This is a genomic window from Armatimonas sp. (assembly GCF_043757465.1).
GTDB lineage: Bacteria > Armatimonadota > Armatimonadia > Armatimonadales > Armatimonadaceae > Armatimonas.
Genome location: NZ_JAYVPL010000133.1, coordinates 1 through 46,277 on the forward strand (window position 1 = coordinate 1; position 46,277 = coordinate 46,277).

43 protein-coding genes and 1 tRNA gene are annotated in these 46,277 nt (G+C 59.4%); 20 read left to right on the plus strand and 24 right to left on the minus strand.

Annotation, left to right across the window (positions count from 1 at the left end; translation table 11 throughout):
• The 5 genes from ACH2ED_RS18620 to ACH2ED_RS18640 form a co-directional block, all read right to left on the minus strand.
• Positions 1 to 1,326 (minus strand): hypothetical protein (locus ACH2ED_RS18620; RefSeq protein ID WP_395094210.1); only part of this gene is annotated, 1,326 nt, incomplete at its 3' end.
• A gap of 223 nt (positions 1,327 to 1,549) precedes the next feature.
• Positions 1,550 to 2,560, minus strand: coding sequence for an isocitrate dehydrogenase (NAD(+)) (locus ACH2ED_RS18625; RefSeq protein ID WP_395094211.1), 1,011 nt, complete (start codon positions 2,558 to 2,560; stop codon positions 1,550 to 1,552).
• Between the two features lie 7 nt (positions 2,561 to 2,567).
• The gene (locus ACH2ED_RS18630; protein ID WP_395094212.1) at positions 2,568 to 3,242 is read right to left on the minus strand and encodes a cyanophycinase; all 675 of its coding nucleotides are present in this window, start codon (positions 3,240 to 3,242) and stop codon (positions 2,568 to 2,570) included.
• 21 nt (positions 3,243 to 3,263) lie between these two features.
• Positions 3,264 to 4,058 (minus strand): hypothetical protein, encoded by a 795-nt coding sequence (locus ACH2ED_RS18635; RefSeq protein WP_395094213.1) that lies wholly within the window; start codon positions 4,056 to 4,058, stop codon positions 3,264 to 3,266.
• Positions 4,059 to 4,130: 72 nt separating this feature from the next.
• Positions 4,131 to 4,403, minus strand: coding sequence for a hypothetical protein (locus ACH2ED_RS18640; RefSeq protein WP_395094214.1), 273 nt, complete (start codon positions 4,401 to 4,403; stop codon positions 4,131 to 4,133).
• 49 nt (positions 4,404 to 4,452) lie between these two features.
• Here ACH2ED_RS18640 and ACH2ED_RS18645 point away from each other — a divergent pair, with 49 nt between their 5' ends.
• The 5 genes from ACH2ED_RS18645 to ACH2ED_RS18665 are packed head-to-tail and all read left to right on the plus strand — an operon-like array spanning position 4,453 to position 9,944.
• Positions 4,453 to 5,643: a hypothetical protein gene (locus tag ACH2ED_RS18645; protein ID WP_395094215.1), complete on the plus strand. Its 1,191-nt coding sequence runs from the start codon at positions 4,453 to 4,455 to the stop codon at positions 5,641 to 5,643.
• Positions 5,644 to 5,672: 29 nt separating this feature from the next.
• Positions 5,673 to 6,314: a hypothetical protein gene (locus ACH2ED_RS18650; protein ID WP_395094216.1), complete on the plus strand. Its 642-nt coding sequence runs from the start codon at positions 5,673 to 5,675 to the stop codon at positions 6,312 to 6,314.
• Between the two features lie 54 nt (positions 6,315 to 6,368).
• On the plus strand, positions 6,369 to 7,148 hold the full coding sequence (locus tag ACH2ED_RS18655; RefSeq protein ID WP_395094217.1) for an SDR family NAD(P)-dependent oxidoreductase: 780 nt from the start codon (positions 6,369 to 6,371) through the stop codon (positions 7,146 to 7,148).
• Between the two features lie 37 nt (positions 7,149 to 7,185).
• The gene (miaB, locus tag ACH2ED_RS18660) at positions 7,186 to 8,574 is read left to right on the plus strand and encodes a tRNA (N6-isopentenyl adenosine(37)-C2)-methylthiotransferase MiaB (protein WP_395094218.1); all 1,389 of its coding nucleotides are present in this window, start codon (positions 7,186 to 7,188) and stop codon (positions 8,572 to 8,574) included.
• 53 nt (positions 8,575 to 8,627) lie between these two features.
• Complete coding sequence (locus ACH2ED_RS18665; protein WP_395094219.1) at positions 8,628 to 9,944, plus strand: O-acetylhomoserine aminocarboxypropyltransferase/cysteine synthase family protein; 1,317 nt, start codon at positions 8,628 to 8,630, stop codon at positions 9,942 to 9,944.
• Positions 9,945 to 10,029: 85 nt separating this feature from the next.
• Here the strand turns inward: ACH2ED_RS18665 and ACH2ED_RS18670 are convergent, their stop codons facing one another.
• Entirely contained in the window at positions 10,030 to 11,436 is a 1,407-nt protein-coding gene (locus ACH2ED_RS18670) for an ankyrin repeat domain-containing protein (RefSeq protein ID WP_395094220.1), read from the minus strand.
• Between the two features lie 132 nt (positions 11,437 to 11,568).
• Here ACH2ED_RS18670 and ACH2ED_RS18675 point away from each other — a divergent pair, with 132 nt between their 5' ends.
• Both ACH2ED_RS18675 and ACH2ED_RS18680 read left to right on the plus strand, forming a co-directional pair.
• The gene (locus ACH2ED_RS18675) at positions 11,569 to 12,357 is read left to right on the plus strand and encodes an inositol oxygenase family protein (RefSeq protein ID WP_395094221.1); all 789 of its coding nucleotides are present in this window, start codon (positions 11,569 to 11,571) and stop codon (positions 12,355 to 12,357) included.
• An 87-nt stretch (positions 12,358 to 12,444) separates the two neighbouring features.
• Positions 12,445 to 13,773 carry a pyridoxal phosphate-dependent decarboxylase family protein gene (locus ACH2ED_RS18680; RefSeq protein WP_395094222.1) on the plus strand — a complete coding sequence of 443 codons (1,329 nt, stop codon included), beginning with the start codon at positions 12,445 to 12,447 and terminating at the stop codon, positions 13,771 to 13,773.
• Here ACH2ED_RS18680 and ACH2ED_RS18685 read toward each other — a convergent pair.
• Positions 13,751 to 14,155, minus strand: coding sequence for a spondin domain-containing protein (locus tag ACH2ED_RS18685; protein WP_395094223.1), 405 nt, complete (start codon positions 14,153 to 14,155; stop codon positions 13,751 to 13,753). The two genes, ACH2ED_RS18680 and ACH2ED_RS18685, sit on opposite strands and share 23 nt — an antisense overlap.
• A 36-nt stretch (positions 14,156 to 14,191) precedes the next feature.
• Between ACH2ED_RS18685 and ACH2ED_RS18690 the strand changes: the two genes are divergently transcribed.
• The gene (locus ACH2ED_RS18690) at positions 14,192 to 14,806 is read left to right on the plus strand and encodes a PEP-CTERM sorting domain-containing protein (protein ID WP_395094224.1); all 615 of its coding nucleotides are present in this window, start codon (positions 14,192 to 14,194) and stop codon (positions 14,804 to 14,806) included.
• A gap of 144 nt (positions 14,807 to 14,950) precedes the next feature.
• Here the strand turns inward: ACH2ED_RS18690 and ACH2ED_RS18695 are convergent.
• Both ACH2ED_RS18695 and ACH2ED_RS18700 read right to left on the minus strand, forming a co-directional pair.
• A tRNA-Met gene (locus ACH2ED_RS18695) sits at positions 14,951 to 15,024 on the minus strand.
• A gap of 29 nt (positions 15,025 to 15,053) precedes the next feature.
• Positions 15,054 to 15,995, minus strand: a complete 942-nt coding sequence (locus tag ACH2ED_RS18700) for a hypothetical protein (protein WP_395094225.1) — start codon at positions 15,993 to 15,995, stop codon at positions 15,054 to 15,056.
• A 15-nt stretch (positions 15,996 to 16,010) separates the two neighbouring features.
• Here ACH2ED_RS18700 and ACH2ED_RS18705 point away from each other — a divergent pair, with 15 nt between their 5' ends.
• A complete protein-coding gene (locus tag ACH2ED_RS18705) occupies positions 16,011 to 17,402 on the plus strand; it encodes an AAA-like domain-containing protein (protein ID WP_395094226.1) in 1,392 nt (463 codons plus the stop codon).
• Here the strand turns inward: ACH2ED_RS18705 and ACH2ED_RS18710 are convergent.
• The 6 genes from ACH2ED_RS18710 to ACH2ED_RS18735 all read right to left on the minus strand — a co-directional run bounded on the left by ACH2ED_RS18710 (position 17,399) and on the right by ACH2ED_RS18735 (position 23,203).
• Entirely contained in the window at positions 17,399 to 17,872 is a 474-nt protein-coding gene (locus ACH2ED_RS18710; protein WP_395094227.1) for a GNAT family N-acetyltransferase, read from the minus strand. The two genes, ACH2ED_RS18705 and ACH2ED_RS18710, sit on opposite strands and share 4 nt — an antisense overlap.
• A gap of 4 nt (positions 17,873 to 17,876) precedes the next feature.
• Positions 17,877 to 19,790: a DUF6785 family protein gene (locus ACH2ED_RS18715; RefSeq protein ID WP_395094228.1), complete on the minus strand. Its 1,914-nt coding sequence runs from the start codon at positions 19,788 to 19,790 to the stop codon at positions 17,877 to 17,879.
• Positions 19,791 to 19,806: 16 nt separating this feature from the next.
• Positions 19,807 to 20,553: a phosphonate ABC transporter, permease protein PhnE gene (phnE, locus tag ACH2ED_RS18720; RefSeq protein ID WP_395094229.1), complete on the minus strand. Its 747-nt coding sequence runs from the start codon at positions 20,551 to 20,553 to the stop codon at positions 19,807 to 19,809.
• Entirely contained in the window at positions 20,550 to 21,314 is a 765-nt protein-coding gene (gene phnE / locus ACH2ED_RS18725) for a phosphonate ABC transporter, permease protein PhnE (RefSeq protein ID WP_395094230.1), read from the minus strand. Before phnE (ACH2ED_RS18725) ends, phnE (ACH2ED_RS18720) begins: the two co-directional genes overlap by 4 nt.
• Complete coding sequence (phnC, locus tag ACH2ED_RS18730; RefSeq protein WP_395094231.1) at positions 21,311 to 22,093, minus strand: phosphonate ABC transporter ATP-binding protein; 783 nt, start codon at positions 22,091 to 22,093, stop codon at positions 21,311 to 21,313. The genes phnE (ACH2ED_RS18725) and phnC overlap by 4 nt, the downstream gene beginning before the upstream one ends.
• A gap of 99 nt (positions 22,094 to 22,192) precedes the next feature.
• On the minus strand, positions 22,193 to 23,203 hold the full coding sequence (locus tag ACH2ED_RS18735) for a phosphate/phosphite/phosphonate ABC transporter substrate-binding protein (RefSeq protein ID WP_395094232.1): 1,011 nt from the start codon (positions 23,201 to 23,203) through the stop codon (positions 22,193 to 22,195).
• A 122-nt stretch (positions 23,204 to 23,325) separates the two neighbouring features.
• Here ACH2ED_RS18735 and ACH2ED_RS18740 point away from each other — a divergent pair, with 122 nt between their 5' ends.
• The 4 genes from ACH2ED_RS18740 to ACH2ED_RS18755 all read left to right on the plus strand — a co-directional run bounded on the left by ACH2ED_RS18740 (position 23,326) and on the right by ACH2ED_RS18755 (position 28,079).
• Complete coding sequence (locus ACH2ED_RS18740; protein WP_395094233.1) at positions 23,326 to 24,486, plus strand: FhaA domain-containing protein; 1,161 nt, start codon at positions 23,326 to 23,328, stop codon at positions 24,484 to 24,486.
• Between the two features lie 104 nt (positions 24,487 to 24,590).
• Entirely contained in the window at positions 24,591 to 26,075 is a 1,485-nt protein-coding gene (locus ACH2ED_RS18745; RefSeq protein WP_395094234.1) for a protein phosphatase 2C domain-containing protein, read from the plus strand.
• A 6-nt stretch (positions 26,076 to 26,081) separates the two neighbouring features.
• Positions 26,082 to 27,776, plus strand: coding sequence for a serine/threonine-protein kinase (locus ACH2ED_RS18750; RefSeq protein ID WP_395094235.1), 1,695 nt, complete (start codon positions 26,082 to 26,084; stop codon positions 27,774 to 27,776).
• Between the two features lie 18 nt (positions 27,777 to 27,794).
• A complete protein-coding gene (locus ACH2ED_RS18755) occupies positions 27,795 to 28,079 on the plus strand; it encodes a M24 family metallopeptidase (RefSeq protein ID WP_395094236.1) in 285 nt (94 codons plus the stop codon).
• Between the two features lie 112 nt (positions 28,080 to 28,191).
• Here the strand turns inward: ACH2ED_RS18755 and ACH2ED_RS18760 are convergent, their stop codons facing one another.
• From ACH2ED_RS18760 to ACH2ED_RS18775, 4 genes are all read right to left on the minus strand, one after another.
• The gene (locus ACH2ED_RS18760; RefSeq protein WP_395094237.1) at positions 28,192 to 30,039 is read right to left on the minus strand and encodes an alpha-glucosidase/alpha-galactosidase; all 1,848 of its coding nucleotides are present in this window, start codon (positions 30,037 to 30,039) and stop codon (positions 28,192 to 28,194) included.
• Between the two features lie 9 nt (positions 30,040 to 30,048).
• Positions 30,049 to 30,948 (minus strand): dihydrodipicolinate synthase family protein, encoded by a 900-nt coding sequence (locus ACH2ED_RS18765; RefSeq protein WP_395094238.1) that lies wholly within the window; start codon positions 30,946 to 30,948, stop codon positions 30,049 to 30,051.
• Positions 30,949 to 30,984: 36 nt separating this feature from the next.
• Positions 30,985 to 32,004: a PQQ-binding-like beta-propeller repeat protein gene (locus ACH2ED_RS18770; protein ID WP_395094239.1), complete on the minus strand. Its 1,020-nt coding sequence runs from the start codon at positions 32,002 to 32,004 to the stop codon at positions 30,985 to 30,987.
• Positions 32,005 to 32,169: 165 nt separating this feature from the next.
• Positions 32,170 to 33,426: a PQQ-binding-like beta-propeller repeat protein gene (locus tag ACH2ED_RS18775; protein ID WP_395094240.1), complete on the minus strand. Its 1,257-nt coding sequence runs from the start codon at positions 33,424 to 33,426 to the stop codon at positions 32,170 to 32,172.
• A gap of 74 nt (positions 33,427 to 33,500) precedes the next feature.
• On the opposite strand from ACH2ED_RS18775, the gene ACH2ED_RS18780 reads away from it, so the two are divergent.
• Positions 33,501 to 34,472, plus strand: a complete 972-nt coding sequence (locus ACH2ED_RS18780) for an aldo/keto reductase (RefSeq protein WP_395094241.1) — start codon at positions 33,501 to 33,503, stop codon at positions 34,470 to 34,472.
• A gap of 46 nt (positions 34,473 to 34,518) precedes the next feature.
• Here the strand turns inward: ACH2ED_RS18780 and ACH2ED_RS18785 are convergent, their stop codons facing one another.
• From ACH2ED_RS18785 to ACH2ED_RS18805, 5 genes are all read right to left on the minus strand, one after another.
• Positions 34,519 to 35,100: a Uma2 family endonuclease gene (locus tag ACH2ED_RS18785; protein WP_395094242.1), complete on the minus strand. Its 582-nt coding sequence runs from the start codon at positions 35,098 to 35,100 to the stop codon at positions 34,519 to 34,521.
• Positions 35,101 to 35,114: 14 nt separating this feature from the next.
• Positions 35,115 to 35,903: an ABC transporter permease gene (locus tag ACH2ED_RS18790; protein WP_395094243.1), complete on the minus strand. Its 789-nt coding sequence runs from the start codon at positions 35,901 to 35,903 to the stop codon at positions 35,115 to 35,117.
• Positions 35,904 to 35,905: 2 nt separating this feature from the next.
• A complete protein-coding gene (locus ACH2ED_RS18795; protein WP_395094244.1) occupies positions 35,906 to 36,703 on the minus strand; it encodes an ABC transporter permease in 798 nt (265 codons plus the stop codon).
• Positions 36,700 to 37,668 (minus strand): ATP-binding cassette domain-containing protein, encoded by a 969-nt coding sequence (locus tag ACH2ED_RS18800; RefSeq protein ID WP_395094245.1) that lies wholly within the window; start codon positions 37,666 to 37,668, stop codon positions 36,700 to 36,702. The genes ACH2ED_RS18795 and ACH2ED_RS18800 overlap by 4 nt, the downstream gene beginning before the upstream one ends.
• 98 nt (positions 37,669 to 37,766) lie before the next feature.
• Entirely contained in the window at positions 37,767 to 38,588 is an 822-nt protein-coding gene (locus ACH2ED_RS18805; protein ID WP_395094246.1) for a hypothetical protein, read from the minus strand.
• Positions 38,589 to 38,725: 137 nt separating this feature from the next.
• On the opposite strand from ACH2ED_RS18805, the gene ACH2ED_RS18810 reads away from it, so the two are divergent.
• The 6 genes from ACH2ED_RS18810 to ACH2ED_RS18835 form a co-directional block, all read left to right on the plus strand.
• Positions 38,726 to 41,773 (plus strand): tetratricopeptide repeat protein, encoded by a 3,048-nt coding sequence (locus ACH2ED_RS18810; protein WP_395094247.1) that lies wholly within the window; start codon positions 38,726 to 38,728, stop codon positions 41,771 to 41,773.
• 135 nt (positions 41,774 to 41,908) lie between these two features.
• On the plus strand, positions 41,909 to 43,639 hold the full coding sequence (locus ACH2ED_RS18815) for a hypothetical protein (RefSeq protein ID WP_395094248.1): 1,731 nt from the start codon (positions 41,909 to 41,911) through the stop codon (positions 43,637 to 43,639).
• Positions 43,640 to 43,728: 89 nt separating this feature from the next.
• A complete protein-coding gene (locus ACH2ED_RS18820) occupies positions 43,729 to 44,970 on the plus strand; it encodes a PhoPQ-activated protein PqaA family protein (RefSeq protein WP_395094249.1) in 1,242 nt (413 codons plus the stop codon).
• The gene (locus ACH2ED_RS18825; RefSeq protein ID WP_395094250.1) at positions 44,967 to 45,665 is read left to right on the plus strand and encodes a hypothetical protein; all 699 of its coding nucleotides are present in this window, start codon (positions 44,967 to 44,969) and stop codon (positions 45,663 to 45,665) included. The genes ACH2ED_RS18820 and ACH2ED_RS18825 overlap by 4 nt, the downstream gene beginning before the upstream one ends.
• Entirely contained in the window at positions 45,662 to 46,033 is a 372-nt protein-coding gene (locus ACH2ED_RS18830; protein WP_395094251.1) for an element excision factor XisH family protein, read from the plus strand. Before ACH2ED_RS18825 ends, ACH2ED_RS18830 begins: the two co-directional genes overlap by 4 nt.
• Positions 46,021 to 46,277, plus strand: a 257-nt coding sequence (locus ACH2ED_RS18835; protein WP_395094252.1) for an element excision factor XisI family protein, incomplete at its 3' end; no start/stop codon positions are given. The genes ACH2ED_RS18830 and ACH2ED_RS18835, both read left to right, overlap by 13 nt.

The following is a 46,277-nucleotide window of genomic DNA, read 5'->3' on the forward strand; positions in this document are numbered from 1 at the left end:
AACGCTTCGCAAACAGGGTATTTCTCCTCGTGAAGGCTTACTCTCGGTCTTCCGTGGAAACCCCATTGTTCCGGCTACAACTTGACCTGAGCAGTTACCCTGATTCTCATTCAAAGTCTTAGATATATGGATAATATCTGTTATTTTTAATGGCTCTTGTTTTTTTATATATTCCAGCATATTATAATCAATAATGCAGTTTTTAGAATCTTTAATGAACCATTGTATCGAGGATACTAATAATGTATTACCTCGCCATTTGTGCATAGACGTGGCATTACTGAAAAATCCTAATACTTTAGCCTTCGTAATTTTTCCTTGTATTGGTTGATATTTATATGTTGCTATTGAACAATGACCGATAATGTTGATGTTATTCAGTCGCGCCCATTGAAAAACACTATCTATGATGTCTTTCTTTTTATCATCTTGTGAGGTTTCTTTAGCTTTATCAAATTCTTCTAGCGGATCTATTTTTGAATCACCTTCAATAATCCACCGATCCATCAACTCATTTTGCCATTTATTTTGAAATGGAGTACCACCTATACTTCCCCGTACAAACATTCCCCACTGCATGACGAGTCGGGGTATGCCATTCCAGGTTCTACTAACAGAAAAGCTAACAGACTGCGGCACAACTCCATTTGACTTACTGAAAAAGTCACTTATATATTCTTTTTGTGCATTAGGTAATGAATCAAAAGGAATAGATACTTTTTCATTCTCATTCAGAACTTTTTTTTGTGCAGATTCTTTTAATGATTTAAATGATTTTAGTATCACAGGAATCTCTCGATCAAATTTATATTTGCTAGCAACGGGATTGTCTTTTAGGAAATTGTTTCTTTCTGTCTCATCCATATCTACTGCTTTTAGGCACTGTAACAAATCTTTGTTAAAATCATCTTCGATCATTTTACTAATAATCAACGGAAAATCTGTTGCGGTTGGCGTACAAATGAGTTGATAAAAAATCTTTTTTTCTTTTTCAATCTTCTCCCATTTCCAATACCCGCCACGTATAGAGTTCAAACTTAAAATTGATTCCATAAAATCTACAATACTCATATTTTTACAAGAAATAAAAACAGGAGTACCAACCACACCATATCTAGGATTCAAAATAAATGACATTTCTGACGTATCAGATATATGTTTTAATATTTCACCAATATATGAACGTTTTCCACTATATTCAAAAGTCTTCAGAAGGTTTTTATCTGTTTTATCCCATTCTTGAGTACCATCTGTTTTTTCTGCATAACTATAATTAACAGACGATAATATAGCACTTAGTAATAATTTTTTTCGAGATATTTTCATTTCGGTTCCTAAATCTCCTGCAATTTAGCCGAGCATTCTATGCGGATACGACGCAAGCGTCGGGGAATTAAACCCGGAGAGCAGAAAAACATACCACAAGCTCAAAACCCAGCGCATCTCAACACCTCCCTACTTCCCCACTTTCCATGGGCGGCACGCCCTTCGTGTCCGAGGAACGAGGACAATATCACGCCCCCGTTCCTGGGGGCGGTTCACGGGCGGTCTAAAATGCCCCAATCACGGCTTTCACGAACTCCGCCGTGTTCGCCTCGCCGCCCAGATCCCGCGTGACGTGCTTGCCTTCCTCGAAGACCGCAAAGAGCGCGTTCTCGATGCGATTGGCCGCATCAATCTCGCCAAGCTGGCGGAGCATCAAAATAGACGACATCACGATAGCGGTCGGGTTGGCCAGGCCCTTGCCTGCAATATCTGGGGCAGTGCCGTGCACGGCTTCGTAGACAATCGCATCCACGCCTATATTAGCCGAGCCCGTGACACCCAGCCCCCCGACGAGGCCGCTCACCAGGTCGCTGATGATGTCGCCGTAGAGGTTCTCCATCACCATCACATCGAACTGTTGCGGACGCGTGACGAGCTGCATGCAGCAGTTGTCCACGATCACCTCGTTGTACTCGATCTCCGGGTACTCCCGCGCCACCCGGCGACAGCAGTCTAAGAAGAGCCCGTCGGAGAGCTTCATGATGTTGGCTTTATGAACGGAGCTTACTTTTTTACGCTTATTGTTCCGAGCGTACTCAAAGGCAAACTTCGCGATGCGCGTGCTGGCCTGCTCCGTGATGATCTTGATGCTCTCGACCACACCAGGTACGACCACATGCTCGATTCCCGCGTAGAGATCCTCACTGTTTTCCCGCACCACCACGATATCAATGTCCGAGAACGGGGTTTTCACGCCGGGAATGGTCTTGGCGGGCCGAACATTAGCGTAGAGACCAAGACGCTTGCGCAGGGCCACATTCACCGACGGAAACCCGCCGCCGACGGGCGTGCCAATGGGGCCCTTGAGGGCGATGTGGTTCTTGACAATGGAGTTCACGACGCTCTCGGGCAGCGGTGTCCCGAAGCGCGTGATGATGTCCGCACCAGCGTCTTGCCGGTCCCATAAAAACGAAATCCCCGCCGCCGCCAGAATCTCAAGGGCGGCATCGGTCACCTCCGGCCCGATCCCATCGCCGGGAATCAGGGTCGCGGAGTAAGTTTTAGCTTTGCTCATGCCTTGATTATGGCAGGAAAGCGCTCATTCCTGCGTCGAGGATTTTTAGTGTCAGCGTGTCGGGATTACGCGTGAGGAGCAGAACCTGCCCGGAGCGCACCCGAAGCAGCTTGCCCTCGATCTCGCACCACGCATTCTCATCCACCCCGATTCCAATGCTTCCCACGGGCTGTGAGAAAACCATGTTGAGAAGCCGCTGCGTGCGCTGACGGACAAAGAAATGCGTGTCAATGATCGTGTTGGGAAGTGCTCCGAGTCCTAGCTTGACTGCGACACTGCCCTTGCGCATGGTCTTGCTGTCGCCCTCGCCCGTGGGCATGAGGCTGCTCATCAGCGCCGCACCCGCACTCGTGCCCCCGACTGCTTTCTTGTCCCGCAGGCGCATCGCCAGATCTGTGCCCGCAAAAGTCGCCACTAGGATATTTTGATCGCCACCAGGAATCCAGACCCCAGCGGCTTTCTCCAGAGCTGACAGCGCCTCGGAAACACCCACCGGAGCCTGCACGTCTTTAGCTCCGTTTTCCCGCAGCCAGTCTGCCGAGCGCTTCGCCTTGCCCACGACATCCTCACCGGTGTGCGCCAAGACGACAATACGTGCTGTTGGGCCACCCGCACACTCGATCAGCCGCCTGGTTGTCTCGGGAGCCGTCGTCCCGCCGCCGTGGAGAATTACCGTTTGCATAGGCGAAGTGTACCGCGACCGCTACTTTTTTGGCTGAATATAGTAGATACCGTCAAGTTCTGTCAGCGTCATTGGTGGCTCGCACTTCGCACAGATGCGACGGAGCGCCTCCGCAGGAGTGACATCACGTAGCTCCAACGTCACTTTTGCTTTCGCCATATCTCCCAGAAGAACGATGTTACTCAGCCCTGACTGTTGCACTAATACGAGGATAACATCCTTCAGGTTTGCCTGCCGAAAGTCGAAATCCATCCGCTCTGTGGTAGGAAGAGGGTTGCGCAGCCGAATTTCCATCGCACCATCTCCCCGAATATGAATCTTGATTTGGGGCGTAAACTTCAGTATATCTACGAGAGCCTGTTTGAGTGTTGCCTGAGTACGAAAGTAGGTAACACGAGGCACGGGAACCAGCTCTGGCATCACTACCTTATGACCTAGAGCCCTTAGAGCAACATCCACAGGAGTGGCTTGAAACTGCACCACAAATTCCTCGCTCACGGGTTGATTAGGATTGCGAACTTGCCAGATGCCCTCCTCACGTCGAGCCGCAAGTAGCTTTGGATTTTCCTCGACAAGCTGCTGAAAAACCGTCTCCAGTGGCTGGTCTTTCACCTGAATCGTCCCATTTCCCTGGAGATTTCTGGCAAGAACAAACGAGGTATTTGTCCCCTTAAGTGTCTGGAGGAGAAGCTCTCTCACGGGGAAATTTTTATAGTCCAAGGAAAAGAGAGGCTCCTGAGCAACAGCCAGGCTAGGGGGCTGCGCGGCAGCAGCGAGGGTAAGCGAGAGTGCGAGTACAACAAGCAAGTTTTTCATAACGACGATCCTCTTGTGCTTTCAGAGTGTTTTATGAGATTCGTCCTTCAAAAAACTATCAGATCAGAAAATCTAGCGGGCTGTGGTCAGTAAGGAGCGCGTGGTAAGCTCGCCGTCGAGGTAGTAGTGATCAAAAGGGACACTGTCCAGACGAACCGGGATGATGTCCACAAACTCAATAAGGCACAGTTCGGAGCGGAAACGCATCGCGGAGTCGCCGTCGGAGAACGCCGCAAGGTACTCGTCACCACTCTGACGTAGGCAGACGAACTCTGCGGTGTCGATATGGCGCAGTGTGTAGACTGTCCGCATAAAATCGGCTTGATTGTGCTCGAAGGAACGCATAGTTCAAGTATCGGCAGGTTTTGTTGGCTCCCTTAGAGAAATAGCCACTATGATTCTGCGGCGCGACGAAGACCTTACCTTCCAGCTCACGCTTCCGCGCGCCTGGTTTCGCAGCAGTACCCAAACCCGGCTCCCCGAGCGGCTCACCACGACTGTGGAATTGGTGCGTGGCAGTGTCGTGCTGCGGCTCCTGGGAATGCCGCAAAAGCCCGACGAGCCCACGCTGGATTTCTCCGGACGGGTTCAGGCAATGGGCGGAGTGGATCAGGGCCAGGGGCGCTTCCGTGTGCGGGGCAGTGCGGCGGAGAGTGTCGAGGTCAGTCAGGCGCTCGATGGCTCGCTCCAGCTTCAGCGCAGCGGTCTGCGGGGTGCTGTCACTCCTGCGAAAAACAGCCTGGGGGTAGTGCACGAGGCCCTCCTCTGGTTCGGACTAGGACGCTTGCTACGACGCGGTAGCCCAGCGGAGCAGGCACTCACTCTCCTCCGGGAAGAAGCCACACCGGGGCTCCTTTCCGGAACACTTTTTCTGACCGAGGAGCGCGAGGAGCCGCTGAAGCTCCGCGACGAAGTCGTGATGGCGCGGCGGCTGCGCTACCGCACCTTGGAGCTGGGCTACCCCAAGGAGCGGGAGCGTGGTGCTCTCTGGATGGGGCCGCAGGGCGAGGTTCTCAAGAGTGAGCTGCTTCCTCAACAAACCGCTGTCGCCGCCATGGCACTGGAGAAAGGCAGCCCCGCCTTCGTCCTCAAGGCCCTTGACGGTGCTTCCTACCGCGCCGAGCAGGGAACCAACGGCTGGGCTGTCAGCCACTCCGTGGGCAACCTCGAGGCCGAGCTGGACTTTGAGCGCCGCCTGCGCCGGGTCACTAGCCGCCTGACCGGGACACCACTAAACGGAGAGTGGGATGGCACGGCGCTGCGCTACGCCTACCCGTCGGTTCTGCCTCGCTTTGTCACGCCCCCCAAAGACGGTAGCGCCCTCTTTCTCGCCTCGCTCCTGCTGCCCGAGCCGCTCCCCAGGCTCGTCATCGGCGAGAAGCGCCCGGTGCTCCTGCTCCCCATGGTCACCGGCGAGTCCATCGCGCTCGACGGTGAGTTCATCCGCCTCCCCGACACGCCTAAAAAGACCCGAAGCTACCGCCTCACCCTCGATGGTAGCACGGTCGCCGAGCTGGAGTCCGACAGCCTGGGCCTGGTTCGCCTCACCAGCAACGGCGCTCTGGCAATCACACGAAAAAACTAAACCCGTCTCTGCCACGGTAAAATAGCGCCATGCGACGCGTGACTTTTTCGGAACTGACTCGGGATACACTACGCACGTTGGCGCAGCTCACGGAGCACGGCATTAGCGATGAACCTTGGGGAAGCTTGCAAATGCCTCTCACAGAGACAGAGCGAGCACGGCTTGCACAGCTCATTGAGCCGCTACACAACTACTCTATCCAGCTTGTAAACGAGGCAACGGCTTGGGCACGAGCAATCTATCCCCTCTTGATGCTGGCCGAGCAGGGTACTATCCGCGCCTGGGCAGAAGTCGCCGTTCGCGGAGAATTCACCCACTTCACGTTGGAAGGAATCGTAGACGGTGCGCTGGCGCACGGCCCCTCCGGCGAGGCGGAAGCACCCTACTTTGTGGTTCTAGAAGCTAAGCGCAGCATCGAAGCAAAAAGTCCCGTTCCCCAGCTCTACGGTCAGCTCCTCGCAGCAGCACGGGCGAGCCAGAGCGACGAGATGTTCGGCTGCTACACCATCGGCGATACCTGGACCTTTGCACATGCTGTTGTCACTAACCTGGATACGGAACGCCCTCATCTGACAATCACCCTCTCTCAAGAGCTCACCGAGCGCACCGCCGCCGAGACGATCCTCAGTATTCTCAAAGGGATTATCGCACGAAGACTTCACGCAACGTGAGCTGTCAAATTTCGTCACCTTAGACGGATTGTATCCTGGGTTATAATGACAGGCATGAGTAAGACGGTTCTGGATCTGTTTCGCCTCGACGGTCGTCGGGCACTGGTGACAGGCGGTGGCAAGGGCCTGGGGCGCGTGATGGCGCAGGCACTGGCGGAGGCCGGGGCGGATGTGGCGGTGGTGAGCCGCACACAGGCCGATGTTGACAGCGCCGCCGCTGAGATTTCTGCTGCCACGGGACGGCGCATTGTCCCGTTTGCCGCCGATGTGACCAGTGCCTCCGAAGTGGCGGCGATGGCAGGGGCGATTGAGCGGGGACTTGAAGGGCCGGTGGATATTCTCATCAACAACGCCGGAGTGAATATTCGCGGCGGCATCGCGGATCTTACAGAGGCCGAGTTCGATACGGTGATCAATGTGAACCTGAAAGCGCCGTTTCTGGTCGCCAAGCAGTTTGCGCCGGGCATGGCCAAGCGCGGCTGGGGCCGGGTAATTAATCTCGGCTCGATTCTCTCGGTGATCGGAGTGGCTGGGCGCGTACCGTATGCATCATCCAAAGCGGCGATTTTAGGCATGACCCGTGTGCTGGCGCTGGAGTTCGCCACCCAAGGGGTGACCGTGAATGCGATCTGCCCCGGCCCGTTTGCCACTGACATGAACAAGCCGCTTTTAGAAAACCCGGAGGCCTACGCCGCCTTTGTGGCAAAGATCCCGATGGGACGCTGGGGTGAGCTGCACGAAATCACCGGAGCCGCCGTCTTCCTCGCCTCCGATGCCGCAAGCTTCGTCACCGGCACCACACTCTTTGTAGACGGCGGCTGGACGGCGCAGTAATTAGGCTACAGCCCGGCGCGATACAATAGCCGTTGCTATGGCCGAGAAAACGGAAAAAATAAAAAAATTTCATGTCATCACTTGGGGCTGCCAGATGAATGTGGATGACTCCGACCAGATCGAGAACCTGCTGCTCGCCGACGGACTGGAACGCGCGGACTCACTCGAAGACGCTGACATCGTCATGCTCAACACGTGCTCGGTGCGCCAGAAGCCCGAGGACAAAGTGTTCTCTCAGCTGGGGATTCTCGCCGAACTCAAGCAAGCACGGCCCGACATGGTGATCGGTGTGACAGGTTGTATGGCCCAGCGCGCGGGTGCTGAGATCGCAAAGCGTGCGCCGCACATTGATCTGATCGCCGGAACCGCGCAGCTAGAGCGCATCCCGGAACTAGTGCGCACGCGCCAGAGCTTACTTTCGAGCGGCGCGGTCAAGCAAAACGCCCCTTCCGACGTCCTGATCCAGCTCCAGCTCCCGCGCAAGAAAGAAGAGAGCCAGCTCTTCTTGCCTGAGCGCAAGCGCGTGACCACGGGGAAACTCAAGAGCTTTGTGAGCATCATGTACGGCTGCGATAAGTTCTGCCACTTCTGCATCGTGCCTCATACCCGGGGCAAAGAGCGCTCCCGGCCTGCGTCTGAGATTGTCGGCGAAGTGGAGCACTTAGCGGCGCACGGCACCAAAGAGGTCTGCTTGCTCGGCCAGACCGTGAACTCCTACGGCCTCAAGGGCTTGGAGGCGACCTGTAGCTTCGCCGAGCTCCTGCGCCGTGTTAGCTCAGTTCCCGGCATCGAGCGTATTCGATTCACGTCGCCGTATCCCAAAGACTTCACCGACGATGTGATCGAGGCGATGGCGAGCCTGCCCGCGGTGTGTGAGCAAGTGCATCTTCCGGTGCAAGTGGGCGACGATGTGCTCCTCAAGCGTATGAACCGGGGCTACACGCTGGAGCAGTACCGCACCATTGTGCAGAAGCTCCGCGCCGCGATGCCGGATATCGCCATCACCACGGACCTCATGCTCGGCTATCCTGGTGAGACCGAGGAGCAGTTTCAGAACACGCTGGCCTTTGTCGAGGATATCCGCTTTGACCAGGCGTTTATGTTTATCTACTCGCCGCGCCACCCCACCCCCGCGGCCAAGCTCCCCGGCCAGATTCCGCAGCCCGAGAAAGTGCGCCGCTTAGAGCTGCTCATCGCGCTGCAAAACAAGATCGCGGTGGAGACCAACAAGCAGCACGCCGCCGAGAACCGTGTCTTTGACGTGCTGGTCGAGGGCCGCTCCCCCAAGCACGCGGGTCAGTGGCACGGCCTCACCCGTGGCGGCAAGACCGTCAACTTCGACGCTCACCGCGACCTCACCGGCCAGACCGTGAAAGTTCGCACCACGGAAGGTCACCTCTGGGGCTTCATGGGCGAGCTGGTGTAACTCAACGGGCGGACCTATACGCTATAATTGGTCTTGACGGAAAGGAAATCCCTATGTCACTGGATGAATCAACACTACATTTCGACACCCTGGCGGTGCATGCCGGGCAAGTCCCCGACCCCACCACGACGGCGCGTGCAGTACCGCTCTACCAGACCACGAGCTATGTCTTTCACGATGCCGACCATGCCGCCAATCTCTTTGCTCTAAAAGAGTTCGGCAATGTCTACACCCGCCTCATGAACCCGACCACCGATGTCTTTGAGAAGCGCGTGGCGGCGCTCGAAGGCGGAATCGGCGGGCTCGCGGCGGCATCGGGACAGGCAGCGGAGACGCTGGCGATCCTGAATATTTTAAGCGCGGGCGATCATATCGTCTCGTCGTCGTCGCTGTACGGCGGCACGTGGAATCTCTTGCGCCACACGCTCCCGAAACTCGGGATCACGGCCACGTTTGTAGACCCCAGCAAGCCCGAAAACTTCGCGGCGGCAATTACGGACTCCACCCGGCTGGTCTTTGCGGAGACGATGGGCAACCCGAAATTGGACACGCTGGATATCGCGGCGGTGGCGGAGATCGCGCATGCCCACAATATCCCTCTGATGGTGGACAACACGGCGGCATCCCCGGCGATTGTGAATCCGATTGCCCACGGCGCGGACATTATCGTGCACTCGGCGACCAAGTTTATCGGCGGACATGGCACGAGCATCGGCGGCGTGATCGTGGACTCGGGCAAGTTCGACTGGGCCGCCTCAGGCAAGTTTCCGGAGTTCACGTCGCCTGATCCCAGCTACCACGGCTTAGTGTTCTCCGGCCTCCCTGAGCCGCTACGCTCAATGAGCTATATTTTGAAGGCGCGGCTTCAGGGTCTGCGCGACATGGGCGCAGCAATCTCCCCCTTCAACTCCTGGCAGCTGATTATCGGGCTGGAGACTCTGCACCTACGCATGGAGCGCCACAGCAGCAACGCGCTGAAAGTGGCGCAGTGGCTCAAGACGCATCCTAAAGTGACCTGGGTGAACTACCCCGGCCTGCCTGAGCACCCGGCACATGCGGTTGCGAATCGCTACCACAAGAAAGACAGCGACGGCAATATCCAGTACGGCGCACTGGTAGGATTCGGCGTGCAAGGCGGCGTGGACGCGGGCCGCAAGCTGGTGTCGTCGGTGAAGCTACTCTCGCTGCTGGCCAATATCGGTGATGCGAAAAGCCTCATCATCCACCCGGCCAGCACGACGCACTCCCAGCTCACCGAAGAAGAGCAGCTAGCCACCGGCACCACCCCAGACTTCGTGCGCCTCTCGATTGGCATCGAGCACGCCCCAGATATTATCGCGGATCTGGAGCAAGCCCTAGCGGGAATTTAGATCATTCCTGAAGGCGGGGTGGCATCCCTCCCCCGGCCCCTCCCTTCTCCTGAAACCCTCGTTCCGAGGGGCGAAGGGAGGGGAGTCAGGGGTGTTTTTTCAAGAGTGCGACGGTTTTTTGCGCGGCTTCCAGGAATGTGGCGTAGCGGGTGTGACGCGCTTCAGGTGTTTCCTCGATTCCTGGGTTGGGTTCATCTTTCTCGATATATCCCTCATAGTCACGCACGATCTGCTCCGCCACAGCGAGCGGGCTTCGGCCCCAAGGATCGGGGCGCAGGGGATCGGCCCCCGCGGCGAGCAAGAGTTGGATGCAGCAGTCAGTCCCACCTCGAACGGCCTGCCCTGCGGCCCAGTGAAGTGCTGTGAAACCATTATTATCTATTGCATCCACCTCCGCACCCAGCTCCAGGAGCGTTCGAATCGCGGTCTCGTTTACCCAGTCTCCATCTACAGCGACATGAAGCGGCGTCATTCCTTTGTTATCCCGAGCATTGGGTGAAATACCCGCAGCAATGAGATGCCGAACCAGTTGTTCCGAGGCTGCATTGTATCCTTCCCCTTCCTCGCCCCTCATCTCTCCCTGCCAGCAGACCGCGTGCAACGCCGTCCATCCCGTTTTGTGTACGAAGGCCCCTCGCTCAAGAAGCCAGTCCACCGTATCCGCTTGCCGCCGGAATGCTGCCGTGGTCAGGCGCGACCAGCCAGACTCACCGGTAGCATCCAGCGATATGCCTGCATCTAGGAGCGCTTGGGCAGCGGCGCGAGGCCCTAGGTGACAGGCATCGTGCCCAAAGGCGCGTTCCAGAAGACAACCCAGCACATCCCGGTTGTACTCCATAGTTTGATTTGGGTTCGCTCCCGCCACCAAGAGCGCGGCTACTACCTCAGCAGAGCCTGCATGCGCCAGCGGCGTCTCTCCATTGCTTGCCTCAAGATTGACATTGGCTCCCGCCTCCAGTAAGAGCTGAACGCAAGTTGCGGAGCCCGACTCTGTGGCAAAGAAGAGTGGAACTTGAAACTGATTAGCATGATGTCTCGGCTCCGAGTGGGGCGAAACACCGCGCTCCAGCAAAATCTGCACCCGCGCAGGATCACCCGCCGCACAGGCTTCTCGGAGCATCTCATGCGTTGGTGCAAGCCCTGCATCAAGCAGAAATCGCAGACGATCCGCGTGGTTGGGCACGTTGCACCAGGGCATCCAGTCCCAGCGTCCGCCCCGTCCTGCTGCGTACCAGGCGGCATTCTCGGTACCATGTTCATCGCTGCTAGCAAAAAGATCCGCGCCATGCTCCAAAAGCCAAACCAGGGTCGCCACATCAGCACCGTCCACCGAGCGCGCCGCAACCATCAGCGGAGTGACATTCCAGCACTCACTCAGGTACTCCCTCTCACTATCAATCCGTGCATTGATATCTGCGCCGCCGACAATGAGCTGCTCCAGCACCGCAATATCTCCGAGACGGGCGGCGCGGTGCAGTAGGGGTTCCTCCATGAGCATCTCCTCCACTATACACCCCCTTCGCTCCTCGGAACGAGGGTTTCAGGCGAAGGGGGTCGGCGGTGGTGCCGCCGGGGGGATGCAAAACACGCAGGAAATCCCCCCGCTCACGCCGAACCCAGAGGCATGGAAACCACTCCGCAAACAGAGCATAAGTTCCGGGACTACGAGGCCGAGGCCCGCGATACCGTCAAGACATTCTATCGGCTCAACCACAGCAATCAAACGCTGGACTTTGTGCGTGGCAAGAAAGCCGACTACCTCGCGCTCAATCGGCGGGAGATGGGTATCTGGGAGGCGATGGAGTTTCTCAATGAGCTGATTGACGACTCCGACCCCGACGGCGACTTCACGCAGATCGAGCACCTACTGATGACCTCCGAGGCGATCCGCAAGGACGGTCACCCGGACTGGTTTGTGCTCACGGGGCTTATCCACGATTTAGGGAAGATTCTCTGCCTCTTTGGCGAGCCGCAGTGGGCCGTGGTCGGCGATACGTTTGTGACGGGCTGCAAGTACAGTGAGAAGTGCGTCTACCCGGAGTTCTTCGCCCTGAACCCCGACAGTAAAGTGCCCGAGTACCAGACTGAGTGCGGGATTTATGAGCCGGAGTGTGGCCTCGACAATGTCCAGCTCTCCTGGGGCCACGATGAGTATCTCTACCATGTGGTGAAAGAGCACCTCCCCGACGAGGCGCTTGCGATGATCCGCTTTCACTCGTTTTATCCCTGGCACAACGAGGGAGCCTACACACACCTCACCAACGCCAAAGACCGCCAGCTTCTGAGTGCCGTCAAGGCCTTTAACCCTTACGATCTCTACACCAAGACCGACGAGCGCCCCGACGTTGTCGCGCTGGAGCCCTACTACCGCGAGCTGATTGCAAAGTTCTTTCCGGAAAAACTGCGGTGGTAATTCCCCCCTAACCCCCGCCCGGCGGGGGGACAAAGCAGAATCGGATTCCTTATATTCCCCCCGCTGGGCGGGGGTTAGGGGGTAGGTTTGGACGACACGCTCGATATTTTAAAGAAAGCCCTCGCCACCCTAGACGAGGGTTTCGCTGATCTGCCAGCGCACGCGGCCAGCGTGGATATCGTCGCGCTGGACGCGGTGCTTCAGGAAGTGGCGGTGCGGCTTCAGGATAACTATCCGTACTTTCATCCACTCTATGCCGGGCAGATGCTCAAGCCGCCGCACCCGGTGGCGCGGCTGGCCTACATGCTGGCGCTGCACGTGAATCCCAATAACCATGCCCTCGACGGTGGCCGGGCGAGCTCGGCGATGGAGAAAGAGGCCGTCGCGGCGCTGGCGGCGATGTTTGGCTGGACGGCGTTTCTGGGGCATCTCACCAGCGGTGGGACGATGGCCAATTTGGAGGCGCTCTGGGTGGCGGGACGGCTCGCGCCGGGTAAGACCGTGTTGGCATCGAGCCAGGCGCACTACACGCACGCAAGAATCAGCGCGGTGCTGGGCCTGCCCTTTGAGGCTGTGCCCGTGGATCGCTTCGGGCACATGGACGTAGCGGCACTTGAAAAACGCCTAGAGCGCGGGGATGTGGGAACGGTCGTGGCAACGCTGGGAACGACGGCGACGGGCTCCGTGGACCCGCTGCCTGAGATTCTCGTGCTACGTGAAAAATGCGAGTTTCGCCTGCATGCCGACGCGGCCTACGGGGGCTACTTTGGGCTGGCGGAGAACTTGGGAAATAACGCGCGGACGGCGTTTGATTGTATTAGTGCGGTGGACTCGCTGGTGATCGATCCCCACAAGCACGGGCTTCAGCCCTATGGCTGCGGCTGTGTACTCTTTGCCGATCCCAGTGTCGGGCGATTTTACAAGCACGACTCACCCTACACATACTTCAGCTCGACCGAGCTGCATCTGGGGGAGATCAGCCTGGAGTGCTCCCGCGCGGGTGCCGCCGCCGTCGCGCTCTGGGCGACCCAAAGACTCCTGCCGCTGACGCGAGGTGGGGAGTTTTCGGGGATGCTCACCCAGTGCCGAAGCGCAGCGCGGTCGCTCTATGCAAAGCTCGCCGCTGACCCACGCTTTCTGGTGGGCCTTGCGCCAGAGCTCGATATCGTGGTCTGGACCGTGCGGCCTGAGCTTCGAGCATCGGCGAGAGCGATCTTTGAGGAAGCGGCGCGGCGCGGTCTGCACCTCGCCCTCGCCGAGCTGCCCGGCGCGTTCTTTGGCCTCGCAACCCCGACGGTGACTTGCCTGCGCTCGGTGCAGATGAAGCCAGAGCATGCAGACCCTGCCTGGCAGGAGATGCTCTGGGCGCTCCTCTCCGAGGCCACCGCTGCCGTTATGCAGCATCCACCGGGGTGATAGTCACCTGTGCTACAGGGTCGCCCCAGCTCCAAGAAAGCGGCGCATCGCCGCGGCCTGTAATGCCCTCGTGCAAGCGAATCAGGCCGTTCTCAGGGTCGCGGGCATTGCCACCGCCCAGTGATCCTAGAAACCCACGCTTCTCACTATTGATCTCGGTACCCGCATCCAGGCCCACAAGCTCATACATCTTCGTCCCTTCCTGGGCGAAGAGATTGATGCTATCCTGGCCCCCAAAAGCATCATTGGTGCGCTCCAGCATCCAAGCATGGGACAGGTAGGGATGCGCCGCATCCACTGTAAAAAGGTTTGAGTTTGAGGGATTAAAATCCCTCTCTTGAATAAAGAGTACCCTGCCGATAATACCTGTGGATCTTGGCACGATTCTTGCAACAAAGAATGCCCAGAGGAGTAGAGGATGAAATTTATAGAAAAAAGTGGGCTGCTTATGCTCGCCCTCCTGGCTGGCAATGGAACCGCACGTGCTCAGAACCTTGTCAGTAACCCAGATTTTCAGACGGGCTTGCTGACGAGTTGGACAATGACAGGCTCGGTTGCAGTTCAAAATGCAGGGGGGAACCTGGTGGCTGAGGTCGGTGTGGGCAACAGTCCTTCCATGCTGTTTCAGGATCTGACCACGGTGGGGGCACAGCTCTACAACGTGGCTTTCGACAGAGGGACTTTTGATCCGCCCACTCAGCCTGCGGGTGGCCCCTGGCTCTTTGATGTTGTGCTGACGGACAATCTGGGGGTAACCGAGCTGAGCCGTCAGACCTTTGATGCTTTTAATATCGCACAGACCGGACAGTATCGAACCGAACTGGCCAGCCTTTTTACCTTTACTGCGACATCAACCAATACCCGGATCACCTTCGATACAACGCCCTACACCCACGGCTGGGTCACGGTGGATAATATCGTCGTGAGTGCCGCGAGCGGAGGAGGAGGAGGAGTGGCCCCGGAACCGGGCACCCTTGCTCTAGGTGCACTGGGATTTGTTGGCCTGATCGCCACCCGTCGCCGCAAGCACTGAGATAGACTAAAAATAGGTCAGCCTCGCTCATGCACGTTGCACGAGCGAGGCTTTCTTTATGCAATCACCTTAAATGTTTGCATTTAGTTTGCTTGCCTGGGTATAAAAAGGACTCGACGCTGGGCATCTGGTGTGGAGCGAAAATAGCGGCATCCGGACTTGAACCGGAGACCTACGGGTTATGAATCCGTCGCTCTAACCAGCTGAGCTATGCCGCCAAAACGCAGGAGCAATTCTATCGCGTCTTCTACTGTTTTGCAACACGTCGGATACGGTGGTTGAGTGTGTCACCGATGTAGAGTGCGCCATCGGGCCCAACGGTGACGCCGTGGGGACGATCCAGTCCCGCCTCGGCTGCCGGGCCACCGTCGCCACCCGCGCCCTTGCGTCCTCCGGCCACGGTCGAGATCACGCTCGTCTTGGCATCCACACGCCGGATTGCGTGGTTCTCCGTGTCCACGATGAACAAATTGCCGTCTTTATCGCACACCGCGCCCTTGGGGCCATTGAACGTGGCTTCGAGCGCCGGGCCACCATCGCCTGTGTAGCCTTTCTTGCCCGTACCAGCAACCGTCGTGATGATGCCCTTCGCGTCCACTTTGCGCACGCAGTTGCCCTCACGCTCAATGATGTAGACCAGATTTTTAGAGCAACACACCGCGCGTGCACCAAAAATATCCGCCTGCGTCGCCGGGCCACCGTCGCCCGTGTGCGCCCGCTTGCCCGTGCCCGCAAATACCTGCGGTGGTACTTTATCGGGGCTGAGGCGATAGATAAGGCACGCCTTCACATCGGCGATATAGAGCCACATGCCATTCGGGGATGCCGCCACATCGTGGGGCTCCTGAAAGACAAACTCACGGAATCCTGAGTGGTCCATACGGAGTTTATGGCTGAGCCGATGCGCGGTCCAGAGGAACTCGCTCTCCCCCAGCACCGCAACGGCAACCAGATCCTCGGCAGTTTGAATCGCGCCAGGTTCTTTGCGCTGGTCGTAAACGGTGGTGATTTTATGGGTATTCGCTTCTATCTTGCGCAGGATATTTACGCCCGCTTCGGCGACGTACAAATTGCCTTTTTTATCGAAGGCCAGTGTGAACGGATCCTGAATCCCAGCGTCTTTTGCCACGCCGCCGTCGCCGCTGTGCTCGGGCTTGCCGTTGCCCGCAAAGGTTGTGATGATATCCATGCCGTATTATGCCCTATGAGTAGCTTTTTTGTGGCGGGGGGAAATCTCGCACCCGATGCGCCCTGCTATGTACTACGCCAAGCCGACGATGCCTTATTGGCGACGCTCCAGGCGCGGGAGTTCAGCTATGTTCTCGACACACGGCAGGTGGGTAAGTCGAGCTTGATGGTCCGTGCGGCCGCGCAGCTACGGCGTGATAAAGTGCGGGTCGCGATTCTGGATCTAACGGGGATCGGGCAGAATGTCTCGCCGGAGCAGTGGTACAGCGGCCTACTCGCGCAGCTCGGGGCGGCGCTCGGGCTGGAGGACGCACTGGAGGACTTTGCCGATGACCACCCACAGCTTGGCCCGGCGCAGCGGTTTTTTGGAGCGATCCGCGAAGTTGCCTTGCCTGCCGCGTCCGCACCACTGGCGCTGTTTGTGGATGAGATTGATGCCGTACGCTCGCTGCCGTTTCCCACCGATGAGTTCTTCGCGGGAGTGCGTGCTTTCTATAACCGTCGTGCCGATGACGGAGAGCTCAAGCGCCTGACGATTTGCCTCCTGGGCTCTGCAACTCCCGACAGCCTCGTGCGCGATGCTCGTGTAACTCCGTTTAATATTGGCCAGCGCATTGTCCCGACCGACTTCACCCTGCTAGAGGCACGTCCGCTCGCGGAGGGCTTTGGCGACGGAGGAATGCACGCCATCGAGCGGATTTTGTACTGGACCGACGGACATCCGTATCTGACACAGCGGCTCTGCCAGGCGGTGGCGGAGGTCGGGCACTGTGATAACGGTTCGGTGGATCGGGCGGTGGCGCGGTTGTTTTTTCATGAGTCGGCGCGGGAGGAGGAGACCAACCTAAGCTTTGTGCAGCGGCGCGTGCTGGAGGGCGGCGAGGATGTCACGGCGCTGCTGGAGCTCTACCGCCGCGCCCGCCGTAAGGAGATCCAGGAGGAGCCGGGGAGCCCGCTGGGAGCGATTTTGAAGCTCTCGGGGATTGTCCGTAGTGTGCGCGGTCAGCTCCGGGTGCGCAACCGAATCTATGCCCGTGTCTTCGATGAGACATGGATCAACCGGAGCATCCCCGATGGCGAGCGGCGGCGGCAGCGAGCGGCGTTCCTACGGGGCCTGCTGCCCACGGCGACAGTTGCCGTGGCGGGGCTGGTGGCAACCGGCTTTCTCACGGTGCGCTCGCTACACTCCGAGCAAGAAACGACACGCTCCCTCGATGCAATCCAGCGCAGAGAGCAGCAGTGGAAAGCGGCGCTGGAGGCCCTGGCCAACGAGCGTGCCAACCACTCCAGCGCCGATGCCGCCCTGCGCCAGCTTGCGGAGGACAGGCTACGCTCCACACAAGAGGAGAACACCGAGCTGCGAAAACGCCTGGGAATATCCCCCGAGACCGACCTCAGGCTGCGCTAGAGCTTTCGTGCGTAGTGCACCTGGCGGGCGACTTCCTGAAAGCCTAAGCTCGGATAAAGAGACTGCCCGATCGGGTTCTGCTCCAGCGTCTCGATCTTAGCGACCTCCATCCCGCTCTCTCGAAAGAACGCCAGCGCCCGCTCTAGAAGCGCCCGACCGAGCCCCTGCCCCTGGCATACTGGATCCACCGCCAGATTGGGAATCCACCCGATGCCACTGGCAGGCTGAAGCCGCGTGGTGACATAGCCCACAGGCCGGTCTTCCGTATCTACCGCCACGAAAACTCCCTCAGGCTGAAGCTCACAGTCCAGCGCAATCGCCGCCAGCTTTCGCGCCTGCCAGTCTGACGGCCCAAACTCCCCGAGAAGCTGCTCCATGTTGCGATCAATCGAGACCGGCCCAAAAGTAAGCGCCGTGATTTCTTGCAGACGCGGTAAGTCCTCTGGGCAAAAGAGGCGGATAGTGGGCATAGTCTTAAGTGTACCAGCCGAAGACCCAGCTCACGAAACTCCAGAGCACGGGAACGACGATCCCGCCGAGAGTGAGGCCGAGGGCGGCGGGAATAAAGCGCTGGTAGAGTGCAAGACCGCCGTAGCGAAGAAAGAGACCTTTGAGGAGCCAGACCAAGAGAAACGCGGGCCAGTTGTACTCCATCGCGAAACAGACCGCGAGCGCGTAGCCGATGGGGTGGAGCGGAAAACCGGCGGCGTGGTAGGAGAGCTTGGCGAGCACCCAGGTAAAGAGCGCCCCGATTCCCATGAAGCCGATCTCGACGGCATCAGGGCCTTTGGGCTGGTAGGTCCACTCCCGGATGCGCCCGACAGCCGTCCCTGAGCCCGCCTCACGCCAGCCACCCGACGCGAACTGATCCTCCCCCACTTTGTAGACCCAGTGGAGATAGGCCACCAGGCATGTGACAGCGCCCACGGCAAAGGCGATCAGCACCCAGAGCCCCATCTTGCGCAGCGGCAGGCCCACGGCTTGCGCGATCTTGAAGGCCTCAAGCTGGTGGCCCATGAGCTGGCCGCGATGATCCCGGTTGATCCAGTACATCTGTGAAAACGCCACCAGCGAGCCCGGCTGCTGGTAGAGTGTCCCAAAGAGAGTGGTGAGCATCTTCTGCGGATCAAGATAGTACAGCTCCAAGAACGAGGGGCCGACGAGCGCATAGACACGCGTCATTGTGACATTGAGTACCCAGAAAAAGCCGTAGAACGCGGCAGCGATCAGCGGCGACATCCCGGACTGCACACTCCACCAGTAGAGAAACAGTGTCCCCAGTACCAGCGTTCGGCCCGCGACGGCGTAGGAGCCCGGCTCATGAGTATCATCGGTGTGGCTTTTTTTACCCCAAGAGAACGCGGCGTCCATGACTTCTGCCAGGTGCTTGCGCTCCGCCCAGATTAGCAAGAAGAACAACACCGTCCACGAGCCCGCGCTCTGGGCTCGTGTGTAGGGGAAGCCCTTCGCATCCCAGCCCAGCTCGCGCCAGCCCTGCGCGTAGCCGAAGACTTCGAGTAGCTTGCGAGCAACAAAGAAGAACCAGCCGGAGAAGAGAATGTCCAGCGGAATGAGATACGAGATTCCCAGATGCACCGTGCTCCAGGTGAGATACATCGGGGCGAGCGCCTTCCACGGCGAGGGCAGCCCCTCCAGAAGCGGCGTCGCCTGCCAGTCCAACACCACAGCGGGAACATTGGGAAAGCGATTGTGAATCACACTCAGCGACTCTAAAAGCGCCGAGATCCCGAAGCCTGCCCAGAAGAGTTTTCCTCCCGCCAGACCGCCAAAGCCGCCGTTGCGACAGAGCTCCAGGGGCAGCTGTACGCAGGGAAAGGCCAGCTTGTCGTGCTCCACCCAGCGGCGGCGCAAGATCACGTTCCAGGCCCACATGGTCGCCCCCAAGGCAAAGAGCCAAGTCAGCCAGCACGCCAGCGGGATCGCCCAGGCACGCAGACGCTCTGGTTCCCAGAAGCTCCCATTGCCGCTGTAGTAGGGCTCGATGATCTTGGGATCGTGCGGCACGAGCCAGGTGGGAATGTAGTGCCGAAACGCCCCCATGGCGTCGTCCTGGCCTGCCCGAAACGGGTAGGCCATCATTGGCCAGAGAAACTGCGCCTCGTCCTGACCCGCAATGCTCGCCGCCACTGTGGAGATGCCATAGATCAGCGCCAGCTCCTGTGGGGTGAAGCACCACGCGGGCCGCCAGCGCCTTAGAAGAGCATTGACGATGCAGAGGGTGAATAGAAGAAACAGCGACCCGGCAAAGAGGGTCAGGACGCTCTGGTAGTGCAGAACGACCGTCTGTGGGTAGATCTTGGTGACGATCTGCAGGATCGCGATCTCTACTGCCCCGAAGAGTCCGAGCAGCACCGCTCGCCATGTCATGTGAGCAGTATACCTGTCAGGCGAGGCGGGCCCGGAGCTTGGCGCTGAAGAAGTCCACCAGCAAGACCGTGGTGACGATGCCCATAACAATCACCCCAATCTCAGGCCAGTTGCCCCCGAGGCGCTGAATCTGGAGCAGTGTCCCGATACCACCCGCGCCGACCAGTCCGAGCACCGATGCCGACCGAACATTCAGGTCAAAGCGATAGAGCGCAAACGAGAGAAAATCGGGGAGCACTTCAGGGACAATGCCATTGCGAAAGATCTCCAGCGGTGAGGCCCCCGTGGCCGCGAGGGCTTCGAGAGCGCCTTTGTCCACGGTCTCGATGCGCTCTGCGTAGAGCTTGCCCACCATCCCGATGGAGTGAATCGCGATGGCTAAGACACCCGCAAACGGCCCCGGCCCCACGGACTTAATAAAGGCGATGGCGAGCAGGATCTCGGGGAAAGTACGAATCGCATTGAGCAGCAGCTTGCCCACAAACGGCAGCGCCGCCAGCCGGGCGAGATTTCGCGCCGCCAGCACCCCAAACGGGAGCGCCAGCACAGCGGCGATGGCCGTGCCCAGTGCGGCGATCTGGATGCTCTCACGCAGCCCAGTGAGCACATCGGGCAGATAGCTGAGCTTGGGCCGAAGGAACATCTGCCGAAAGATCTCCGCCGTCTCCTTGGTATTAGGCGGTGCCGAGTTCTGAATGCCCGCCAGCGACCAGACCACAGCGGCCACGACTAGGAGCGTGTAGAAAATGCGTGCGGCTTTCATACCAGCTTACCTCGTAGCCAAGTGGAGAAGGAGTCAATGAGAAACACCACGGCAAAAGTAATCAGGATGACCAGCCCGACCTGGGTGTACTGGAGCAGCGAGAGCGACGATTGCAACACCATTCCGATCCCCCCCGCACCGACCACGCCCAGCACCGAGGCGGCGCGGATGTTGATCTCAAACGAGTAGAGTGTGTAGGCCAGGTAGTCTGGCCCCACCTGCGGAAAGACCGCGCAGAACGCCTGCTGGAGCCGTGTCCCCCCCGCCGCCGCAATCGCCTCCCTGGGCCCGGGGTCAATGGTCTCCACACTGTCGCAGAGAAGCTTACCGACCACGCCGAAGCTGAAGACCAGCAGCGCCAGAAAGCCTGCCAGCGGCCCGATCCCAAACGACGCGGCAAGAAGAGTTGCTAGCACAAGATCCGGGACGGAGCGGATGAGATTAAGCACCGCGCGCCCAAAGGTGTAGAGTGCTTTCCCCGCCAGAGTGCGCGCGGCAATCAGCGGCAACGGGAGCGCCAGAAGCGCCCCGAAGAGGCTTGCCGCAATCGCAATTCGAAACGTCTCGATCAGGCGCTTAGTGATCTCCGGAAGCGCCTCGGTTGGCCACGGTTTGCCCTCCGACGGAAAGAGTTTGCGGAAAAACTCCCCGATTGCCGGGAGATTTTGGGCGAGCTCCGGCCCGCTGAAGTGTGTACCCAGTGCGCTCCAGTAGAGCACTCCGGCCACAATCGCCGCCGCGAGCCAGCCACTCCCCTTCATTCCACTGCCCCGCGCAGATCATCAGGGCGGATCTTGCGGTTGTAGATGCGCTCGAAGTCCGCTTCTTCCATTCCCTTGGCCGGGCCGTCGTAGACCAGCTCGCCGGCACGCAGGCCGATCACGCGGTCGGCATACTCCTGCGCCATGTCAATAAAATGCAGGTTGATCAGCGTGAGTAAGTTCTCCTCGCGCGCCAGATCGCGCAGATCGCGCATAACTTGGTGGGCGGTGGGTGGATCGAGCGAGGCCACGGGCTCATCGGCGAGCAGGATCATCGGCTGCTGCGAGAGCGCCCGGGCAATCGCGACTCGCTGCTGCTGGCCGCCAGAGAGCTGATCCGCGCGAACCCCTTCTTTCTCGGAGATTCCGACCCGTGCCAGCGAAGCACGTGCCAGCGCGATGTCCTCTTTCGGGTACAGCCCGAGCAGAGTCTTCCAGGTAGGCAGGTGCGCCAGGCGGCCATCCAGCACGTTCTTCAGCACGGACTTGCGCCGCACAAGGTTGTAGTTCTGAAAGATCATCCCCACCCGCGAGCGCACCCGACGCAACCCGGCGTCGTCCAGGCCCACTAGCTCTATCCCATTGACGCTCAGGCTTCCGGTGGTCGGGGTGACAAGGCGGTTGATGCAGCGGATCAGCGTGGACTTACCCGCCCCGGAGAGCCCCACAATGGCCACAAACTCGCCAGGGGCAAACGAGAGCGAGAGGTTTTTGAGTGCCTGGTGCCCATTAGGATAGGTCACCCCGACATCTTTGAAGACAACAAGCGGCTCAGGCATAACGGGCCACCCCCCTACCCCCCGCCCAGCGGGGGGAATTAGAGGAATCGGATTCTAATTTGTCCCCCCGCCCGGCGGGGGTTAGGGGGTGGGAGAGTCTCACTTCTTCGGAGCCCCTGCCGGTGCAGGAGCGGGGGTGGCGGCGCTCTTAGGCTTGGGCATGTAGTTGTCCAGCGGGACATTCAGCGCTTTGGCCACATCGCGCACCACATCGTAGTCGGCATTGGTCGCTTCCGAAAAGCCCTCGACCTCGTAGATAGCCTTGAGTGCCTTCTTGCCCTCGTCGGTCTTGGAGTATTTCAGAAATGCGGCCTTGATCTTCTCCACCAGAGCGGTATTTAGCCCGGCCCGCACCGCAATCGTGTCGTTGGGAATCTCGTCGGTTTCGCCAATCTTAATGACCCGTGTCTTGACATCGGGCAGAGTCTTCTCCACTTTGTTGCGCGCATCGTCGTAGACAGCGGCCACATCCACCTGACCATTATAGACCGCTCGCACCGCGCCATCGTGGCTACCAGCAAACATCGTCTGCGCGAAGAAATTATCTGGGTCTATATTTTTCTTTTTCAGATAGTAGCGGGGAAAGAGATTCCCCGAGGCCGACGCCGGGTCCACAAACGCCATACGCTTGCCCTTTGCCTCCTCAATGCTCTTGATCCCGGAGTCGGCGCGGGTGATGAACATGGAGTGGTAGGTGGTCTTGACTTCCTTGGTTGCCGGGATCTCACGCGCCGTCTTGAGGATCACCTCCGCCGCGTTCTTATCTTTAGCCAGCACATAGCCCAGAGTGGGCAGTGAGCCAATATCCACTTTCTTGCTGGCCATTGCCTCAATCAGCCCCACATAGTCCGTGGAGACAAACGACTCAACAGGAATGCCTAGCTCGGCACTGAGATAATCCGCGAGGGGCTTGGCATTGGCGACCGCCTTATCCGCCTCGACGGAGGGGACAAATCCGAGAATGAGCTTGGCCGGGGCTGTGCCTTCGGCGACGGGTGCAGCCGTAGTGCCCGTGCCTTTATCTGACGAAGGATTGCAACCAACCAGTGCAAAACTGGTCAGAGTGAGTGCGGTTGCAAAAAACAGTGCGCGACGGCGAATTTGGTTCAAGGGAACTCTCCTGGAAATGGGTTGTATAATGCCGGTGAATTTCGCTTGTCAGTATACCCGAGGACCGCTTGTTTCCCCCGCCCCGCGAGGGCAGGGGTAGGAGATCGGGGTAGGAGATAGCAGTGGATGTACTGGAGAAACTGAATCGGCGTTTTGCCGATGCCTACGAAAAACTCTTTAAGGGGCCGGGCGACGATGAGCTGCGCCCGCGTGATATCTTGCGCCGCGCTGTTGTCGCGATGGAAGACGCTCGTAAAGAGGGGCTGGACGGGCAGAACTATGTCCCCAATGTCTACACGATCACCGTCGCCGTTGAGGATGAGGACGAGCGGCAGCTCGTGCAGGCTTTTCTGGATGCCGACGAGCTCGCCCAGGCACTCGCGGAGAAGATCGGGCAGCACGGCTACAAGACACGTGGCCTGCTCCAAGTGGTGATCGAGGAAGTGGAGGCGGGGGCAGGCAAAGAGCGCGTCAAGATTGTCACCCGCTGGGATACCACTCCCTCCCCAGAGCTACAAGCACCGGCACCAGCGGAGTCCAACACACCTGAGCCCGACTCTGATCTGGGAACCGTCCCCGTGCCACGGGCACACAGCCTGGGGGAAGCGCTGGCAATCTTGACCGTGCAGAGCCTGGAGGGCCGGACGGAGGAGCTGCCTCTGACGGCAGCGGGGCTACAGATCGGGCGCGGGAAGCAGGCGGGCAACGGTCTGGTTCTGGTAAACGACGGCATGGTCTCTAAGAAGCACGCACGGCTCGCCTGGGAGGCAGGGCGCTTCGTCCTCTACGACCAAGGCAGCACCAATGGTACCTATGTGGGTGGGGAGCGACTTGCACCAGGCCGAGGAATGCCGCTGGCGGATGGCGACGAGCTTCTGATTGGGCAGACCCACCTGCACCTCCATGCGCCGCAGGACTTACTCACCGTCCCGTCACCGTTCGCGAAGCCTAACCTGGCACCGCAAGCACCGCAGTCGCTCGTGACCGGGCCCACCTACCGCCTGATTAGTGACACCGGCGAGGCATTTGTGCTCGCCTCCCGGATGCTTCTGGGGCGGGCGCTCACCGATGATATCGTCCTGGTTGCCGAGGGGATCTCGCCACAGCATGCCCGGCTAACGGTGCGTGAGGGCATGGTACGCATCGAGGATCTGGAGTCCAAGAGAGGCACCGTGGTCAATGGGGAGCGCATCCCCGCCAGCTTTCCCGTGGCACTCTACCCAGGTGATACCATTCAACTGGGAAACATGAGCCTGAGGCTCCAGCAAGGGGAGGCGCTATGAGCGGGGCGCTTTTAAGCTTTCTGCGCCTGCTCTTCGCGGGCTCGCTTTTGGTCTTTATCCTGGCACTGCTCTTCTCCCTACGACGGGAGACAAAGTAATTTTTTATGGCTACGCTTTCGATTCAACTAGCAGCAGATACTCACAAGGGCATGCGCCGCTCCGGCAACGAAGACACTTTCGGGGTGTTCGCTATACCTGGCTACGAAGCCGCGTTCGTGGTCTGCGACGGCATGGGGGGGCTTCAGGCGGGTGATATCGCCGCCAATGAGTCGGTTCGAGTGATCGAGGCGGAGCTCAAGGCCCAGCTCGCTCTGGCGAATGCCGACCCCGCGCCGGTACTCCTAAACGCCCTGCGCCGCGCCAATGATGCCGTCAATGCCCTTGCGCGACCCAGCAGCGTCAGTGAGGACGATCCCACGGTGGGCAGCGAACCCGCGCCCAGCAATGCTCTGATGGGCACAACGGTAGTGGCAGGAGTGGTGCGAGGGGAAACACTCTGGATCGCTCATGCAGGCGACTCACGTGCCTACCGATTCCGCGACGGTGCGCTAGAGCGCCTTACGCGTGACCATAGCTTTGTAGCCGAGCAAGTGCACGCCGGGAACATGACCGAGGCGGAGGCACGCATCTCCCGCTTCCGTAACATGATCACCCGCGCGATCGGAATTGACCCCACACTTCAGCCAGAAGTCCGTCAGGACATCCTGCGCCCTGGGGATACGATCCTGGTTTGCAGCGACGGCCTGACAACCATGCTCGAAGACAATGAGATCGAGCCGCTACTTGATGTGAAAGGATCGCTGGAGCGCCAGGTGCAAGGGCTCATTGATGCGGCAAACCGTAAAGGCGGGCACGATAATACCACGGTCTTGCTTCTGGGCGTCGGTGGCGGCGGAGAGCCGGTTCGTAAGACCGTGGAACAGCGGGGCGGGGGGGTGCCCGCCCCAGAAGGAAGCCGTGAGCGCCGACGGCGGCGCTCCAGTGGGCCGTCGCCCTTGGTGCTGATGCTGGCCATTCTTGGGGCACTGGGATTACTGGGGATGTTCTTGCTCGCCCTCTCCCCCGCGCTGCGGGCACGGCTCGGGGCAAACCTGGCGACAAAGGCCGCGCTTCCCCCCGAGCAGCTCGCAGATTTCGCACATCTGACCTACGATCTCGTGCCCAAGCGTATCGTGGACAGCCCACTGGCCCGGCGCAACCAGCTTGCCCTCCAGCCGGATGGCGGAGCGATCTTCGTGCGTTACTCCGGGGGGCAGGTCATCCAGGTGCGGCCCGACCACGCCGAGAAAGTGCTCGTGGGCGATCTTAAAGTGCCTGACATTCAAAAGATGGACACGGACTCGCTCGATGACGAAGTCTACCTGGCGAGTGATCCTCAGGGCAATCTCTATATTTCCTACTCGGCGCGCGGTGTCATCAAGAAACTCGCCCCGGATGGCAAGGAGCTGACACGGGTCCCTGGACTCAACCGTCCCGGTGCGCTCTGTGTGGAGACGAAAACGGGCGATATCTACTTTATTGATGCGACCAACCATGTCCTGGCGCTACGGGCAAAGCACACGCTCCCTAGCTCACCCACCCCAAAGTAAACCACTATGCCCATTGGTCAGATCGGAAAGTACGAGCGGCTGGAGGTTCTGGGACACGGGGCCTCCGGGATTGTCTACCTTGCCTGGGATACCCTGCTGCGGCGCAATATCGCCCTGAAGGAGATCCGCGCCACCGGGCCCGAGCAGGAAAAAGTTCTCTCGGAAGCACGGGTGCTGGATCGCTTGCGCCACCCCCATATTATCGCGGTGCACTCGGTGGACTTGCAGGACGGAGTGATCCTGCTGGACATGGAGCTGGTGCGTGGCAAAAATTTAGCCGAGGTGCTACGGGATCGCTTAGGAAGCCCCCTAGATCCCGCCGAAGCCGTGCGGATCGTCCTAGCCGTGCTGGATGCTCTGGCTTTCGCCCACGAGCGGCGGATTCTGCACAAAGACATCAAGCCCGCCAATATTCTCATCGGCGATGACGGCACGACCATCAAACTGACGGACTTTGGGCTAGCGGAAGCGCTGGGGACGGCTTCCGTGGCGGGAGGTGGAGGAACCTACCCCTACATGGCCCCCGAGGACTTTGCGGAGAAAGCCGACTCCGACTGGCGCTCGGATCTGTGGGGCATGGGCGTGGTTCTCTACGAGCTGCTCACGGGCAAGCGGCCCTTTGTCGCCGCCGACACACGCAACCCCTTCTCCTGGAAAGCCGCCATTGCGAACGAGGCGCCGCCCCCTACTGGAATCAGTGACGCACTGGACACGGTTGTGATGAAGGCCCTCGCCAAGGACAAGAACAACCGCTACCAGACCGCCCGTGCCTTCGCCGAGGCGCTGCAAGCGGCGGCAGTGGGTTTGCCTGCACCCCTTCCTTTACCTCCTGCCAATCAGGCGGCGGAAGCTGGAGGACAACCGGGCCGCCTTGTCTTCTCGGATGGAACCGTCGCACAGACTCTCGATGAGCTACTCACCGGAGCAGCACGAAACTGGGACGATTCCCGTCGGGCGCTGATCGAGGGACGTTTCTCTCTCTTTTTAAGGGCCATCGGGGAGCCCTACATCGCTGAGCTGGCGCGGGAGCTTGTCGGACGCGCGGATCTGGGGCCAGATCGTAAGCTACGGGAGTTCCTAGAACGCGCTCGCCCCGAGGATCCCGCCGAACACGCAGACGAGTCTGAGCGGACGATTCCTTTCGCAGCCCTAAAAGAGCGCCTGGCACGCTTCGATCTGGCGGGCGAGCTCGGGCAGGTTGGAGGCGGGCAGGCACAGCTCAAGCAACCGGAACAAGCCAGCCCGGTGCGCATCCCGGTCGAGGATTTTGTGGGAGAAAAGGCACTCAAAGATGGGGTTCGCTGGTGGTTCTTCCCGCTTCTTCTGCTCATCCTCGCTCCCGCGGCAGCAGGCATGGGCTCGGCAGGGGGAAGGCATCTCAATGCCGGTCTGGCGCTCACGGGGCTGACAGGCGCGATGCTCTTGCTCCTCTCCATTGGCATTCGGCAGCCCCTCTGGACGCGGTTTCTAACCCTCTTTCCCGTGGTCATTGGCGTGATGGCGGGCGGAGTGATGGCGGCGCAGGCGATCCCGAACAGCCCCACTCCCAGTGCCCTGCTCACGGTCTCCGTTATGGCGCTCCTACCACTGGGCGGTCTACTCATCCAAGCCGCCACCACGCGACGTCTCTGGCGGCTCTGGCTGGCACTGACCGTCTTTCTAGCGCTCGGCGCGGCACTCTTCGTTTTCAACCTGCGCTGAGCGGGTACAATCCCGGCCATGAACGGAACTTCAGTGGCGGAGTACGCCTACAACCCCATTGTCGGCGGCGGGCTGAACGCGACCGTGCTGCACTACATGGACAACGACCAGATTCTACGCGAGGGCGAACGGGTGCTGGAGTCCGAGCTGGCGGGGATTGCGGCATCGCGCGCCGGGACGGCCCTGTGGGAGGTGGACCGAGCCTCGCGTACTGTGTTTGAAAAAGCCGGGATGCCGGACTGCTACACCTACGGCATCGGTCACGGCCTAGGCTTAGACGTCCACGACGCGCTCCCGAAATAACCTCTCCCCAACTCCTCTCCCGGGTGCTCATTCTTCGCTGGGAAAGGGGCTCTCTAAATTCCCCTTTCCCAAGGAGCTTGCGACTGCCCGGGAGAGGGGGTAGGGGGAGAGGTTAGAAATTCGGCTTTGGCACCGCGACGCCGAAGCCCCAGCCGTGAGCGGCGTTGGTGATCTTGACCAGAATCCGGTTGACACCTTCCTCCAAGCGGATCGGGGCTTCGTCCTCTTTTTCCGTGTAGCCACGGCGGGTGTCGTTTTCGTGAACGATCTGGCCGTTGATCCAGATTTTAATGCCGTCGTCGGAGCCGCACTTGAGGAATGTCTCACGCGCGTGCACGGACTCCAGCTCGGTGTAGGCATAGGCCACGGCATTGTCGTGATTGCCGATGGCACGGCCTAGATTCACGTAGCCCTTCTTGCTTGCAATCGTCTCGCGCCAGCCGGACTTGTGCTCGCCGCTGGCGAAAATCGCCTCGTCGGCATCGGGCGCGACCCAGCCAGTGCTCACCTCGCCGCCCTCAGCTTTATCTAGGGCAAACGGGCCAAGCACGCGCCAGCTCAGCAAATCGTCCTCGTGACCCTCTTTCTGTGCGGCGTCCCAGCTTGCCCGTAGCTCCTGCGGCGTGGGGGGATTGAAGGTCTTGCCGCTGGTGGGAACGAGGGTCTTCTTGGTGTCAAGGGCTGGCAGTAAATCGCCGTGCGCGACAATCAGCTCATCGCACATCTCGACAATCTCGTCGGTGGAGAGGGTTGCGCCTGTCAGTGGATCGAACATCGCGGCCTGGTAAATATGGTCGCGACGGCCCTCCATTGCGGCGCGGATAAAGAGCTCGTGCTGGGTGACGTGCGGCATCATGTAGCCAATGAGCTGTGGTGGTAGCGCCCCGACCGTCGTGAACTGCAAGCCCGCCCGGTCTACTAAAGTCGGCACCTCGGCAATTGCATCACTCGGTAAGTTGGAAATCGCGCCGTTGTTGGGCATGTTGCCATAGACCACGGAGGGCGTCCCTGTCACGAGCGAGTGAATAATGGTCGAGCCGTACTCATGGGACTTGTGCACCGTGATCGGATCGTCGGACTTGGCAAAGACCTTCATGCGCTCGAACTCATCCACAATACCGTCGCAGCGGCGGAGATACTCATCCATCGGCACCGAGAACTCCGTGATCTTGTCCTTGCCCCGTGGGATAAACCACGGGTTGTACTCCGCGTTGTGCTCGCTGGACTCGGTGATGAAGTATCCTAGGCGCTTCATCAGCTCAAAACGCACTTTGTTCTTCGCGAACGTCGCCGAATCCCTCATGGCCTCAAAGAGCCGGGGATAGAGATCCACGCCCTCACGCTCTAGCTTGGTGTAGAACGCCATGTGGTTGATCCCAGCGCACGTAAAGCCCACCTCCGCCGGGTTCACGCCGATATAGCCCATGATCTGGTTCAGCGTCCCCTGGACGCTATGGCACAGCCCGACCGCCTGGATATTGGAGCTGCGGGTGATGGTCTGCATGTTCATGCTCATCGGGTTGGAGTAGTTGAGCAGAACGGCCTTCGGGCAGATCGCCATCATGTCCTCGACCAGCCCCTTGAGCATCGGGTAGGTGCGCAGCGCCCTGAAAAAGCCACCCGGCCCGGTCGTGTCCGCAATCGTAAAGCCCAGGCCGTACTTGCGGGGAATCTCAAAGTCCACTAAAGTCGAGTCGAAGCCGCCGATCTGAACCATATTGATGACGAAGTCCGCGCCCTCTAAAGCTTTACGGCGATCCTGCGTCGCCTCAATCGTCGGGCTGGCTCCGAGCGCCGCCCCGACTTTCTGGCACAGCGCCGCCCCGACTTCGAGCCGGTCGGCGTCAATGTCCGTGTAGGAAAACGTGGCGTTCTTGAACTCGGGAAACGAGAGAATATCACCGGTGAGGTTTTTAGAGAAGACGACGCTACCCGCGCCGATCATGGCTACTTTTATCATGGCCGTAGTTTACCCTATCGCCCCAAGCTCACGTAGCCGCGCGACTAGAATCTCGGCCTGTGCGGTTGTGAGTGGTCTGAGCGGAGGGCGCGGGGCACCAACAGGGATTCCCATTCCCTCCATAATTGCCTTCCCACTGCTCAGCCCAGGATTCCGGAGTAGCGCTCGTACGGCGTCCATCACCGTGTCCGAGAGTCGCATCGCCTCGGCAAGATCGCTTGCGGCAAACGCAGCGCGTAGCTTTTGGTAGAGCGGAGCGGAGTAGTTGTAGGTGCTGCCCACAAAGCCGACCGCCCCCACGGAGAGCGCAGGGAGCATGCACTCATCGGAGCCCCAGAAGATATCGTACCGCCCGTTTTCAAAGCGCAAGCAGGCAGCAAACTCTAGGAGATCGTTGTGGGTGAACTTCAGCCCCGCGAAGCTCGGGATGCGTTCGGACGCTTGCTCCAGCAAAGAAACCATCGGGAGCGCCGCGCCTGTCATGCTGGGAATGTGGTAGTAGAAAAACGGGAGCTCTGGTGCAGCACTCGCCACGGGCGCGAGGAAATCCAGCAGGTGCCCGACACTGGCGGGCTTAAAGTAGTACGGAGCCAGCGCCGAGATGCCGTCCGCCCCGCCCGCCTGTGCGTCTGCGGCAAGCTCCGCCGCATCGGCGATGCTCGTGTGGCCCACATGGACAACCACCTTCAGCCGCCCCGACGCCACGTCAATCCAGCGCGCCACCACCGCCTTGCGCTCCGCCACGCTCATCGAAACGCCCTCGCCCGTTGAACCACACACAAACGCGCCGATCACGCCATCAGTGATTAATTTCTCGCACTGTTTCTCAATAACGCCAAGATTCAGCGAGCCATCGGCGGCGAATGGCGTGTGAGGAGCTGCAATCAGCCCCTTCCAGTTTGTCTTCATGGGGGGATTCTACCAAAATTAGCGCTCGGTAGTGGGCTAACGAAAACAATAGATGTAGCCGTCGTCGGAGCCGATGAGGACTTGACCGTTGACGACGCAGGCGGAGCCCATGACGGGACGACCGATAGGGTAGCTCCAGATTTGTTTACCGTCGGCGAGGCTCAGGAAGTAAAGCCGCCCGTCTTCGGAGCCAATCACGACTTTGCCGTCGCAGAGCACCGGGGAGCCGTCTATCTTGCCGCGCGTGCGGAACGTCCAGATTTTTTTGCCCGTGTCTTTGTTTAGGCAGTGGACGAACTTATCGCGCCCCCCGATCACCACTCTGTCGCTGAGCACGGCGGGCGTGGAGTAGTACGGAAAGCCCCGGTCGCGGTAGAGCCAGACGTTCTTACCAGAGGCGAGATCAAGACAAACCACAGCGTTTCCGTAGTGCCCCAGATAGACACGCCCGTCGTCAATGGTCACCGAGCCCGCAATATAATCCCCGACATCGATGCTGTTAATTTTCGTGCCATCGGCGGCGTTCAGCACGTGTAGAAAGCCATCGCAACCACCAAAGACCACTTTGCCCTGAGAGATTGCGGGCATGCCATTGACATAGTTATCGGTCTCGTAGGTCCAGTTGACTTTCCCCGTAAGACCATTCACACAGTGCACGCGATTATCGTAGCTGCCAAAGATCAGCCAAGGGGTCTTGCCATCGGGCGCAGTCGTGAGATTGGCCGCACCGAGAATTTTATCGTCGGTCTTGTACTTCCAGGCGAGCTTTCCCGTGGCGGCATCGAAGGCGTAGAGGCGCGCGTCCGACGAGCCAATCACGACCAGCTTGCCCACCAGCCGCGCCGATGCCTCAATCTCGCCATTGGTCAGGGTGCTCCAGAGCTTCTTACCATCGGCAAGGCGCACGGCGTAGACGCGCTTATCCTCGGAGCCAAAAAACACCCGCCCTGCACCGTCTACCACGGGTGACGAGAGAATCGGCTTGCCAGTCTTGAAGCGCCATGCCTGCTTGAGCTTATTTGCCAGCTTTCCTGGCGCGATACGGAATTGTTGCATGATGTTTTTGTATCGCCCCCATAAACGGGAGCGTCTTTTTGTCGCTTCGCGACACGAAGGGCGCAAGCGCCCATCCCGAGTAAACTCGGTTATGGCCGGAACGGCCTTTGTGTCCGAGGAACGAGGATAATAACACGCCCCCGTTCATGGGGGCGATGTATTCGGTCATTTCCCCACACAGTACAGTTTATCTTTGGTTCGGATAAACAGATTGTTGTAGGCCACCGCGATACTGGAGCGAATGTCAGAGCCCTCGGTGTCCATTGGGTTCTCGGCTAAGAGTTTTCCTGTTGCGGCCTCAAAGACGAACACGACACCATTCAGATCAATCACGTAGAGCTTACCGTCGGCGATGGTGGGAGAGCCCCAGCACATCTGGCGGCTGGGGGTGGGAACACTCCAGACGACGGTGCCCGCTTTGGACTCAACACAAGACAGAGACTTCTTAACATCGCTGAGTACATAGAACTTGCCCTGCGCAAAACAGGGAGTCGGAACATCGCTAGTGACATTACCGCGCTCCTCGCTCTTCCAGGCCAGGCCGCTGCCATCGAGCTTGGCGGCGTAGACCGGCGCGCGCTTGGGAGCACAGACCATCACGACGCCGTCGCCCGCCACCGCGGACGGGACTTGTCGCCAGTAGGCTTCCCGATGTGCCTCGTTCCAGGTGCCCCAGCGCCAGAGTTCTTTTCCCGTCTCGGGATCGTGGCCGCTGACCACATCACCGCCGGAGATAATCAGTTGTGGTTTGCCGTTGACCAGCTGCGGAATCGGCGTGCCGTAGGACTCGCGAGACTCCATAATGGCATCGCTGGGCCGCACACTGCGCCAGAGCTCCACGCCCGTGCTCGGGTTCAGCGCGAGCAAAAACGACTCGGGCTTACCCTTGCCACGCGGCCCGACGGGCTGGTTGCGCTGAAGAATCTGGACGTAGAGCTTCTCGCGCCAGAGCAGCGGGCTGCTAGAGAAGGTCCACTGGAACGCAAAATCACCGTAGTCGCGTTGTAGGTTGCGCTGCCAGAGCTTCTTACCCGCGGGGGTGAAGGCCGCCAGATCGCCGTTGCCAAAGAAAAAGACCACGCGCTTCCCATCGGTCACGGGCGAGGGGGCGGCGTAGTGGCTCCGCTCGTCCAGGCGCACTTTATTGCCCTGACCGCCGGGCTGGTAGCCACTTCCCATGGCATCCTGCCACTTGATCTTTCCGGTACTACGGTTCAGACAGTAGGCGACAAGCTGCTGTTTATCAATATCTGCCGCCGTGATATAGACATTGCTTCCGTGGACAATCGGGGTCGCTGCCGTGGGGCCTGGTAGTGTGGCAGCCCACTTTATGCCCTCCGTGGGGGAGAATTTTACCGGGAGGCCCTTCGCTTCCGTGGAGCCGTTGTAGCTCGGTCCGCGCCAGTTCATCCAGTCTTGCATCACATTTTTCCTTTGCACTCTATTTGCCTTTTTTCGAAGGATTTTCCTCCTCAACCGGGGAACTCTGAGAGGCTATGAGTAACCAGATGAAATACGGCACGATTGCGGGCATCGAAAAACCCGTCTCGCGCCTGGTGCAGGGCATCATTCAGGTCAACCGCAACGACGAAGCGATTGGCTTCGCACAGCTCGACTCCGCGTTTGCGGCGGGCATCACGTGTGTGGACACGGCCTATATCTACGGCACCGATGCGTTTTTAGGCAAGTGGGTGCGGGAGCGTGGGATTCGCGACGACGTGGTGATTCTTGCCAAGGGTGCCCACGATGGCATCCGCAAGAAAGTGACCCCGTTTGACATTCAGCATGACCTCCACGAGACCCTGGCGCGCATGCAGCTAGACTATGTGGATCTCTATGTGCTGCACCGCGATGATGAAAATGTCGAAGTGGGCCCCATTGTGGATGTACTGAACTTGCTGGTCAAGCAGGGCAAGATCGGCGCGTTTGGCGGAAGCAACTGGAGCACGGCGCGCCTTCAAGCCGCCAACGACTACGCGGCACAGACCGGCCAGATTCCGTTTACATCGTCGTCGCCTAACTTCTCGCTCGCCGATCCGATCCGGGTACCGTGGGGCGGCTGTGTGAGTATCTCGGGTGATCAGTACGAAGAGGACCGTGCGTGGTACAAGGCCAATCAGATGCCGCTTTTCTCCTGGTCGAGCATGGCGGGAGGCTTCTGGTCCGGGCGCTTCAATCGTGCGGACATCGAAACTTACACCGAGGGCCAGGCCAAGCTTGTGCGTGAATGCTACTGCTCCGACGCCAACTTCACGCGCCTGGATCGCGTCCAAGAGCTCGCCGATGCCAAGGGCCTCTCGGTTCCCCAGATCGCGCTGGCCTACATCTTCAACTACCCGATGAATGTCTTCGCACTGGTCGGAGCCCAGAACCAGAGCGAAGTGGATACCAATGTCGCCGCGCTCAACACCGAGCTCACGGAGCAAGAGCTACTGTATCTGGATCTCAAGGCGGATAGTCCGGCGTAGCGAACCGCCCTGATGAACGCAGCTTTTGGTGCGTTCATCAGGGCGGCTACAGCTCGGTGTCGAAGATAGCGGCAATATCAAGAGTGAGGCCGGGAAGCTCGGGGGAGCAGTCGAGGGTTTGTGGGTTTTCGAGGACTCGCGGCTCGGCGTTTGGGCGGTAAACATGGACGTTGCGTTGTGCTGGGTCAAGCAGAAGTGCGAGACGAACCCCACAGGCGATGTACTCCGTCATCTTTTCCTGAAGCAGCGCCAGACCATCAGTTTCGGAGCGTAGTTCTACTACAAAATCGGGAGCAAGAGGCAAAAACTTCTTCTTCTGCTCCGCCGTCAGTGTGGCAAGGCGGGCCTTGCTTACCCACGAGGCATCGGGCGAGTGCATCGCGCCATTGGGAAGATCAAAGCCCGTATTAGAGTCGAAGGCACGACCAGCCCCATTAAGCCGTGACCAGACAACAAGCTGCGCGGTCAGCTCCGCATTACGAAAACCTGATTCTCCCCCTGTGGGCATTTTGACAACTATCTCTCCTCGGGAATTGCGCTCAATCTGCCAGGTAGCATTGGCCTGGCAAAACTCAAAAAAGTTCTCCCGGTTGGCGAGATCAAAGCCAGTGAGCGTTGGTGCGGACATAACCGATTATACCGCTAGCTTCCGGTGGAGCGGTACTGGCGCTCGCCGCGCTTCCAGAGCTGGAGGGCGACGGTGAGGAAGCCCACACCGACTACGGGGCCGAGTAGGGCGAGCCACGGGGACGCGCTAGGGTGGCCGAAGATCACCGAGGCGGGCAGATAGTTCATGCAGGCAATCGGCACCACGAACGTGAAGAGCAGGCGAATCCACTTGGGGTAGATCGTGAGCGGCAGCTCCGCCGCCATGATCCCGCCGTAGGTAAGCGCATTGACAATCTCTAGCGACTCCACGGTGAAGAAGCAAAGCGTGGCCTGCATCACCAAGACGCCGTAGAAGATCAGTGCGCCTCCGAGAATCGCCCCAATCAGTGTCGTCACTTTGAGCGCATCCCAGTGCACGCCCGCGTGGCTCGCCCCCCAGAGCAGACCAATCAACCCCGCGACCAGCCGCCCGATGCGCGAGAGCTCGAAGGTCTGGCCTGCAAGAAGCAAAGCCGTGGGGTGAGGGCGCAACAGAAACCTATCGAAGTCCCCTGCGCGAACCACGCTGGCGAACTGATCGAAGCCGCGTCCCGCAGCTTCCGCGAGAGCGAAAGCCATGTGCACCATGCCGTAGAGCACTGCCACTTGCGCGAGGCTCCAGCCGGGCAGATTTCCAAAGCGCGCAAAAAGTCCCCAGAGCCCCAGCACTTCTACAGCAACCGCTGAGAAGTTGCCCAGCGAGTAGAGCACAAAGCTCGCCCGGTACTGCATCTGCGAGTGGATCGAAGCCCGCATCAGGGAGAGAAGAACTCTCAGGCGCATCCTCATCCCCCCTGCACCACAAGCCGCTTGAGGCCACGGGCGAGTAAGAATCTCCCCGCGAGCACAAACACCGTCGTCCAAGCGAGCTGGTGCAAGAGAATGGAGCCAAGCTCGCTGACAGGGCGCTGGCCGATCCAGAGCGTGAACGGAGCGTCTACCATACCGATAAAGGGCAGAAAGCGCAGCGTCGGCTGGAGCGCATCCGGCAGGAGGGCAAGCGGCAGGATCTGACCGGAGAGAACCGCAACCAGCCCCGGCGCGATGCGGGCGATGCCGTCGCCCGAGAGGGTCCAGAGGAGCGAGATGGTGATGAGCGTGCACCAGGAAGCGATGAGCGCCACGGCTCCGAGTAGCGCGAGTAGGAACCCAATAAAAGCCGCGAGCGAGGGCGGTGGCTGCATTCCCAGAAACGCCATGCCTAGCACCAAGATCGGCAGGCAGCGAAGCACTGTAGGGGCCACTCTATTTGCAGCGTTGCGGGTAAACCAGAGGGTGTAGAGATCCAGTGGACGCGCCAGCTCGTAGGCGACCGTGCCATCGCGCATCATGGCGCGCACTTCTGGGTCCGGGTTGGCGGTGAAGGGCGAGAGGGCGAAGAATGCCTGCCCTAGCCAGGAGTAAGTGATCATCTGTGCTTCGGGGAGCGGTGGGATGGCGTGGCTGCTGTGATAGAACGCCTGCCGCATCGCAATGAGCGCCGCCCCGAAGAAGAGCTGTGTCCCCGCGCCCGCCCACGCCGCCGCACGGTACTGCAAGAGCATCTTGAGCCGGGCGATGAAAATTGCGGTGTAGGCTCTCATGACCGAGTTCCGTAGAACCGGGCGATGATCTCCTCAATCGGTGGGTTCTGGACAAAGAGATCACGGATCGGAACAGTGGCACTGAGCTGGGCGATCAGCTCAGCAACGGCGATCTTCTCCGGGTCGAAGCGCAGGGTGATGCGCTCTCCTTCTACCTTTAGGATCTCCACTCCCCCCACCCAGAGGGTACCCGGCGGGGGCTGGGGGGGTGGGCCATGTGTCTCGATGACCAGCCAGCGCTCCTTGGTGACTTGCTGGCGCAGGGCTTCGAGGGGGCCGTCCAAAAGAATCTTGCCATTTCCAATCACTAACACCCGTGAGCAGAGCGCCTCGATATCGTCCATGTCGTGCGTCGTCAGCAAGACCGTGACGCCGTGCTCGCGGGCCAGCCGCCCGATAAACTCACGGACGGCGAGCTTGCTAATGGCATCCAGGCCAATCGTGGGTTCGTCTAAAAAAAGAATATCGGGGCGGTGAAGCAGGCTTGCGGCCAGCTCGCAGCGCATGCGCTGGCCGAGGCTAAGCTGGCGCACAGGCGTGGTGAGAAAGCTGCCAATATCGAGTTTTTCGACCAGCTCAGCTTGCGTTTTGGCGTGTTGCTTCTCGGGGACAGCGTAGATCTCCCGAAGCAGCGTAAACGACTCCGACACCGGCAGATCCCACCAGAGCTGGCTGCGCTGCCCAAAGACCACGCCTATTTTTGCCACATGGGCCTGCCGCGCGCGCCACGGGACACGTCCGCTCACGGTGACGGTGCCACTGTCGGGGACGAGAATACCGGAGAGGATTTTAACCGTAGTGGACTTGCCCGCGCCATTGGGGCCGATATAACCGACGACCTCGCCCGGCTCTACACTCAGCGAGATGCCATCAAGCGCTTTTACGGTGCGACTCTGGCGTCGCAAAAAGCCGCCCTCGGCTACTATAAAATGCTTGACAAGGTTCTCAACAATGATCTGTGGCATGAGGAGGGGTATTTTATCACACCCCTCTTGTGCGTGTTCCTTAAAAAAAGTGTGATCTCACTTGCTCCATCTCAAGGAACCGGGAGCAGTTTTGGCGCTTAGGAAACCTGGGTCATTGCGAAACGTCCAGAATAGACGAGGACATTTCGCGACGCGAGGAGCTTGTACGTCCCCCGCATCGTGCCCAGGCTCACACGCTCCACACCGGGCAGAAAACTCCCGCTCATCACCAGGAGCAAGCCGCCGGAACGGCCCGTGTCGCCGATCAGATCGAAGCGGAAGCTGCCGTCTCTGTCAGCGGCCGGAGCAAAGGTCATGATAGTGGAGACAACCATGTCATTGAAGGCAAGCTGACCGGTGATCAGGTTGAAGCGAGGAAGCTCCCGGCTGGGGGCAGGAATCTCATGCTGGAAACGTAGCCGTCCACCACCTCCGCTCACGTTGACGAACTCCCCGAGGAAGTCCGGAGGAAGAATCTCAAGGGATGCCCGGTTAGCATCGGCCAGATCGGGAACCACGAGTCCCTGAGAGTTCTCTCGTAATAGATAAAGCGTTCCGCTGTTGCCACCCATATTGAGTGTCGCTTGAGTGATCGCTACCGAGGTGAAAAGCATCTCTGGGAATCCGGTGATCGAGACGGTTGCATTGCTAATCGTCACCATACCCAAGTCAGAGGTCAAAGTGATGGGCTGATTGAACTGGTTGCCGATCGTCAGAGTGCCAGTAGTGCCGCTAGCGTCAACTGTGAGCGTCACCACACTACCCGTGAGGGCTCCCGAGGTGACTTTACCAGACCAGGGCACGTTGGGCAGAAAGGGGCTATCGAAAGCTTGGACGCGGGCACCGATGCCCAGGGCAAGGCCCAGTCCCAGCGCGGATTTGAGGAGCGCGCGTCGCGTGGTCGTTTTTTGAAGTTTCATTTTAGCTTGGTTCCTTAGACGGAGGCGAGTGGGGCACAGTTCCCCACTTCTGCCTTCCAGTTTATCGGACTAAAGTGGACGGAAACGTGGACGGAAACAAAGGATTTGCGTGGTCGAATAGAGAAAGAGGGACGAAGATGCTGACGATTCGGCTCTTTGGATCAATAACCGTTGAGGTGAATGGGGAGCCACTATCGGCACTTCGGTCACGCCGCGGGCTGTATATCCTCGCCTTGCTGACTCTACGTGCCAACCGAGATGTCTCGCGGGTCTGGCTGGCAGGAACACTCTGGCCGGAGAGCGACGAGGCCCGAGGGCTAGAGAACCTCAAGCGCTCTCTCACAAACCTGCGCGATGCCCTGGGTCCCACGGCCAAGCACTTGCTCCAGTCCACCACGAAGCACACGCTGGTTCTGCGGCTCACCCCCGAGCAGGCCGATGTTCTCGCGTTTGACGAGGCGATTCAGCAGGACACCACGGAAGCACTGGAGAAGGCTCTGGCACTGTACCGGGCACCGCTGCTGGAGGACTGCTACGAGGACTGGGTACATCCTGAGCAGGCAGCGCGCCGGGAGACTTATCTTGCCACGGTCGAGCGTCTGGCGGCACGGAAGCAAGTCACCGGGGAGCTGTCCCAGGTGATTCCGACACTTCGCGAGGCAGTGGTGCGAGAGCCCCTGCGGGAGGGACTCTGCCGTCTTCTCATGGAGGCACTTGCCGAGACGGGGAGCCCTGCCGAGGCGGCAGAGGTCTACCGTGCGCTCCGCAGTAGTCTGCTCCGTGAGAGCAATGCCCACCCGTCGGCAGAGCTGACGGCGCTCTACAACCGCATTCGTGCAGCGGCAACAGCGGTGCCCGTGGCAGCACCGGCGCTCGCTCCGGTGTCACGGAAAGCCCCTGCACTCTACACACTTCCTCGCCCCCTGACAGCGCTCATCGGGCGGGAGCGGGAGCTGGAGGCGATCACGGAGTGCCTGCACAATGCCTGCCTGGTAACTCTGACGGGAGCAGGGGGAATCGGCAAGACGCGGCTGGCGCTGGAGACGGCCTGGGGGCAGCAGAAAGCTCGGGCGATGCAGGACGGCGCCTGCTTTGTAGACCTAGCTCCCGTGCGCGATCCCACCCACCTGCCCCAAGCGACGGCCGCCGCACTCGGACTCCAGGAGACTGGGGAGCAACCCCTGCTGGAGTCGCTGGTTGAGTTTCTACGCCCTCGTTCGCTCTTGCTTGTTCTTGATAACTGTGAGCACTTAGTAGATGCAAGTGCTGAGTTTGTGGGTCGCCTTTTACGAGACTGCCCTAGCCTCCAGATCCTCACCACCAGCCGCCAACCGCTGGGCATCACCGGAGAAGTCGTCTGGCGCGTCCCCGTTTTGGAGGTACCGACGCAGCAAGGCCTACCTGAGGTGCTGATCGAGCGCTATGCGGCCCTGCGTCTCTTTTTTGAGCGGGCGCGAGCGGTTCAGCCTGCCCTCGTGATCACGGAGCCGGTGGTACAGGCGGCCATTGAGATCTGTCGGCACCTCGACGGAATCGCGCTGGCCATTGAGCTTGCGGCGGCACGGGTTAAGTCTCTGAGTGTCGAGCAGATCGCACTGCGTCTGGAGGATCGTTTCCGGCTGTTAACGGGAGGGAGCCGTAACGCTCTGCCACGCCAGCAGACCCTACGCGCCCTGATTGACTGGAGCTACGATATCCTGCCCGCACCAGAGCAGCTCTTGCTCACACGTCTGGCTGTCTTTCGAGATAGTTTCTCGCTGGAGGCTGCCGAGGTGATCTGTGGGGACCGTACGGCACTGATCGCCGATGCGATTCTGGACCTGCTGGAGCAGCTTGTGGATAAGTCGCTGATTCTCACGGAAGAGAGCGCTGAAGGACAGACACGCTACCGAATGTTGGAGACAATCCGTGAGTACAGCCGCTTAAAACAAGCGACCGAGGAGCTACCAGAGCTGCTGGAGCGCTACCAGAGCTGGTACACACAGCTTGCGAGCGAGGCGGAAGCGAACCTGGTAGGGTCCGAGCAGACACACTGGCTAGTGGCGCTCGATGCGGAGCACAACAACCTGCGGCAGGCCATTGACTGGAGCGTGGGGGAGCGGCATCTGGAGCTCTGCGCCGCGCTCTTTCGCTACTGGTACTTGCGGGGGCACTGGAGTGAGGGACGCGAGCATCTCAGCGAGGCACTCACCCGTGCAGACACTCCCCAGGGAACTGCAACCCGTGCACGGGCACTGATGGGAGCCGGGAACCTAGCCCGGAGTCAGGGAGATTATGCCGTCGCCGTTGCCCACTTTGAGGAGTGCCTTGTGCTTCGTCGTACGCTGGGAGACCAGCGAGGGAGCGCTAGTATTCTCAACAACCTGGCGACGGTTCTTCTCGACCAGGGCGACTACGAGCGTGCCCGGACACTTTACGAGGAAAGCCTGGTGCTCTGCCGAGAGCTCGGGGAGACAAGAGGGATCTCGCGGGCACTGCACAACCTGGGAATGATCGCCAACGAACAAGGCGACAACGAGCGGGCTCTGGCGCTCTACAGCGAGTCACTCTCCCTCTGCCGGGAGCTCGGGGACCGCTATCTGGAGGCCAACGATCTCAATAATTTAGGTAATGTCTTCACGGAGCAAGGAGACTATAAGCAAGCACGGCTTTTGATCGAGCAGGCACTGGTGATTGACCGGGAGCTAGGAATGACGGCAGGAATCGCGTCCTCACTCAATGATCTAGGGCGGATCGAGCTGGCGCTGGGCAGCTACGCGGCGGCGCAGGCGCTGGTGGACGAGAGCCTGGAGCTCAATCAGGGGCTGGGAGACCAGCGTGGGATCGTGATGTCTTTAAATAACCTGGGGCTAGTGGCACTTGCCTGGGGCAACTACGACGAGGCACGCAAGCACCTGACCCAGAGCCTGGCACTGCGCCATGGCCGCTTCATTGTGGATAGCTTTGTCGGGCTGGCTCACCTAGCGCTTCGGGAAGAAAATCTCGTGCGCTCCGCACGGCTCTACGGCGTGGCGGATCGGCTCCGGGCGGGTATGAACGGAGCACTCGCTTTTTTAGAGCGCCGGTTCCACGACGATGACCTGGAGCTTCTGGCGGAGCGCCTTGGTTCTGCCAGCTTTGATCGAGAGTACGCACTCGGCCACGCCCTCACCGACGAAGCAGCGGTTCAGCTCGGCATGGCGTAGAGATTCACGCCGTCCACGATAAAAAAAACTCCGACCACGCAACGACTCAGCTCCCGTCCACTTTTTCGTCCACATCGAGACGTTATTCTAGGCTCAGTTCTTCAAAACGAAGACCAAAAGAATAGGAAAAACACGATGCGACAACGATGGATAACACTACTGGGTATTTCTGCACTAGCAGGAGCGAGTTTACTCCTAGCCAAAAGCACACGAGCCGATGTCGGCGACTATGGCTACTATCAATACGGGGATTTTGGCTACAAAGCAGCGAATATGCTGGATCTGGATCAACGACGAAACGCAATCGGCAGTATTTTTGGTTTGCCTAATAAAGGTGCGATGTACTGTGTTCCCACCGCCTGTATGAACATGCTGGGCTATATTGCGGGGCATGGCTACTCCAATGTCTTCCCAGGAGTGGCGAACTGGCAGTCGAATAACCAAGGCATCTACAACCAGATGACCAGTAGTCTCCAGATTTTTGGCAACCAGATGAGCACCGACCCGATTAAAGGGACAGGAGGCAATGCAGCGCTTGCTGCCACTAAGCTCTACCTTGACCCCGCCAAGTTTGGAGTGGATCTGCTCTATGCCGACAAAAACTACTCCCCACTCTTTAGCGATCTGGCGATCATGGCGGTACAAGGGCGGCTAGTGACTCTTGGAGTAGGCTGGTACACCAACAAAGACATGAACCTCCCCCATGTCCGAGCAGGTGGGCACTTTGTGACCCTGGGACAGGCATCGAGTGTCGGGCTATTTAGCCCGGCGAGTATCGGTATCCTCGATCCCGCCAACGACTCCGCGAATCTCTTTGCGCAGTCCGCCTTTGCGTTTGATTCCTACGATGTGGAGGATGTCCCAGGCAAGTACGGCTACACGGACGCTAACTTAGTGGATCATGTCTTTCAGCGCACCCAGAGCCGCATTAAGAACTACGGGAGTGGCTATATTGATGGCGCAATGGTGATCAAGCCCAAACAAGGTCTTGTCTCGCAAGGGCCGGTGATCCAGATACTGACGCCAGTCTCTGTCTTCAATGTCGAGGCCAAGCAGGCCGTGCGTACCTACCGCTCACTGACCGGCGGCAGCATCCTGGATATCGCCTATGATCCGATTGATGTGAAGACCCCCTATCTGATTGAGGGAAGCGAGAGCCTCTACGAGCTCGATCTCCACACCGGCGAGTCCCGTGTGCTACCGGCAGTTCAGCGCACGGAGACCGGGCTGCCGACCCTGAGCAAGCCGCAGCGCCTGGTGATCGGGGGACCGGAGCGAAAGCTCTATGTTCTCCAAGCCGGGCAGATCACCTGCTTTAGCCGCGATGGTTCCGCCGCGAAGGTCTTCACACTGCCCATGGGGCTCTCGATCGCGGCAATCACTTTCTCGGAGAAACGAGGAATTCTCTACGCATTTGATCGTGCCAGCAAGGTGATGATCCAGTTCGATGCCGACCTCAAGCCGCTACGCACCGACCGTCTGGACATTACGCTGGCAACCCCCTACAAGCTGGAGCTGGTCAGCAACCCCGTGACCGATGAAGTCTCGCTACTCTGCGATGGCTCCGTGGACATCTATAGCTTCAGCTGGGGTGAGCGCGGTGTCACCACCCGCAAGACCACCCTTCAAGGAGCAAGTTTTCCTGTCGGTATTGATATTGACGAGGCAGGAATGCTGGTCGCCAACGACAAGGGCCGCATTGTCTCCTTCGACAAGAATGGTCGTCCCTCGTACAGCTCCCCGTTTGTGGGAATGCCCGGTGGCACCAACCAGCGCCTGGTTCGCTCCTTCAGCAACTACAACCCAGCGATCCACACCACCCCGAGCTTCGACAATGTCCTCCCGCCCAGCCCCGAGCTGCGCTAAACAAACCAGAACGAGCCAGCCCGGAGAGGGCTGGCTCGTTCTGGTTTGCTCCACCCACATCACCGGGGCCGATACGCTATAATCTCTGCATGAACCGAACTTTGTTGTCCGTCTTCAATGGCTTTGATGCTTATCTAGCTCGCCCCGAACCCGCGTTTCGTTGGGAGAAAAAGAGCGAGAAGCGCGTGGGCGATGTGCTTATCGAGGAACTTAAGCTTGTCTCACAGACCTGGCAAGGCAATGTTTGGGAGCATCGCGTGCAGGTCTGTCGCCCTGATAAGCTGCGCTACCCGGATTTTTGCGCCGTGCGCAACACGGGTGGCAATGGCGGCGACCGTGACGAAGCCATGAACATTCAGCTCGCCCGCGACTCCGGGTGCACGGTGGCGACCATGTTCAACAACCCGATGCAGCCACTCTACGGCGGCCTTACGGAAGACGCGCTGATCGCCTACACCTGGCAAAAATATCTCGAAACCAACGACGAGAGCTGGCCGCTGCACTTCCCGATGGCAAAGGCCGTGCTCAAGACTCTCGATGCACTTCAGCAGCACACAAAAAATAAACTCCAGCGCTTTATGGTCTTTGGGGCGAGCAAGCGCGGCTGGACGACGTGGCTGGTGGGCGCGAGCCAGGACAAGCGCGTGGTCGGGATCGCGCCGCAGGTGATTGATGTGCTGAAAGTGGCCGAGCAGATTCCGCATCAACTCGACATGCTCGGCGGCAAGCCCAGCGAGGAGATCGAGGACTACGTCCGCACGGGCTTCGATAAGCTTCTTCTCACCCCACCCGGCAAGCGCCTGATGGATTTAGAGGATCCGTTCTCCTACCGGGATCGCCTGACCCTGCCCAAGCTGCTGCAGCTCGGCACCAACGACCGCTACTGGGCCCAGGATGCGCTGAATCTTTACTGGGACGGTCTCAAAGGCCCCAAGTGGGTGCTCTACGCCCCCAACTCCGGCCATGGCCTGGAAGATCGTGTCCGGGTGATGTCCACGCTGGCCGCCTTCACCCGCTCACTCGCATCCCGTCGCCCCTGGCCCACATTAAGATGGCAGTGGACGCCCGAGGACAACGGCGCACGACTGAGCTTCTCCAGCACGTCCCCCCTCCGCGCCGCTCGCCTCTTCCGGTGCCTTGGCCCGACCACGGACTTCCGCGATCAGAAGTGGTCCTTCACTGAGCTTCCCATCGCCGCGCAAGGCTTCGAGGCCTGGCAACCCACACCCCGTCGCGGCTTCGGTGCGGCCTACGGGGAAGCCACATTTGACCTCGACGGCCAGCCGTTCACGCTCTCGACTCAGATTCGCATCTTTGGGAAAAAATCATGAAAAAACACTATATTATCGGAGGGCTGGCACTTGCCACAACCTCGGTCGCGCTGGCGCAGCAAGTGCTGGGCCTGAGGATAAATGGCAAGGCGGTGGCGGGGGGAGCACTGGTCTACAGAGGCAAGACCTATGTTTCCATTGATGCTCTTAAAGCGGCGGGCGTGGGAGTAAAGAGCACCACAGGAGGTGTCGAGCTGACGCTTCCCACCGCTGCCACGACAAGTACGAGTACAGGTGCAGGGGGTGCGAGTCAGCAGAATGGAGTGGAGGGAAAAGGGGGGGAGTGGCTCTTCAATGGTATCTGGCGTTTCCAAGTCATAAGCATCGAGAAGGCCGATCCCGCCACGGACGGTGCAGGCTGGAAGGCGAAAGTGGAGATTCGCAACGGCACCAAGCTCGGCGGCTATGCGCCAGGTGGCACGGGCTGGAGCGGACTGACGCTCGTGCTCGAAGACGGCAACTCAATCCCCGCACGCTCCGATGCTCCCGAACTGCGTGATGGGGGGCTCGCCCAAGGCGCAAGCAATTCCCAGACCGTTTTCTTTGAGACGGAGTCCAAAAGCAAGCCAGTGCGCCTGATCCTGCGCTTCGACCCCAAGGGCCTAGAAGGCACCCCACCCAGCCTCCGCTTCACCGTACCCGACCCCAGCTTTCGGGTTGATGTCCGCGCGATTGTCCGGCCCAACTGCGAGTGAGACCGAGCTGGACGATCACGCATGACCCGCTGCGACTGAACTACAAAAAGAAGCGTCTCTATGTTGATCTGGGAGCGGAGCGCCTGCTTGCCGCCGAGCGTGGCACGGAGAAGATCGCGGTCGAGATCAAGACCTTTAGCGGTGCCTCGGATGTCGCTGATCTGGAGCAAGCAACAGGGCAGTACATGGTCTACCGCTCGCTGCTCCGTCGCAGTGACCCGGAGCGGACACGGGTTCTGGCGATCCCGCAAGAAGCGTTGGAAAGCGTCTTTGAAGATGCACTCGGCGAGATTCTGCTGGAAGACAGCGTGCTGAGGCTCTTCAGTTTTGATGCCAAACGGGAGGGAATTGTCGAATGGCTACCTTAGAAGAGCCACGTCAAGCAGTCGAAAACGTTCTTTCAACCTGGCAGAACTTGCCCGGCCCCGAGGCCGATTTTACAATCGTCCCGGTCTCAGACCGCCAGAAAGGCTGCTATCTCTTGCTGGAGGAAGGCTGGGAAGGCCGCAAGCGTAATCACAATCCGACCGGAGCAAGCTCCGGGGTATGTCTCGGAAGACTTCGGCCTGAGAGCCGAAACCCTAGAAGAAGTGGGCATCCTGAGAGATGCCC

Bases quoted from the DNA above. Each gene is read 5' to 3' on its own strand.
- ACH2ED_RS18775 (WP_395094240.1), bottom strand. From the start codon at position 33,426: ATGCAAGACTGGATGAACTGGCGCGGACCGAGCTACAACGGCTCCACG.
- ACH2ED_RS18665 (WP_395094219.1), top strand. From the start codon at position 8,628: ATGTCACTGGATGAATCAACACTACATTTCGACACCCTGGCGGTGCAT.
- ACH2ED_RS18640 (WP_395094214.1), bottom strand. From the start codon at position 4,403: ATGCGTTCCTTCGAGCACAATCAAGCCGATTTTATGCGGACAGTCTAC.
- ACH2ED_RS18790 (WP_395094243.1), bottom strand. From the start codon at position 35,903: ATGCGCCTGAGAGTTCTTCTCTCCCTGATGCGGGCTTCGATCCACTCG.
- ACH2ED_RS18625 (WP_395094211.1), bottom strand. From the start codon at position 2,560: ATGAGCAAAGCTAAAACTTACTCCGCGACCCTGATTCCCGGCGATGGG.
- ACH2ED_RS18675 (WP_395094221.1), top strand. From the start codon at position 11,569: ATGGAAACCACTCCGCAAACAGAGCATAAGTTCCGGGACTACGAGGCC.
- ACH2ED_RS18705 (WP_395094226.1), top strand. From the start codon at position 16,011: ATGAGTAGCTTTTTTGTGGCGGGGGGAAATCTCGCACCCGATGCGCCC.
- ACH2ED_RS18810 (WP_395094247.1), top strand. From the start codon at position 38,726: ATGCTGACGATTCGGCTCTTTGGATCAATAACCGTTGAGGTGAATGGG.
- phnE (WP_395094229.1), bottom strand. From the start codon at position 20,553: ATGAAAGCCGCACGCATTTTCTACACGCTCCTAGTCGTGGCCGCTGTG.
- ACH2ED_RS18700 (WP_395094225.1), bottom strand. From the start codon at position 15,995: ATGGATATCATCACAACCTTTGCGGGCAACGGCAAGCCCGAGCACAGC.
- ACH2ED_RS18825 (WP_395094250.1), top strand. From the start codon at position 44,967: ATGAAAAAACACTATATTATCGGAGGGCTGGCACTTGCCACAACCTCG.
- ACH2ED_RS18655 (WP_395094217.1), top strand. From the start codon at position 6,369: ATGAGTAAGACGGTTCTGGATCTGTTTCGCCTCGACGGTCGTCGGGCA.
- ACH2ED_RS18770 (WP_395094239.1), bottom strand. From the start codon at position 32,004: ATGCAACAATTCCGTATCGCGCCAGGAAAGCTGGCAAATAAGCTCAAG.
- miaB (WP_395094218.1), top strand. From the start codon at position 7,186: ATGGCCGAGAAAACGGAAAAAATAAAAAAATTTCATGTCATCACTTGG.
- ACH2ED_RS18805 (WP_395094246.1), bottom strand. From the start codon at position 38,588: ATGAAACTTCAAAAAACGACCACGCGACGCGCGCTCCTCAAATCCGCG.
- ACH2ED_RS18755 (WP_395094236.1), top strand. From the start codon at position 27,795: ATGAACGGAACTTCAGTGGCGGAGTACGCCTACAACCCCATTGTCGGC.
- phnE (WP_395094230.1), bottom strand. From the start codon at position 21,314: ATGAAGGGGAGTGGCTGGCTCGCGGCGGCGATTGTGGCCGGAGTGCTC.
- ACH2ED_RS18800 (WP_395094245.1), bottom strand. From the start codon at position 37,668: ATGCCACAGATCATTGTTGAGAACCTTGTCAAGCATTTTATAGTAGCC.
- ACH2ED_RS18785 (WP_395094242.1), bottom strand. From the start codon at position 35,100: ATGTCCGCACCAACGCTCACTGGCTTTGATCTCGCCAACCGGGAGAAC.
- ACH2ED_RS18745 (WP_395094234.1), top strand. From the start codon at position 24,591: ATGGCTACGCTTTCGATTCAACTAGCAGCAGATACTCACAAGGGCATG.
- ACH2ED_RS18635 (WP_395094213.1), bottom strand. From the start codon at position 4,058: ATGAAAAACTTGCTTGTTGTACTCGCACTCTCGCTTACCCTCGCTGCT.
- ACH2ED_RS18630 (WP_395094212.1), bottom strand. From the start codon at position 3,242: ATGCAAACGGTAATTCTCCACGGCGGCGGGACGACGGCTCCCGAGACA.
- ACH2ED_RS18690 (WP_395094224.1), top strand. From the start codon at position 14,192: ATGAAATTTATAGAAAAAAGTGGGCTGCTTATGCTCGCCCTCCTGGCT.
- phnC (WP_395094231.1), bottom strand. From the start codon at position 22,093: ATGCCTGAGCCGCTTGTTGTCTTCAAAGATGTCGGGGTGACCTATCCT.
- ACH2ED_RS18820 (WP_395094249.1), top strand. From the start codon at position 43,729: ATGAACCGAACTTTGTTGTCCGTCTTCAATGGCTTTGATGCTTATCTA.
- ACH2ED_RS18670 (WP_395094220.1), bottom strand. From the start codon at position 11,436: ATGGAGGAACCCCTACTGCACCGCGCCGCCCGTCTCGGAGATATTGCG.
- ACH2ED_RS18780 (WP_395094241.1), top strand. From the start codon at position 33,501: ATGAGTAACCAGATGAAATACGGCACGATTGCGGGCATCGAAAAACCC.
- ACH2ED_RS18765 (WP_395094238.1), bottom strand. From the start codon at position 30,948: ATGAAGACAAACTGGAAGGGGCTGATTGCAGCTCCTCACACGCCATTC.
- ACH2ED_RS18710 (WP_395094227.1), bottom strand. From the start codon at position 17,872: ATGCCCACTATCCGCCTCTTTTGCCCAGAGGACTTACCGCGTCTGCAA.
- ACH2ED_RS18760 (WP_395094237.1), bottom strand. From the start codon at position 30,039: ATGATAAAAGTAGCCATGATCGGCGCGGGTAGCGTCGTCTTCTCTAAA.
- ACH2ED_RS18650 (WP_395094216.1), top strand. From the start codon at position 5,673: ATGCGACGCGTGACTTTTTCGGAACTGACTCGGGATACACTACGCACG.
- ACH2ED_RS18750 (WP_395094235.1), top strand. From the start codon at position 26,082: ATGCCCATTGGTCAGATCGGAAAGTACGAGCGGCTGGAGGTTCTGGGA.
- ACH2ED_RS18795 (WP_395094244.1), bottom strand. From the start codon at position 36,703: ATGAGAGCCTACACCGCAATTTTCATCGCCCGGCTCAAGATGCTCTTG.
- ACH2ED_RS18815 (WP_395094248.1), top strand. From the start codon at position 41,909: ATGCGACAACGATGGATAACACTACTGGGTATTTCTGCACTAGCAGGA.
- ACH2ED_RS18645 (WP_395094215.1), top strand. From the start codon at position 4,453: ATGATTCTGCGGCGCGACGAAGACCTTACCTTCCAGCTCACGCTTCCG.
- ACH2ED_RS18715 (WP_395094228.1), bottom strand. From the start codon at position 19,790: ATGACATGGCGAGCGGTGCTGCTCGGACTCTTCGGGGCAGTAGAGATC.